Genomic DNA, 57,671 nt, shown 5'->3' with positions numbered 1-57,671 from the left:
GTTATACACCTTTATTGGGTTAGCAGCAGCGATCATGTCAACTGGTATTTACGAATGGTCTAACAAGTTTGTCAATAGTTTATTTAAGGGGATCTCAAATGAATAGAGAACAATTTATAGAGAAAATCGCAGGACTGGTTGAAAAATATTCCAGTCCTGTTTTTAATTCGGTTCGAATAGCGCAAGCTTGCTTGGAGTCTAACTTTGGCCAATCTGATTTAGCTAAAAATGGCAAAAATTTATTTGGAATTAAGGCAAGTTATCCTTGGGCGGGAGAATTATACACAAAGATTACCAAAGAAGAAGTTACTGGAAAACTAATTAAAGTTCCGGGGGATTTTAGAAAGTATGCTTCTTGGGAGTTGTCAGTAAAGGATCATGCAAGTTTCTTTACATCTACAGACTATCGCAAAAATGTCGCATACAAAGATGCTTTAAGTGCCAAGACACCTGAACAGCAGGCAAGAGCTTTAACGGGTACGTATGCGACAGATTCTAGGTATGGAGCAAAACTAATTAATTTAATCAATGAATATGATTTGAAGCAGTATGATAAGGAGGACAAAAAGATGCTAACTTTTCAGCAATGTGCAGATATTTTAGGACTAAAAATCAAGAAACAACTAGCCCCAGTTAAACCTAGAGTAAACTGTTTTGGACGAATGAATGATAATAAATATGGTATAACAACTCACAACACTGGCAATGTTGACCCTCGGGCTACTGCTCAAATGCACGCTAACTTACAATCAAGAGTATACGGTGCTTCGTGGCATTGGCAAGTGGACGACAAAGAAGCTATCCAATCATTTGAAGACGATGTTTCATGTTGGCATGCTTCAGACGGAAAAGGCCCTGGAAATATGAGAACTATTGCCTTTGAAGGGTGTATCAACCGTGGAGGAAATTATAAAAAAGCGATGGACAACATGGCTAAGCTATCAGCTATCTACTGCTATTTAAAGAATTGGGATCCCTTATTGATGATTAAACAACATTATGATTATGCCCCTAATAAAAAGAACTGCCCAGCACAAATTAGAGCAGGTAAAGAAGGTATTAATTGGTCTGTTTACTTATCGATGATTGTTAACCACATTAATACCTTACGTGGCACATCTAAATACAACCCTAAAGGATTAGATACCTTTGAAGTCAAAGGCTATACAAGCCCTAAATTGCCATTTAAAGAGTTAAAAGTAGGTGACATGGTAACCATTGAAAATGGCGGCAAATGGTACGATCCACAAAAAGAGGTGGAAATGAAACCATCTATTAATGTCACTGGGAAGCGAGCTAAGATTAAGCAAGTTAAGGACATTAAAGACGTTTCTCATTCAAAAGTAGCTTATCTACTTGAGAATTTTAATTCTTGGATTCTTGAAGAGCATATTAAAGAAGCTAAATCTGATTGGGTCAAAGTGGAAGATACTGAAGTCAATAAAGATGACCGTATCGAACCTGAAATCGATAAGAACGTAGATAAAGAATTTTATGAAGTAAAAGACGGTCAATTCTATCTAGACGGTGTATTGTATGAAATCAAAAAAGCTTAAAGGGTTGATAGGTTTCATCATAACGGTTATAGGACTTTATGTAGCTTTCAAGACTCTAATAAATTAAATTCAAAAGATTCTCAAAAGAAAAACTCCCCACTTCCTAATTGGAGGTGGGGTTATTTTTATTATTCTGGGAAAGGTGGATTCCCGTTCTTCACGTTATCAAGTGAAGTTGAAAGGGAAGAAATGATATTATCTAAAACTTTATCTAAATTTATCTCTTTTTCTTCTTCTAATCGATTAAAAGTGAATGGATTCACTTTAACATCGTTTTTATCTAGCTCCATCAACAGACTTTTTATAATTATTTCTTTCTTAACATTTCTATAATTGTGCTGATTGAGTAAACTTCTAAGTCCATTCAATTTATCTTTTGATAATTCGATCGATAATAAATCGTCTGCTACTTCTCCAACTGTTTTACCGACCATGTTCGCTATTGCTAATAACTGCTTCCCTGTATATTGAGCAAAAGTTTTTTTGTTAACATCGTTCCAGGTCGATTCACGAATATTGCTAACTTGCGCCAATTGGTACCTTGTGATGTTGTGCTCTGAAAGATAAGTGTCTAATAACTCCATTTTATTCCTCCGACATGCTGAATTTGTTATTAATAAACAGTTTAGCAAGACCGCTAACCTGTTTCAACCTCAACAATTCGTCTGCATCCATTCCAATATTTTTCATAATCCACTGGTCGGACATGCCACTTTCTACTAATTCTGAAACGATATTTGTCATCAATTCAATAGAGTGACTTCCTCTTGCGCGATTATGTCGGATAGTCGATGCCATTCTGTCAGAAATTGGTTTGTCAATGACAGAGATTGGTAAATGCCCATCTTCGCGATCATAAATATCTTTGTGATTAAGCATAGTGGTATAACGATGATAACCGTCAACGATCTCATATTTATCAATATCTTCAAGATAATAACAAACAATCGGCATCGTGTAGCCATCTTCTTTGATAGATTGATACAATAATTTCATTTCTGGAGGTGCAACGTTATTGGGATTGTAGGAGTTGGCTTGAATCTTCTCAATCGGTACACGTTTAATGTTATAAACGGGACTACAATATTTTTGCATATTTCTTCACGGCCTCTTTTCTTTTTTGCATTTCTTTTTTAGTTTGGCTAAATCCCATATATTTACATAAGTGGTCGTTTTTCATAATGCAGATACACATGCGCTTATAGGTTGGTATTTCTTTAAAATCTGAACTGTCAATATCATCCAAATATTCTAACTTAACCGCTTTTTTATCGGTTTTATATCCGTGCGTGCCAATCTCGTATTTGATACCGAGGTCATCTAACTCCTTGATGGTTTCGTCGGACAATACACCACCTTTTTCTCTCCAAAATTTTATTGAGGTTTCTAGTTTAGATAAGTAGTTTTCTTTTGTCTCTAAAGGGAGTGTGTCTAAAAGAAACTCCATGTATTGCTTCCACGTAAAATGAGCTGGCTTTTTTATGTTTTTCCACCCCATAGCAGTTGTACCACCGTAAAGACCCGTAAAATTAACACCGTTCACTCTGCTAATTAATTTGCCCCATGTATGCGGCTCGATAACCTTATACAGTTTTAAGGATTCTTGAGCAGCCGATAAGAAAGGGCTAGCGACACGCATAGAGTCAATGGGAACACCTGCATAATAATACAAGTCGTATAATTCGTTATAATCAAACTCGAATTTTGCATTAGCTGTCCATATATCCTCAGTCGTCCAATCGTAAATAGGATAAAAATTAAAAATATTATCGGCTATCTTCTTACTGTATTTTTTATTTTTATAATAAGTGATACGTTCTTTATGAATGGCACGCCAACGATGCAAGCTTTCTTGTGTTCGAATACCGACTAAGACAGCTGTCTTTTCTGCATCTTCTTTGTCGTGTATCCATTGTGATATGCGTTCTTGAAAATCATAGTCCCACATATTTTCATTATAAAAAGGAAAATCATCTTTTGTTAAGGCGTAATCTGGTATATCTCGCACCCATATTTCCTTTTTAGTTGCTTCCCACGGTCTCCAAAATGATTGAAACATGCTTGTTGAAGTGGTGACTTTAAAAGGCACACAAACGTGATAAATGTTGAGATAATCTTTGTATTTTTTATACATTTGTTCGACATAGTTTGTTGTCGCATCATACTGTGCCTCATAATCGAGGTGGAGGACACCAATCTTTCTATTTAACTTATTTTCTTGTAAATATTTAATGCAAAGGTTTAGCAGTACCCCACTATCCTTGCCACCAGAAAACGAAACATAGACATTATCAAAATGTGTCATGATATATTCAATGCGTTTCATGCTCGCCTCATATACATTCAAAACGGTCATCTCCTAACTTTTCGATGATTAAGTCGTGCAAAGTCTTTTTCTTAGTAATATTTTCTTTGATCATGGTATAAATCCCATAATTAGACTCGAAGTAGGTATATTCAATATCTTTAGTTTGTCCCAGCCTTTTTATACGGTATAAGGCCTGCTCGACCTTACTGTAATCAAAAGATATAGAGCTAAACATCACCCGATTACAAAATTGTAGATTGTGGCCAAAGGCACCAATTCCGGACATAATAAAAAGAGGCTGATTGTCCTTTTTAAATTCGTTGAGAATTGTGTCTCTATTCTTGATACCACCATGTATCACATAACCACCTACTAAATTATGTAATGTTTCTATTTCGTGCCTAAAATTACAAAACACAACACACTGTCCTTTAATATGTTTTGCGATTTCGTTGAGACGGTGATCGTCATTAAAAATGATAACCTCCATATTCCTTAATGCCTTAACGATAAAATCTTCCCCCAGCGCTAAATTCTCAAGCAAAGTGTTTTTAGCGAGTTGATACTGTCTATCGACAGCACCTTGAATTTGGATAGAATGATTCGTTTCTTTTAATTTAAAATCTAGATCCACATAAAAAGTATAAGGTTCAATTAGTCGTTTTAAATAATCGACATTAACCTTGCTAAATTTATAAAATTCTTTCGGCTTTTCGTTTTTGCGTTTGTATTTAACGTGAGTAAAGAACGTTTTTAAGAAATCTTTACGGGTCATTTTTAGGATTCGAGGACTTAAAAATTCCATTTGATTATACAAGTCCCACTCATCTTTACTAATCGGTGTGCCGTTTAAAATCAATCGATACTCTGACAAGTCTCTGATTTTTATCATTCGTTGAAATGTTTTAGACTGCTCATTTTTAATAAACATAGACTCGTCTGCAATAACCATGCACCTTTTATCCTGCATTTTTTCTAATAATTTCATATACCGATTATCACTCATTGAGACTCCTTGATAAGACTCAATTAAATAATCTTTTGATAAGCCCCATTTATCTATCTCCTCTAAAAGATTTGTTTTTAGAGCGTGGGGGACAATAAAAACGATTAAATCAGCGTCGGTGGAATTTGCCAGTTCAATTGCAACTCGTGTTTTCCCCGTTCCTTGCTTCATAAACAAAGCGCCTACCTTTAAACGGTTAAATTTAAGGTAGGCCTCGTGTTGTACTATTGTTTGATTAATGATTCATCTACCTCCACACGTGCATTAATTTTAACTGGTTCAGAAACCTCCAAATAATAATCTGAGGAATTATTGTTGACCTGCGATGAAGCAAATGCTTTTTCCATATCTTCAACGGTGGCCGTTAGTTCTTTTAATATCTGTCGACGTTTGCCATATTTAAATAACTTAAATTCCCATGTTTCGGTGTAACTTAAAGACTTCCAATATCCTTTACCACCATGATCACGAATCAATTTTTCAGGATGCCAAAAGCTAAACCCTTTAAATTCAGAAGATTTGGGCATCGCGATTAAAACCGCTTTGCCCGTATCTACTTTAATATTTTGTGCGTTGATGGTGAATGATTTCCACATTTTATAATAACTCCTCGCGTTTAATGAGAGACCCCATTTCCAACGCTTTTGCGATTGCTTTTTCAATTTCGTTATCATCGTTTTTTCTACTGTCGACACGATATTCATTTGTGTAAACTCCGTAAAAATCTTCGTATGCGTATATGTCATAAAGATTGCCTGTGTCGTTCATTTTTAATGGGGATCCAAACTCGTCTATAATTGTGTAGCTTATATCATGCTTCGCTGTTTTTAGTTCTTCCAATAGTTCTGCTGCCTTTTTATTCATTTCAAATTGTGTCATTTCAATTACCTCTTTCTTTTTTTGTATTTCTTAACTGTCTTTATTATACTCCGATTAATCGTAGTAGTCAATACTTTTTACAAGAAAAGTTGTAATTATTTTAAAAAATTATGAGATAAAAAGGGGCAAAAAAGGGGCAAAAAGTATATAGTAGTGTATATTTTTGTATGTTCTAAATAAACATAAACGCTTTAATAGAGCCTTTCGTAAAGTGTCATATGTTATAAAATTATTTGATAGACTGCTATCGACTGGAAGTGATGGATAATAAAAACTTAGCAGTATAAGCTTGTCTATGCCCGTTGCTTATGGTAAGATTTATACATGCGATGAGTCGAATACAATCTGGTAGATTGGAAGCAAGCTGTCTAGAGCTAAGAGCTCAAGCCAGGAAGGCGACAGAGCAAGTTGGAGCTGTGAACTGCAACTTGCAGTATCTTAGGATATTTTGCGATTCGTGAGTACTAGTTACTCACCGACACTCTTATGGAGTGTCCCTTATAAAAGAGCCTTTAACTTTCTGAAATTCAGTCAGTTAGAGGCTTTTTTGTATGAATTTAAAAAACAAGAGTTTTAGAGCTTAAATTTTTAATATTTATAACTAATTAATTTCAATATTAATGAACATATCATTTTGACTTTAAAATGGGCTTTGTCATGGGATTATTCTTTTAAATTAGAGGGCGTTCCGTTACAATATTGGTAATTGAACAAGTTACCCAATTCACTTAATAGTCCGTCTCAAACTTATCAATTATAAGAATGGAAGGTTGCCAATGACATTTTCCTTGGATCGAAGTAGCTTAAACAAAGAAATAGAAAAGTTTTCAACACAATTGCATGACCAAGCCTATCATTTTTTAGGTGCCAAGCAGGTTCAGTCAAATTCAAAAGGTTATCAGTTTAGTGTATGGGCACCCAATGCTTGGCAGGTATATTTACAAGGCGATTTTTCTAATTGGAAAAATCTATGGATGGAAAAACTTGATGGCGGTGTATGGAGTCTATATGTTGAAAACGCTCAAGCAGGACATTGTTATAAATATGGAATGGATCATGGAAATAATCACATTGAATATAAAATTGATCCTTACGCTATGCGATTTGAAACCCCCCCTCAAGATGCATCGATTATCGAAGATCTCACACCATTCCCATGGAATGATCAAAAGTGGCTAAAAGCACGCAAGGCTAAAGATAAATTTGACAGTCCTTTACAAATTTATGAAGTTCATCAGAGTTCATGGCGACAGCATCCCGATGGAAGATCTTATTCTTTTAAAGAGTTAGCTCACAGTTTAGTTCCTTATGTTAAAGAAATGGGTTATAACTACATTGAGTTTATGCCTCTAACTGCCTTTCCTTATGCTCCTTCTTGGGGCTATCAGGTAACCGGCTATTACGCAGTCGCTGGTCAATATGGAAGTAATGAAGATTTTAAATATTTCGTTAATTATGCTCATCAAGAAGGCATTGGTGTCATTCTTGATTGGGTACCTGGTCATTTCAATCAAAATGCGAATGCTTTGGCATATTTTGATGGTCAGGCTTGTTATGAGTATGCAGATCCTCAACGAGCTAAAAATATTAGCTGGGGTAGTTTAAATTTTGACCTTGGAAAATTACAGGTACAATCTTTTCTAATCTCAAATTTAAATTATTGGCTGTCTGAATTTCATTTGGATGGTATTCGAGCAGATGCTATTTCAAATATTCTTTATCTCGATTTTGATCAAGGTCCCTGGACGCCTAATAAATATGGAGGAAATGACAACCTTGAAGGCTATCATTTCTTACGCATAATGAATCAATGGGTTCAAGATTACTATCCTGAGGTTTATATGATTGCTGAAGAAGCCACTTCATCTAGCGGAATAACTTTGGATATTGCTCATGGAGGATTGGGTTTTGATTATAAATGGAATATGGGTTGGATGAATGATGTCTTACGGTTTTTCCAACTTCCTTACAATCAAAGGCCAGCTCAATTACGTCTCATTACTTTTGTTTTTATGTATCAATTTAAAGAACGTTACTTACTTCCTTTCTCTCATGATGAGGTTGTTCATGGGAAAAAATCCTTGCTAGCTAAAATGCCAGGTAGTCGCTATGATCAATTTGCTGATTTGAGACTTTTACATGCCTATATGTTAGCTCAACCTGGTAAAAAACTTCATTTTATGGGTAATGAATTGGGACAATTTATAGAGTGGCGTTATTATGAAGAATTAGATTGGCAAGGACTAAAGCAAGAATATAATAGTGAATATCAAGCGTTTATGCGAACTATCAATAAGATTGGCTTAAATAGGCCAGAATTTTATCAATTGGATCATCATCCAGAAGGAATAACAGTTTTGGATGCGGATGATTTAGAGAGAGGATTGCTAAGTTTTATTCGTTGGTCTAAAAACAAACAATCATACTCTGTGATAATGATTAATTTTTCAAAAAATCATTATTATGATGTGGAATTAGGTGTCCCTGAAAGTGGAGATTTTCTTGTCTATCTTAATAGTCAAGCAGATCAATTTGCAGGTTATCAACAAAATTGGCAAAAGTTTTACCAAGCAAAAAATAAAAGCTGTTGTAAGCAAGATTATTGTTGTTTGATTGAAGTTCCAGCTTTATCCGTTCAATTTATTGAACATATAAATTTGCATCAAGATAGAAAGGAGAAGGATGCTAAGCAGTTAGTATCCAAACGCTAAAATGAAAGATGAAATGATTGCGATGATACTAGCCGGAGGTCAAGGAAGTAGGTTGGGCGTTTTGACCAAGCAGATTGCTAAGCCCGCAGTGCCATTTGGAGGAAGGTATCGTATTATTGACTTTGCTTTAAGTAACTGTGCAAATTCTAACATTCATAAAGTGGGGGTCATTACTCAGTACCAACCTCTAGAATTAAATGGTCATATCGCTAATGGGGAGGCTTGGGGCTTTAATGCTAGCGGTGGTGGCACAACTATTTTACAACCTTATTCATCCACTGATGGAGAAAAGTGGTTTAAAGGGACATCAAATGCTATTTATCAGAACATAACCTATATCGATTCTGTTAATCCAGAATATGTTTTAATTTTATCTGGAGATCATATTTATAAAATGGATTATTCAAAGATGTTAGATTTTCATAAAGAAAAAGGCGCTTCTTTAACAGTTGCTGTGAAACCTGTGCCTATCAAAGAAGCAACACGCTTTGGAATTATGAACACAGATAAAAATGATCGTATCGTTGAATTCGAGGAAAAACCTGATCAGCCACAATCAAATTTGGCTTCAATGGGGATCTACATTTTCAATTGGCAGAAATTACGTAACTATTTAATTGAAGATCAAGATCAAGATAATCAATTAGAAGATTTTGGTAAACACGTTATTCCACTTTATTTAGCCAATGATGAAGCATCTTATGCTTATGCCTTTGACGGTTACTGGAAAGATGTGGGAACTATTTCATCCTTATGGGAAGCAAATATGGAGATTTTGAATCAAGATCACCCACTCTATCACTCCAATCCTGATTGGCGTGTCTACTCGAATAATCCGGTTCTACCTCCGCAAGTAGTGACGGACCATGCGGCGATCTATGATTCCTTTGTTACTGATGGATGTTATGTATCAGGAGAAATTCACCGGTCTATTCTTTCCGAAAACGTAAAGGTGGGGCTGGATTCTCAGATTACCGATTCAGTGATCATGGCTAATGCTAGGATTGGAGCATCTTGTCGAATTGAGTATGCAATTGTTGGCGAGAATGCTCGAATAGCAGATGGAGCAATGGTGATTGGAACAGAAAGAGACATTGCAGTTGTCGGTTTTGGCGATCAGATAGAAAGGAAGAATTAAATGGTTCAGCATAAGACTTGTGCAATTTTAAATTTAACAGAAGACAATCAACCTCTATATCCTTTAACTTATAATCGTCCTATCGCAGCTTTGCCATTTGCGAGTCGTTATCGCATTATTGATTTTATTTTATCTTCTCTTTCTTACGCTCAAGTTCAATCGGTGGCTATGTTTATTGGTGAGTCCGGACGCTCTCTGTATGATCATATCCGCTCAGGAGCCTCATGGAATCTTGATTCACGGATTAGAGGAGGTATTTTCACCTTCTCTCAACAAGACTGGAAGGCGCGTTATCATCGAGAGAACGACCATGAAGACTACTATTATAATCATCGAATCTTCTTAGAAAGATCGAAAGCTAAGTATGTCTTTGTATCTGGATCGAAGATTATCGCTAATTTAAATATTAATGACTTACGTCAATCGCACATTAGAAGTAAGAAAGATGTAACTTTAGTTTATAAAAATGTGATTGCATCGACTATAGGGATGGACCATCCCAACGAACGCATCGTTGCGTTTGATGAAGAAAAAAATATCGTCGATCTATTACCTAACTCAGAAAAACCCGCTCTTGCATCCGTTAGTTCCAGCTTAGATATGTATTTTCTATCTGTAGACATTCTTTTAGCTTTAATTGACCGAGCTGATAGAGAAGAGCAGTATCTTGAAATAGATGATCTTATTCAGTTTTATTTATTGGATTATAGCATTCATCCTTATGAATATACTGGTTATACCGCAAATATTAATACGGTAGAAGCCTACTATCAAGCCAATATGGACATGTTAAACCATTTATCCTTTGCAGCTTTATTCCATACGGATCAGGCTGTTCGTACCAAATCCAAAAATGGAATTCCAACCTATTACCATGAGCGTTCCTATGTGCGAAATGCAATTTTAGCAACTGGAACGACCGTTTACGGTGAAGTAATCGACTCTTTAATTAATCGGCGAGTTCAAATTGGGGAGAATGCTAGTGTGAGAAATTCAATTATTCAACAAGGGGTTGAAATTGGAGAGGGAGCCACAGTAGAGTACGCCATTTTAGATAAAAATGTCGTGGTTAAGCCCGGCACAGTGATTCGTGGACGCCCTGATAAATTAATTGTAAAAGCTAAAAATGAAATTGTGGATGCAAGGGTAGATTAGGAGGATTTAAATGAAAATACTTTATGCCTCAGCTGAAGCGGCTCCTTTCTTTAAAACAGGAGGTCTAGGAGATGTCGCTTCTGCATTGCCAAAAGAGTTAGCGAAGGAACCCGAGCTTGATGTTCGTGTGGTGCTTCCTTTCTATAGTCAAATGGCTAATGAATATGCGCAACAGCTAGAAGAAATTGCACATTTTCGTTTCCAACTGGGGCAACGAAATGTCTACTGTGGAATTAAGCAATTGAAGGACCATGGAGTAACCTATTACTTCATTGATAATTTGGCTTATTTTGATCGCGCTTCTTTATATGGAGAATGGGATGATGGCGAACGCTTTGCCTATTTTTCAACTGCTATCATTGAAATGCTGGAAGTAATTAATTGGATACCAGAAATTATTCATTGCAATGATTGGCAAACGGCTATGATACCCGCTCTTTTAATCGATCGTTATCACTGGAAGGAATCCTTAAAAAACATTCGAAAAGTACTCACTATTCACAATTTACGTTTTCAAGGGATTTATGATGCATCCATGCTTTCGAATGTCTTTGGCACTGGCTTTAATACCTTTACCGACGATGGTTTGAAGTACCACAACAATATGAATTACCTTAAGGGTGGTATTAACTTTGCCGATCGAGTAACAACGGTCAGTCCGACCTACGCTCAAGAAATATTAACTCCAGAATTTGGTGAAGGTTTAGATGCAGTATTAAGGCGAAATGAATGGAAACTTAAAGGAATTATTAATGGAATCGATTTAGAAATCAATAATCCCAAGACAGACAGCTATTTGCCTTATCATTATGATCAATCAGATCTTTCAAACAAAGCTAAAGTAAAAAGCTACCTTCAAAGGCAACTTACTCTTAAACAAGATAATCAGATCCCTTTAATTGGAATCGTCAGCCGGCTGACAGACCAAAAAGGTTTGCAATTAGTTGAGCAAATTATGGATGATTTACTGCAACAAAATGTTCAAATGGTTATTTTAGGTACTGGAGACCAACACTTTGAAGATTCATTTCGCTATTTCGAGCAGAAATACCCTGATCAACTGAGAGCTTGCATTCAATTTGATCTTGGACTGGCTCAGCAAATATATGCTGCCAGCGATATTTTCTTGATGCCATCTGCTTTTGAACCTTGTGGTCTCTCGCAAATGATTGCCATGCGCTATGGCACACTGCCTCTGGTGCATGAGACAGGAGGCTTAAAAGATACTGTCGAAGCTTATAATAAATATACTGGCCAGGGAACCGGTTTTTCATTTAAAGGTTTTAACCGCGACAATTTACTTTTTACCATTAATATGGCCTTAGATATTTATATTAATCAAAAGGAAGTTTGGCAGAAGTTAGTGAAGCAAGCCATGGGTAAAGATTTCTCTTGGACTGCACCTGCTAAAGCATATAAAGCTGTTTATGATGAACTTTTAAATACATCTGTCAATTTATAGAATTTAATTAATTTTCAATTATTAGCCTTCTAAAAATGTTTCATTGAGACATCAGTTAGATGGCTATTTGAATACTTAGGCAAAAGTCATACAATCTTTCATAAATTTTCTTAATCATTTAGTATAATTTAATAAAAAGATTGACCTCGGCCTTTAGTTGGAAGGCGGTCGATATAATTCTGTCTAGGATAGAATTAACAAAGTAGGTGAATGATTAAATGGAGAAATTTAAAATGCAATCGAGTAAACATAAAATATTTCAAGGGATCAAAAATATTTGGCGCTATTACCGAGGATGGAAGTGGTTAGTGTTTATTGCTTTATCACTTACCTTATTCTTAACCTCTTATTTGGTTTTTATTGCGAAAACGACTGATGTTAAACAACTGCAAGATTCCCTGCAAACAAAAACAGAAATCTATGACAAGCAAGATCAATATGTAGGTACACTCTTATCGCAAAAAGGAAGCTATGTGACCTTAGATGAGATATCTCCCTTAATGCAAGAAACAGTTGTTAAAACTGAAGACAAGCGCTTTTATGATCACAATGGATTCGATACAATTGGAATTGGTCGAGCTTTTTTGCGTTTAGTTATTAATCGCAATACTTCTGGTGGGGGAGGCTCCACTTTAACACAGCAATTAGCTAAAAATGCTTTTCTCAGCTTGGATCAAACTTTTCAACGTAAATTAAAAGAATTGTTTCTAGCACTTGAAATTGAGAAAACTTATTCAAAAGATCAAATTCTTGAAATGTATTTAAACAATGCCTACTTTGGTAATGGAGTCTGGGGCATTCAAGATGCGGCTCAAAAATACTTTGGCATTAATGCTTACCAATTAGATCAGAATCAATCAATGGTTCTAACCGGTATCTTAAAAGGTCCTTCCTTATATAATCCAATTGATGATTATCAAGCAGCTATTGACCGACGAAATGTCATTGCTGATCTTTTGGCTGATGAAGGGGTTATCTCATTTTCTAACGCAGAGGATTACAAAGCAATGTCTATACCTCTTTTAGACAATTATGTTCCAGCCAGTTCTGGACATGAATATCCATTTTACTTTGATGCGGTGATCAATGAAGCTATTCGTAAGGTAAACATCCCTGAAGAAGACCTTATGTCCAAGGGCTATCGAATTTATACTAATTTAGATATCAATGCTCAACAAGGTCTTAATAACGCTTATCAAGAGAATGCTTATTTATTTAATGATGGGGCATATGATGCGCCGATTGTTCAAAGCGCAAGTGCGATAGTTGATACTCGTACTGGGGGAATTATGGCAATTTATGGAGGAAGAGGAGAATATGTCTATCGCGGCTTTAACCGTGCTAGCGATATGTATCGTGCTCCTGGATCGACCATTAAGCCCTTAGCAGTTTATTTACCAGCTCTTGAGAATGGATTTAATATGCATTCGATGGTTCCTGATGTTGTTAAGGCTTATGGTAAGGATCAATTTGCTCCAGAAAACTTTAATCGTCAAACGGATCCTAGAGGAGAAGTCCCCTTATACTATGCTTTATCACAAAGTAAAAATACATCCGCTGTTTATTTACTAGATAAATTAGGAATTCAAACCGCAGTCGATAAACTGCATCAATTTGGTATTGAAGTTCCCCAACAAGACCAGCAGTTGACCTTGGCCTTAGGGGCTTTTTCGACAGGAGTAAGCCCTGTGCAATTAGCCTCAGCTTATGCGACTTTTGCTAATAAGGGAATAAGAAATGAATCTTACTTTATTCGACGAATTGAAGATATTTCTGGGAAAGTTGTATATGATAACGAAAAACCTAAACGTCACTTAATCATGACCAAAACGATTGCCGCAGATATGACCAGCATGATGTTAGATACATATGGTGGCAATGGTACTGGATATGGCGCAGGCCCTAATACAGGTTTGATTGCTGGTAAAACAGGAACAACTGAAGTATCAGACGGTTCAACCCAAACGCGAGACCGTTGGATGGTTGGTTATACCCCAGATTTTGCGATAGCGACATGGATTGGTCTGGATGACGTAGAAAGTGCTAATTTGGATGAAATTATGCCAACTGGCATGGGGAGATTATTTAATAGTCAAACTTCTTACATGATGGCATACTCGCCACAAACACCATTTGATGTCAGCTACGCTTCGCAAATGGAAGCAGATACCAATGGTAAAATGGGTGGTGATTGGTTGGAAAATGTTGATTTCAACTTTGACGGAGAACTTTTTTCAACACTTAAAGAGAACGGAAGTAATCTATGGGAAAAGGTTAAATCTTTTAGTAGTGAAAAAACACAAGAGGTTATCAATTGGATCGAAAACTTAGACCTACCCATTTAAAAAACGCCCAATAAAAATGGGTGCTTTCACCTCAGTTTGATTGAAAAAAAGACTAAAAATTGATACTATTATCATATAGAAATGAGGTTATTATGAACATTAATATTTATGATACAGCTAACACTTTAGAACGCGAATTACGACAGTTGCCAGCTTATTTGAATGTAAAATCGGCACTCGAAGAAATAAAGAAAGATCCTGAAAGCAATCAGTTGTTTGAAGAGTTTCGTCAGGTCTCACAGTCACTTCAGACAATGACTGAACAGCCGAGTGAAGAGAAAATCACAGAAGTTCAAAACTTGTATGCAAAAGTAATGGAAAACCCTTCAATTAAGAAGTTAATGGAAAACGAACAACAACTCGGATTTCTAATGGAAGAAATCAATCAAATTATTACCAAGCCACTACAAGACTTATATCAAGCGCCAACTGAATAAATTTGAATTTGGCAACTGGAAGCCATCGAACAATTATCTTTCGAGGTTCTTTCAGTTGCTTTTATCAACCAATTATTTTGGAGAGAGGAGACCGAGATGCGTTTCATGCATTTTGCTGACCTACATTTAGATAGCCCCTTTGCTGGAATGCAAAAACAATACCCTAGCTTACAAGAAGTTCTAATCCAAGCTCCATATAAGGCATTCCATCGAGGCGTTTCATACGCTATTAAAGAAGATGTAGACGCTGTTGTTATTGTAGGAGATATTTATGATACTCAAAAACAAACAATTTATGCTCAACATGCTTTTTTAAAAGAATTAGAACGACTGAAAGCAGCAGAAATCCCAGTGGTTATTTGTCATGGGAATCATGACTTTCTTAATAACCAACGCTTACTGATGCAATATCCTGAAAATGTTTACGTCTTTAAAGATGAGTCGATTGACCATATCGATATAAAGACAAATGATAATCAAACTTGTCGCTTCTATGGTTTTTCTTATAATAAACGTTGGATTCATGAATCCAAGGCCCAAGAATTCCCTGCAAAAAACAATGAAACGGACTTTACCGTAGGTTTATATCACGGGGAATTGTTAAGTACGACGCAAAAGGGAAATTATGCTCCTTTTACATTGGAGCAACTAATCTCAAAAAATTATGATTACTGGGCTCTTGGACATATCCATCAGGCAAATACTTTATCCACATTCCCGCTTATTCAATATGCTGGTAGTCCTCAAGGTAGAAATCGCCTGGAGATTGGCGACAAGGGAGCCTATTTAGTCACCTTAGAAGTCGATCAAAAGGTAAAATCTGAATTTATTCATTTAGCTGAAATTGAATGGAGAGATGAAATCATAGAGTGTCAGGAAAACTGGCAAGTTAATGATTTGTTATGGGCGATAGAATCCTTAGTCAATAACTTTAAAGATGAGGTTGATAAGGGCCTACCTTCGAAGATTATTTCTTTAACTTTAAAAAATGCACAACGTTTGCCAATCGATATACAAGAACAAATTGAAAAAGGTGAGGTTGAATCGATACTCACTGAACCCCAGTCGATCGAAAAATTCGCGATTATTGTTAGGGTAAAGCTTGAGCGTCAAATGGTATTAGATGCCTTCGAATATGATAAAACATTAAAAACTAGCTTCCAAGCGGCTTGTCAAGATATGCAAGAAGGTAAAGCATATCATGAAAGTCTAGCAGAATTATTTGACCACCCAATTATTAAGCAAAGGATGTCAGATTTATCATTGGATGAAGAATTGAAGAAGGAATCTATTCGATCAGCACAAGAGTTAATGATTCAAGCAATCGGATTTGAATTTAAGGAGGCGATTGATAGTGAAGATTAGCACCCTTGATATCTATGGATACGGTAAATGGGTTAATCAACGCTTTGATTTAGATGATCAATTACAGTTGATTTTTGGTCAGAACGAAGCTGGGAAATCAACACTCCAATCTTTTATTCGAAGTATTCTTTTCGGATTTCCTTCTAAACATCGACGGGTCAATCAAATTAATCGCTATGAACCCAAACTTAGTGAAGTATATGGGGGCAGAATTCTTTTAAAAGAAACTAGCCATGGAGATATTTGGGTGGAAAGAACTAATAGAGGTCTAACTTTAACAGATACAAAAGGGCATGAGCTTGAACAACTAGTGTTAGATCAAATCTTAAGTGGATTAGATGAAAACCTCTTTGACTCCTTTTATGCCTTTTCACTGCAAAATTTGCAGGAACTGTCAAATGTTGATGCAGAAAAATTGGGTGATTATTTCCTATCAATCGGAACGGTTGGATCAGATAAATTTCTTTCTGTGGCTAAATATTTCGAAAAAGATCTGGGGCAACTTTATAAATTAAAGGGGAAAAATCCTAAACTTAATCAAGCGTTATTGGAATTTGAAGAACTTAGTCAATCCATTGAGAAAATGAAGCAAAATATGGCGAAGTATGATGACCTGTTCGACCAACAGCAAGCTGAAATAGATCAAATTGAAGGTCTTAATCAGTCTATTCATGATTTAGAAGAAAAGCAAAGACAATTGGATCAGTTGATGACAAGGTTTGATATTTATCAAAAAGACCTCGTCGCTCAAAGAGAGTTAGAGCAATTAGTTTTTACTAAAATGGATAAGGATATGCCAGAAAAATTAGAAGAGGCTGTTCGGACCAAAAATGATAGTCAAAAGACTATACAACAAATGCAAGAGCGTATTCACAATTTAAACAATGAAATGAGTACCCTAACCCGTCTAAATTGGGGAAAAAACCACGAAGACCAAAGGAGACAATGGTCAAGTGATACCGCCCATATTAAAAAGGTGGATTTACGTTTAGAACACGTTTTAGAAAGAATTCAAGAACAAACCAATACTATGGCTCGACTGGCTCGTGAAGGACAGTTTTATCCTGAAAAAGTAAAGAAGTCCTCAGAGTTTGACCGTGAAATCGAGCAAGGTTACGAAATTCAAGCGGCCATAGATGATTTTGAAGGACAAAAAGATTCTATTCAAGCAGAGAGAAAAGTTTTCCTAGATCAGCGAAAAGAATTGCAAACCTACTCTGTCACAGTTAGACAGCAGCACGCAAAACTAGAAAGTATGCGTATGAATGAAAGAGCTCAATTACAACAAGCTACAAATATTAGGCATTATCTTATAGGGGCTCTTTCAATCATTTTAGGACTAGCAATGGGTATTTATCATTTACTTAATCAGACAGGGGCGAATTTCCGTTGGATTGCTTTGATTTTAATCGGATTAGGTATACTTTCAACCGCTTATGTCTTCTTTGAGCATCTAAAATATAAAAAGAAATTTCATTCCTCGCCAGCAATTGAGAAAATGGCTGAATTACAAAGAAAAGAGCGCCATTATCAAGATAGAAGTCAAGAACTAGGTCAAGACATCAATCAACGAGAAGCCAATCTTCGATCGGTTGAAGAAAACTTAGTCAGAAAAAGACAAGAGCAGCAACGATGGTTAGTTGCCTTAGGCTTTTATCCAACTGCAGATGCAGAAATTGTTCTTAAATCGAATCCGGTTAAAGAGTACTTTCAAGCTGAAACAATTCGTCAACAATATGAAGAAGAGCGAAATGACCTCAATGTCGAGATTGCCAAATGGCGCAAACAAATCGCTCCACTACTTGAGCGTTTTCCTTTGGGAGATCAAAGTATCAAGGTTCTTATACACCACGTTGAAGAAACTGAAGTTTCAATCGCCCGTCAAGTGGAACGTGGTAAAGCGATGGAGGAACGTATAAGAAATGCTCAAGATATTATTGCTCAAGAGAAAAAACATCTACAAGAGCAGCAAGAAATCATTGAATCAATTTATCAATCAACAAACTCCTTTGACCAAGTTGACTTTAGACAAAAAGTTCAAGCCAATAATCAAATTCAGCAACTCAAAGAAAAACGTCACTTGTATAGTGAGCAGATTAGGGGTTATGAAAATGAGATGTCAGCTATCGAAAGTAAACAGTCATTAATCAATCAATATAATAAGGTTCAAAATGAATTAACGCTTAATAAAAGTCGTGTACAACCTCATCAATATCAGCGTGCAAATATTGAAGTGGCTTTAAATCAGCTTGAGCAAGATGGAAGTTATCAAGTCTTACAACAAAAACTGGAAGATAAGAAAGCAGAAATCATTAAATATGTTCAAGAGTGGAGTAAGAAAAAAATTGCTGTCGATTTAATCTATCAAACATTAAGACAAGGAATGGATAATCCGATTCCTGAAATGAATAAAATGGCTAATGAAATTTTTTCTAAATTAACCTATGGGCGTTATGATCAAATTAAATTGAATAAAACCGGAATCAAAGTTAAACAGTTTTCAGATGTGCTGTTTTCACCCCATGAACTTTCGCAAGGAACCTTGGAGCAATTATATGTCGCTCTACGTTTAGCTTTTATAGTGAATGCCTCTTCAATGGTATCAATGCCTATCATAATCGACGATGCTTTTGTGAACTTCGACGAAATACGTAAAGCAAGCATGTATAAAGTTTTAGAGACCATCAGTCAAAATCATCAAGTTTTATTCTTTACTTTTGATCAAATGGCTGCGGATACATTAGCGATTGATTCGATGATTAACTTAGACGAGCTAATAGAAACGAATTCAACCCAGGAGGAGAGCTAAATGAGTTTATTATATGAGATTAATGAAGGAGACGAATTTGGAATTTATGTTCTTATTAAAGCAGCAGATGTGAGAACCGCTAGAAATGGCAAACCATTTATTGCCTTCCGTTTTCAAGACCGTTCTGGATCCATGGATGGTATGTATTGGTCTGCTACTGAAGAAGAAATTAACAAATTCCAAGTCGGTAAGGTTGTTTTTCTGAGAGCTAATCGGGATACTTATCAAGGAAGTCCTCAAGTAAAAATTAAAGCACTTCGTTTAGCTGAAGAAGGAGAACCCAACGATCCAACACTTTATGTTGAACGAATTTCTATGAAAATTGATGATATAAAAGAACAGATTAATGACGCTTTATTTCTCATTCAAGAACCGAATATTAATCGAATTGTGCGAAAAATTTTGAGTGAACATGAAGAAGCTTTTTACAGCTATCCAGCTGCTAAAAGAAACCATCATGCAATGGCAGGCGGTTTAAGTTATCATACTGTTTCTATGTTGAAAATTGCTAGAGCACTTTTGGCTATCTATCCGCAAATAAATTCTAGCCTACTTATTGGTGGACTGATACTTCACGATATCGGCAAAACAATTGAACTATCTGGAGCTATCTCAACCGAATATACTTTTAAAGGTAAAATGTTAGGTCATATCGTCATTATGTCAGAAATGATTGAACAAGTATGTCAACAAATTGGTATTGATCCTAATAAAGAAGCCGTTGTTTTATTAAAGCACGTTGTACTAGCACATCATGGTAAATTGGAATATGGTAGTCCTGTTCAACCGCGTATTCTTGAAGCAGAAATTCTTCACCATATTGATAATTTAGATGCTACTGTTAATATGATTTTGTCTGTTTTAGATAAGACACAAGAAGGTCAAGAAAGTGCTCAAATTTTCCCATTGGATCGTCGTAGTTTTTATAAACCAAATTTCAGAAAGTAGGCAAATAAATGACAGATAATAGCAATCCAAAGAAATGTAATTGCAAAAATCATGGGTCTAATCATGAGGGTCAATGCCAAGTTAATCATTCTAAATCGAACTCTGAGCACTTATGTGGATGCCATCATCATGCAGAACATAACTACCATCATGGATGTGGTTGTCACCATGAACAAGTAGAAAACCCTCAAACTGATCTTGGTTTTTCTCTATTCTTTGAAGGAGAAATTAATGCAACTCCGGAAGCAGTATGGAACCATTGGACTGATAATGAATACTTATCTAAGTGGAAGTCAGATATGAGGATGATTGACTGCAAACCAGGTGGGTCATTTAAAGTAACAAGAAATGGACAAGCGCATCATTTGATGTTAACAGATGTTGAAGAAGGACATTTATTGGCCTATTTATGGAAAAATGACGATATGGTTCTAACAATTGATCCTGGAGAAAATGATACTACGCTCTTTACTTTTGAATATTGGTTTGCTGATAGAGAAGAAGCCAATGCTGAGGATGTAGCTCCATGGATTATAAATCTTTATGAACTTGAACACTTTATTGTTCATAATGAATTAATGGATACTAAAGACTTGCCGAAAGCATTGATGGCAGAAGTTAATAACTTAATTAAAGAGCAAAAATCACGTGAAACGCTTTAATATTTTAATACAGTAAAACAAAAAAGGTTGAGGATTTTCCTCAACCTTTTTATATTTAAAATAGTTTCTATTCGGCTGGCGCTTCTTCAGCAGGAGCCTCTTCAGCAGGAGCCTCTTCAGCAGCAGGTACTTCCTCAGCAGAAGCATCCTCTGGTTGGTCAGCTAAATTGATTAAATCATCCACTGCATTTTTTAATTCAGGATCTTCAATCTTTAAGTCAGAGTTTTTAATAAGCTCTCCGACAATTCCATAGGTAAAGTTAGAGTCAGCATACTTACTTTGTTTATATGCTTCAACTACTTCTTCTTTACTCTCTTCTAATGGTTTCTTTTCACCATTGTTGATTGTTTTAATAACGTGGTAGCCAAATTCAGATTGAACAGGTTCGCTCGTCATTTCTCCATTAGCTAAAGACTTAACTGCTTCTTCAAATTCTGGAACCATTTGTCCTGGCGAGAAAGGGGCTAATAATCCACCATTTTCTGCAGAACCATCTTTAGATAATTCTTGAGCAACGGTATCGAATTCTTCGCCATTATTGATGCGTTCAATAGCATTTAAAGCTTCTTCTTCCGTATCAACTAGAATATGCTGTGCTTCCATCATTGGTTGGTAATCATTATCATAGAAATTTTGAATGGCTTCATCTGACATATCGATGCGACCTTCAACAATTTCTTGTAAAAGATTACGGATATATAATTGGTATTCATATTGTTCAGCGCTACCTAATTGTTGGTAAGATAAGAATTGTTGGAATACCTCTTCTCCACCCAATTCTTGAATTTGTGACTGAACTTCTTCAGCAGCTCTTGTTTTAGCTCCTTCAGCGTCTTCTACATTTTCAATTAAAACAGCTTCAATAATTTTTGAGCGTAGAGCAGTAGAGCCAAATTGTTCTTTCATATCTTGATAAAAATCTTCAGCAGTGATAGTTGTCTCTCCAATAGTGGCAATTACACCCTCTTGAGCTGAAACGCTTGTTAAATTCGGCAATGCAACAAGTGCGACACTTGCTGCTGTTAAAATCCAAGTACGGATTGATTTTTTCATATTAATTTTCACTCCTATAGTTCTACTATAATTTGCTATAACATAAGCATAAATATATCTTAACACTTAATGATTAGAAAAGATAATATAAGCTAGAAATTCTAAAAAACATCATAATTTTTATAAATTAAAACCTGAATTTAATTCTTATATGAGTTTAAATTAGCTGAAGACATTCCCTCAATATCTTCATTTAATTGCTTAACATTTTCTTTAATTCTTCTTATTCTAGGTTCTGTTTCATCCATGACTTTTTGTTTAGTTTGATTGGTTAAATGAGAAATAAAGTCCATAGTTTGCTTAGCTTCTGCAGTCAACGACTGAATAGCTGAATGAAAACGGGCATAGTCTTGATCAACTTGTTGGAAATCAACTTTAAAATCTTTATAAGTCTTTTTTAGTTGATGTCTTGTTTTCTCACCAGATTGTTTAGCATTCATTAACCCCGCTAGTACTCCAAGAGCTAAGCCAGTTAGAAAACCTTGTGGGAAATTTTTCATACTAATCGCCACTTTCTATTGTTTGTTTAATTGATGCTGCCAATTGCTGAAATTCATCCTGAGTGTAACCATCTGAATGGTCTTCAAAATGTAATTTAAATCCTTCTTCTTTATGATAACGTGGAATCAGGTGAATGTGTGAATGGAAAACAGATTGATAGGCGACTTCTCCATTGTTATTGAGAATATTCATGCCCTTAACACCTGGTATGCTTTTTTTAATGGCGTCGGCAATTTTCGGAATTCGACTAAAAACGGTACTTGCTAACTCTGGATCATACTCAAAAATATCTTTAACATGTTTCTTTGGTATGACTAAAGTATGTCCTTTGGTAACTTGAGTGATATCTAAAAAGGCAAAGACCTCATCATCTTCATAGACCTTAGCACTAGGAACCTCTCCGTTGATAATCTTACAAAAAATACAATTTGTCATTTTTTTCTCTCCTTTAACTTACGTCTTGTCTCTATAGCATATCATAAGGATTTTAGAAAACGCTATTAATAACATCTTAAAATGAGTCTTCATAAAAAATTCATAAGATTAGCGTGTTACAGGCTTAATTTCATTAAATATTCCATTTTAACTCAAGCCTCCTTTAAACTAGCTATGATATAATAGTTATGTTGAAGAAGGATATATTATAGATATAATAACAATTACATGGGAGGTAGAATGAATTTGAATAAAAGTAAATTTCAAAAAATGTACCTGCTCTTAACTCTTTTAGGCATTTTCCTGGTTTTTAATTTAAATCCTTTAGCAATAGTTCACGGCCAAGAGGAAACGACAGAAGAGCAAGTAGGGATAGAGCAAACTGACGAGCCGTCTAGTCAAGAAATTTTTGAAACAAGTAATGAAGCTGTTTTTGACCCTCTACCTGATGTCGGTCTATTTAAGCAACTCATTCCTTATGTGCATTATTTAAATTATCAATACGTGGGAGATGGAAGTGAATACTTTACTAAAGATATCATCATGGAATTCATGCCTGATGCAAATGGAGTTTTTCAAGTCGCAGAGTTTACAGATACAAAAGCCGTAGCCTACGTTTATCAAATTAAGCCCGATGGTCTATATGAACTCGCTTACTTTGATAATTATACGGTAGTGGAAGACCTGAGGTATTCCGCTGATGCTTCAGATGACAATGTTTCACTCATTCTACCTGTAGATATAAGTGAAGGAACAATTTTTAAATCAGGCTATCAAGAAGAAATTAAGAAAAAAGTAATTGGTAGGGTGGACTCGCTAACAATTGGTCAAGAAATTTATACTGATGTTTTGCTTGTTGAAGAGATGGCAAAGAATAACGGAGATACAATCCGTATCTATTATGCCAATGACGCAGGTTTGATTTTAATTGAGCGTCTTCATCCAGATGGCACAACCACACCAATAATTTACCTTAGGTCTAGACAAGGTTCAATCATGGACCAATAGTGGATAATTTTTACAATCTTATTTTTAGAATAGGACTAACATCATTAATTGTTAGTCCTTTTTTATTGGCTTATTTCTTGCTTTTAGCAATTTGAGTTTGGTATAATAAGTAATCGTTAGGCCGCCGTAGTGTAATGGATATCACGGAAGATTCCGGTTCTTTCGATGGGGGTTCGATTCCCTCCGGCGGTATTTGTAATAAAGCTAAAGATTTTTAGCAAAAAATCTCATATTTTTTTAAAAAATACTTTTTAGAGAGTTCAGCCAGATTGGCTGTTTTTTATTTTAAATTAGACTAGCTAGAATAAGGGGATTGACTAGACAATCGCACAAGGGTTGACTAAGATTTAACTAGTTAGAAGACAAGCAATTAGAAAGGAAAACTTAGAAAATTAAAAAGCCCATTTTTAAGACTAAGTTTATTTCTTATTACCATTCTTGTATTAGCTGCTTGTGATAGTACCAATAAAACAAATATTGCAAGTGATGCTTATAAGATGTCAACTTATACTCTTATTAAGGCTGCTCAAGAAGGTAATCAAGATAAACAAAATATTGATTTAGATAATCCCTCAAATATTTATGAAAAGGAAAAAAAGCGCTAAAAAGTAACAACAAAAGATAAAACGACTAGTAGAAAAACCACTACCAAAGATAAATAAATTAAGTTTGTAGTTTTTTTTTAAAAGAATAAGGGCAAAAAAGAAAATTATATAGAAAAATCACTAAGACTAGTCATAAAACACTGGTATTGTGAGATGGTTTTTGATATGATAATTTATGTGTAAAAATTTACAGCAAATCTAGCATTCTATATGCAATAAGTTATAAAGGAGCTCTTATATATGGCAATTAGTGCAGAATTAAGAACAAAGACAGGTACCGGTGCTTCTAAACAAGCACGTCGTGAAGGTAAAATCCCAGTAGTTTTATATGGACAAAAATTAGAAGCAACTTCTTTATTAGTTGATCGTCGCGAATTCGAATCACTTCTAAAAAAAGAAGGATCTAACGCGGTTTTTGATTTAAACTACGACGGTAAAACGCAAAAAGTAATCTTGAAAGACTTTTCTAAAGCAGCTTTAAAAGATATTTTCTATTCAGTTGACCTAGAAGCTATCTCTGCTGATCAGAAGATTATTGTTGAAGTTCCATTAAGCATTATTAACGAAGAAACAGTTAAAATTGGCATTGTGGAACAAACACTTAATACAGTGGAAATCGAAACTAAACCAGACACTATTCCGAACTCATTTGAAATTGATGTTACTGGAATGGAAATTGGTGACACTAAGACAATTGCTGACTTAGCAGTTCCAGCAGGCGTTGAAATCTTAGAAGATTCAACTGAAACAATCGTTTCAGTTTCTGCTCCAACAGAAGAACCAGAAGAAGAGGAAGAAACTGAAGTGATAGAACCTGAAGTAATTGGTGCTAAAGACGAAGAAGAAGAGTAAAAATTTGTATTATGAAGCACTGTAAACGCTTGTCGTTTATGGTGCTTTTTTTAGATAGGAGTTGAACAAACTGATCTCAAAAGAAGAGGCTATTAAAGTCAAATCCATTTTAAAAAAATCGCTGAAAGACTTAGGAGTGGATAAGATCGGTTTTACGACAGCGGAACCTTTTGACCATTTAGAGGAAAGTTTAAGAGAGCAAAAGGCGAAAGGACATACCACTGGTTTTGAACATCCTATCATTGAGGAGAGAATCTATCCTGAAAAAATCTTTGAAGGGGCCCAATCAATTATTTCGATTGCTTTGGCTTATCCTAGTAACTTTAGAAAGGAACCAGCTTCTAATAAAGAAGAACGTCGTGGTAGTTTTGCTCGTGCTTCTTGGGGGGAAGACTACCATCATATTTTATCAGAACGTATGCAAAGGGTTATTGATCTTATCCAAGCAGAAATTCCTGATGCTCGTTTTAAACCGATGGTTGATACGGGGGAATTGATTGATGTGGTTGTGGCTGAAAGAGCTGGATTGGGCTTTATAGGTCGTAATGGTTTGCTGGTCACTAAAGAATTTGGCAGTTACGTTTATTTAGGTGAAATTATCACGAACATTCCTTTTATGCCAGATCAAAGGGTTACATATGGTTGTGGCGATTGTTATCGTTGTGTGACAGCCTGTCCTACTCAAGCTCTTTTTGGTGACGGTAAGATGAATGCGCAGAAATGTTTATCCTATCAGACTCAAACCAAAGGACATTTAGCTGAAGACTATCGCCGAAAAATGACTCATGTCATTTATGGCTGTGATATTTGTCAGATTTCATGTCCTTATAACAAGGGCATTGATTTTCATCATCATCCTGAAATGGAGCCTATCCAAGACGAAGTAAAACCAATATTAAAGAATATGTTATCACTTAGCAATAGAGCCTTTAAACGACAATTTGGACATTTAGCGGGGTCTTGGCGAGGCAAGAAGCCCTTGCAAAGAAATGCAATTATCGCTTTGGCTAATTATCGGGACCGAACAGCCTTGCCGCATCTGCTTGAATTAATTGAAAAAGATCCACGACCAGTGATTCGAGCAACTGCTGCCTATGCTGTTAGTGTAATCCAAAGAGATAAAAATCAAGCGATGATTAGTATGATTTATGACCAACTGCAGAAGGAATCTGAACCAGAAACCATCAAAGAAATGAAAAAAGCTATTGAACGTCTCAAAAATAAAAAAGAGTTAAAGTCTAAAAGGAGTTAAACGATGAAAAACCATATCGTACTTTATGAGCCCCTAATGCCAGCTAATACTGGCAATATTTCGAGAACTTGCGCAGGAACTAATACTAGTTTACATTTGATTGAACCGCTTGGTTTTTCTACTGAGGATAAAATGCTTAAACGAGCAGGGCTAGATTATTGGGAGCATGTCGACATTACTTACCATGACAGTTTACCAGCCTTTATGAAGTTTTTAGGTAATCGTAAATTGTACTTGATTTCTAAATTTGCACCAAGAGTTTATAGCGAAGCTAATTTAGCTGATTCAACGATTGATGAGCAGTTTTTTATCTTTGGTAAGGAAACGACTGGGCTACCTGAAGATTTTATGCAAGCTCATAAAGATCAATCTTTAAGAATCCCGATGAATGATCAGCATATTCGTTCTTTAAATTTATCTAATACGGCTAATATTATTATTTATGAAGCTCTAAGACAACAGAACTATGAAGGATTGGAAGCCATACATCATTATCGTGATACTGAAAAGGCTCAAAGACTTAAATGGTAATAGCTTGACAAATAAAATCTATTTAATATAATAAATTTAATAGTTAGTACGAATAGTATCTGAAATAAGGGTCAAGCAGAAAGTTAGCGGTTGATGAGAGCTAATCACTTATTCAGTGAATCCACGTATTCATTCTGCTTTATGAAAGCTAAGCATAAATAAAGCCGGTCATCGCCGTTATGATACAAGTGTAAGAATTTAAATCAATTCTTAAAAACGGGTGGTACCGCGGAACAAGAGACCTTTTCGTCCCAAATAGACGGAGGTCTCTTTTTTATTACATAAAGGAGGAATTAAGATGTTAGATAGGCGCTATTTGAGAAACCATATGGATGAAGTAGTTGAGCAATTAAGTCATCGCGGAGTAAAAACAGAAATTTTAAATGAATTTAAAGAGTTGGATAAAAAAAGAAGAGCTCTATTAACTCAAGTAGAAGAGAAAAAAGGGGTCCGTAATAAAGTTTCGCAAGAAATTGCCACTATTAAGCGCAATAAAGGAAATGTGGATGAACAGATTCAAGCCATGCAAGTTATAGGGCAAGAAATAGCTGAAATAGATGAGACTTTAAATCAGCTAGACATTGCCTTGGCTCAAATTGAACATGGATTACCTAATTTACCTCATGAATCAGTACCAATAGGTGAAGATGAAGAAGATAATGTTGAAAATCGCCGTTGGGGTCAGATTACAGACTTTGATTTCGAACCTTTAAATCATTGGGATATTGCAGAGAATTTAGGCATTCTTGATTTTGAACGAGCAGGCAAAGTATCAGGTTCACGCTTTGTATTCTATAAGGGGTTAGGCGCAAGGTTGGAGCGCGCTATTTATAACTTTATGTTAGATACTCATACGGCTAGAAATGGTTATACCGAAGTTATACCGCCTTATATAGTTAATGAAAAGTCAATGTTTGGAACAGGACAATATCCTAAATTTAAAGAAGATACTTTTGAGTTGAGTGATGATCGTCAATTTGTCTTAATCCCAACAGCGGAAGTTCCTCTAACCAACTACTATCGAGATGAAGTAATTGCAATGGAAGAGTTACCGGTCAAATTTACCGCCATGTCTCCATCATTTAGATCAGAAGCCGGATCAGCCGGTCGTGATACTAGAGGTCTGATTCGTATGCACCAATTTCATAAGGTTGAAATGGTTAAATTTGCCCATCCAGAAAGTTCTTATGAAGAATTAGAATTTATGGTCAAAGATGCTGAAGGTATCTTACAAGCTTTAAAACTACCTTATCGGGTAATCACCCTTTGTACTGGAGATATGGGCTTTTCAGCCGCTAAAACATATGATATTGAAGTTTGGGTTCCAGCTCAAGATACCTATCGAGAAATATCTTCTTGCTCTAACACAGAAGCTTTCCAAGCGCGACGCGCCATGATTCGTTACCGCAACGCTGAAGGCAAGTTGAATTATGTTCACACCTTGAATGGATCTGGCTTAGCTGTTGGTCGAACAGTTGTAGCCATCCTAGAAAACTACCAGCAAGCGGACGGCAGTGTTAAAATTCCAGAAGTATTGGTACCTTATATGGGTGGAGTGACTGAAATTACCAAAGAGAATGCAATGGGATAACATACAAAGCTTTTCTTAAAATTTTTTAAGGAAAGCTTTTTGTATAAGTATTTAGAGTGTGAAATTTGAATTTTAAAAAAAGATATGCTTTAATCAAAGTAACTTATTAAGAGGAGTGTTACATTTGAACAATTTCTAAGAAAGCAGCATGAGTAGAAGTGACTTCTATTTAGTGTGAACTTTTTTAGAAAGTATCAAATGTTACATAGGGGATACTTCTATTCTATTCTAAGCTGCTAATAATGGATTTTTGGCACAAGAGTAGAAAGGAGTTTTTTTATGTTACAGGTAAATAGTCTAAGCTTATACCATCGTAAGGATTTCGTTAAAATTATTGATGACTTGTCTTTTATTATTCATCCCGGCGAAAAAGTAGCGATTATTGGCGAAGAAGGTAATGGGAAAACGACTATCTTAAAGTGGTTAATGAATGATGAATCACTTAGTAACTATCTAATTATTAAAGGCGAAAAAATTAATTCTTTCAGTCAAATGGCATACCTCCCTCAACAAATGAAGGAGGAAGATCTTAGTTTAAGTATTGAAAAGTTCTTTTTCGCAAAGGTAGATCCCTTTTTAATGGATTATAATAAAATAATCAAATTTGGAATGAAAATAGGTTTTGATTGGGAGCGACTACATTCTGAACAAATAGTGAGATCCCTCTCAGGTGGTGAAAAAATAAAATTATCACTGTTAAGGATAGCAGCTCAGCAAGCGGATTTAGTTCTACTAGATGAACCATCTAATGATTTAGATATTGATTCAATAAGGTATTTAGAAAAATTTATTAGCGAAAGTAAACAAGCAATATTATTTGTTTCACATGATGAATCGCTACTACAATCAACAGCCACTTCGATTATTCATTTAGAGCGATTGTTGCATAGAAAAGACCCATGTCATACAGTTTCGAAATTAGCTTATAAGGACTATCTTCTATATCGTGATAAGAGGATCGCGAGTCAGCAAAAAGACTTTGAGCAAAATGAAAGAATATATGCTAAAAAGTTTGCTCGTCAACAAAGGCTTGAGTCAGCTTTGCATCATCGTTTAAATCATACTAAGGATTCAGCAAGCGGACGACTACTAGCGAAAAAGATGAAGACCGTTAAGTCATTGGGCAAAAGACTTGAACGCGAACATCAACAAGGAAGTCAGCAAGTGATAATTGAAGACCCAATTAAGATATTTTTTAACCACTCCATTCCAATTGCTGATTCGCGCAAGATTATGGAGGTAAGCAATTTTAATTTAAAGGTTGAAGGTCGTTTACTAGCACCAAACATTAATCTAACGGTTCAAGGACAGGATAAAATAGGAATTGTGGGAGCTAATGGGGTAGGAAAATCAACGCTTTTAAAGCATATGTGGCTTTTATTCAATCAAGATGGTGATAGAGAAGGAATTATACCTGCCTATATGCCTCAAAATCATAGTGAATTCGTTGATACGAATTTGACACCGATTCAGTTACTTGCTAAGGAAGGAAGTAGCGAAGAATTAACACAAATAATGACTTTTTTGGCCAGTATGAATTTTCTTCCTGAGGAAATGTCTCACCCTATCAACGAATTATCAGGAGGACAAAAAGCAAAATTATTATTTTTAAAAATGGATTTGATGAGAGCGAATCTTCTTTTCTTAGATGAGCCGACGCGAAATTTTTCTCCGAATTCACAACCAAAAATACGGAAAGTTTTAAGCGAATTTCCAGGAACTATTATTAGCGTCTCCCATGATCGTTTATATTTAAAAGAGGTATGTCATCAACTGTATCTACTTAAACCAGAGGGTCTTAAACTTATTGATTAAATTCAAACGTTTATGAATTTAGTTAATGAGTAGTTTTAAAGCCGAAGTCCAAGCGTGAGACCGAAAGTCTAGCTTTTGGGCTTCCATTGGCTTTGAGTATGATGGACCAACTTAAAAAATTATTATTTATGCGAATCAAAAGAAGATAAAAACAATCATAAAATTGAAATAAAAATAAGTCCTTATACGTAAACAAGTTAGAAGTATATATTTTGTATCTTAAAGCCTGATCTGGCTGAGCCCGATTTGCTTATCGCCAATCACTTCAAGCTGCTTAGAAAACAATAAAATAAGAAAGACAAGCACATATAACATGTACGCATCTTTCTGGTCCAACTTCTTGGGGTCACTATAGGGTCAACTCTTATTTCTTTTAGTTTACTTAAATAAATAATACAAAATGACAACGGCACCCAAAATAATACGGTAGTAACCGAAAGGTTTAAAGTCATTCGTTTTGATGAATTTAAGAAGTGAACGGATGACGATTAAGGAAACAAGAAAGGCAACAAACATACCTACCAAGAGGTAAACAAGTTCAGCACTAGTAAAAGCAAAGCCAAAGTCTTTTAACTTAACTAAAGAAGCTCCGAACATAACAGGTATTGACATAAAGAAAGAAAACTCTGTCGCAACTGTTCTTTCCATTCCTAATAAAAGTCCACCGAGGATGGTTGACCCCGACCGTGAAGTACCTGGAATTAAAGACAAGGCCTGAAATAGACCGGTTTTAAAAGCCGTAGGGAAAGAAATCTTTTTAAGAGTATTAACTTGTTTAGCATGACGAGCTGGCTTTTTATTTTCAATCCACAAGAAAGCAAAACCATAAATGATTAAGGCAGCAGCGACCACATAAGGAGTATTAAAATACTCTTCCATGTAATCATTGATCAATAGGCCCAGAACTCCTGCTGGCAGGGTAGCAAAAGCAACTTTAAACCAAATTACCCAGATATTTTTTCTTTCTTGGCTAGACTTTTTAAAATCCAAAGGGTTAAGTTTATTAAAATAAAGGACGACTACAGCTAAAATTGAACCAAATTGTACAACAGTTCGAAACATTTCAACAAAATTTGGATTGAGATTTAATTGAATAAATTCCTCAACTAAAATTAAGTGTCCAGTTGAAGAAATGGGTAACCACTCTGTAATTCCTTGAACAATACTTAAGAAAATAATTTTTAATAATTCCATCCATTCTAGGTTTTGCACTATATATCACCTCGTGATCTTTTTCTCGCTTATTATAGCTAACAATTAAACAAATGTCACTATGTGGTCAATTCTTAAAATAGGAGTCTGTGAAGAAATATGATAAAATGAAGTCAAGAGGAGGAATAAAATGTTTGGGTTATTTAAGAAAAAAGCTAAAAAAATCAGCTTACATGCTGTCTGTGATGGTCAAATAATTCCTTTAGAAGAAGTCAACGATCAAGTTTTTTCTCAGAAAATGATGGGAGATGGCTACGCTATTCAACCGAGTCAATCAACCATCTACTCACCAGTTCAGGGTAAATTAATGAATGTTTTTCCGACTAAACATGCGATGGGAATACAAATAGAAAATTTAGAATTACTACTTCATATGGGATTAGATACGGTGGAATTAGAAGGTAAGCCTTTTAATACTTTGGTTAATGAAGGGGATAACTTAACACCAACCACTGCTGTTTCAGAAGTTGATTATCAAGAAATTGAAGCAGCAGGTAAGGATAATGTGATGTTAGTTATCTTTGTTAATGGTTCAGAGGTCATCGATGAGTTTAAGATTACTGCTAGCGGTTCAGTTACTAAAGGACAAGAAATTGGGTATGTGACATTAAGGTAAAAGGTTATCAAAAAAATGATTAGCAAATTCTATTGAATCTGCTAATCATTTTGATTTTTAACTAATCACTAACTTTTTGAATATATTTTTTAATGAAATTTACTTATTATTTAATGCTAATATACAAACGCATTCAGGAGCATAAGCTTTTGTATCGGTTAAAGAAATTATTCCACTTGCAGAATTTCTCTTAAATAAAGTGAGGTAATCAGAATCTTGATGAGCCACAATCAAATATTTTTCATCATGCGATAAGCAGAAATCTCTTGGAACCTTTCCATATGATGAAATACTTTGTAGAAGGCTTAACTTACCGCTAGTTTTATCCACTCCAAAGAGGGTAATTTGATCTTGATAGCGTGTCGAAACATATAAAAAGTTACCATCTTTTGAAATTCTAATTGCAGCTCCGGTGGCTTCTGGGTGACTATCGGTTGGAATATTATGATAACTTTCAATAATCTCTAAATGGCCATTTTGTTTTAGATGACATAAAATCGTGGTATTATTCAGCTCACCAATAATGTAGATAAATTTCTGATTAGGATGGATTGCTAAATGCCGTGGACCGGTTCCAGCTGGAATATTTAAAGATTGCTCAAGATGGGAGATTGAGCCATTCTCAGCTAAGGAATATACATAAATTTTATCACTACCCAAATCACAAACATAAAGAAACTTATCTTGATTGAAAGTAGAGGTAAAGTGGATACGAGACTGAATTTGATTAGGATGGACAGATGAACCATCGTGGGTAACAGTCTGTATATGTTTTATTTCATCATCATTTAAGTGATAGATTTCTATAGTGCCTTCATGATAGTTTGATAGGTAGAGGACTTTTTTAGAATCTAAATAGAAAAGATGACATCCTGCTGCTTTGGTGTGATAAAAATAATTTTTTTTAATCCAGGTATCATTATGCTTTTTTTTGTATACTGCCACTCCTGAAAAAGGTTCTTCTTTTTCAATTGTAAATAAATAGCGATTATCTTTTGAGAGGGCAAGATAGGTGGGGTTTTGAATTGTATCGATTAACTCTCTTTCTGTGAAAGTTTCTTTTTGAGAATCAAAAGTGATCGATGTTAATCCTTCATTAACTCGACGGGTATAACCACCTAAAAAATATTTTTCTTTCATAAGATGGACTCCTTTCTTCTTCAAAAGTATTATAGCATAAGGGTAGATTTATATCGTAGTTAAGCCAATCATTTTAATTCTATTTGTGGTATGATTGAGATGAATTCATATAGGATAGGAGGGTATTGATGCGAAAATTAAATCAGTTTTTATTTAAGTCAGAATTCTTGAATGATCGCAATGTTATTCGGCTATTAAAATTTATTTTAATTGTCTTGGCAATCTATGCTTTTACACAAATTTCTTATTTATTTCAACCACTCTTTGATTTCTTGAACTTCTTTGCCTTTCCTTTCATTGGAACGGGCATTATGTACTATCTGTTCTCGCCCTTAGTGGTTAAACTCTCTAGACGCGGTGTAAACCGTCATTTATCAATATGGTTAATTTTTATTGGCCTCTCATTATTAGTAACTTGGGGTGTAGCTACACTCGTGCCGATAGTACAAAGTCAGACGCGCTCATTTATTAATGATTTACCTAAATATGTAGCAGGAATTCAAGATGTTTTTAACAAGCTTCCTTTACTACCTGATTTTAATGAAGTCTTTCCTAATCTGGCTAATCAAGAGGGGAGTGTTGATTTAAACGGACTTATCCAGCAAATTCAACCGCTAATTACATCGACTTTTGGTGGATTAGGTAGCGTGATAGGTACGGTTTCAACGGTTGTAACCGGCTTAGTTACTATTCCTGTCTTACTTTATTATCTTTTATTAGAAGGTTATAAGCTATTCCCTAAAATACTTTATTATATTCCTGATCGCTATAGAGAAACGACTAAGACTATGATTTATCAATCTCACTATCAGATTGGTCAATATATTCGTGGCCAAATTATTGTTGCAATTATTGTGGGCATGATTTTCGCTGCTGGTTTTTCCATTATAGGCCTAGACTATGCGATTACTTTAGGAGTACTTGCTACTTTTCTTAATGTCATTCCCTATATTGGGTCAGTCATTGCCGCTATTCCTGCCATAATTATTGGTTTAATTGCCTCTCCTTTTATGTTAATAAAGGTCTTATTGGTTATAGGGATTGAGGCTTTAGTTGAAGGAAGACTTATTCAACCGCAAATTCTTAGCTCGAATTTAAAAATCCATCCAGTTACAATTTTAATTGTTCTGTTAGGAGCGGGGCGCATATTTGGTGTAACGGGTGTGATTCTAGGTGTTCCTGCTTTTGCAGTACTTAAAGTGATCGTAACAGAACTATATCGTATTTACCGCAAACACTCTAATTTATATGGTGATGATTTAAAGAACCAATCGCTTTCTAAAGAAACTTTAATTGATATGTGTTTGGTTGAAGATGGGCAGGATGGTTTTGCTGCAGAAGATCAAGTTGATAAATTACTAAATTCCAATCAATTATTAAAATAAAATTAGTTCTTGGTTTTCTATGGAAAAATCATGAATTTATCTTTATAATAATTAAGTGTCAAGGTGAGATAGTACGCCAGTCAAGCAAGAGTATCCTTTGGATGCTCTTAATTTTATGTGAAGGATTTGTTAAGATGGGTGTAATTATTAATGGTATCGTAATCGTTATATGTAGTTTAATCGGTATGGGTTTAAAGGCAGGAATCCCTGTAAAAATCCATGAGCGATTGATGCATGGTATTGCTTTATGCGTGCTCGCAATTGGAATTGATGGCACCTTAGCTGGAGAAAATACGATTGTTATGATTTTGTCAGTTGTTGTAGGAGCAATGATTGGGGAATCAATTGATATTGATCAAAAGGTAACTTATGGGATTTCATTAATTGAAAAAAAAATATCAAAACCAGGATCTGATAGTCAGTTAGGGCAAGGTTTTATTTCAGCAGCAATGATCTTTTGTATTGGTTCAATGTCTATTTTAGGATCTTTAGAAAGTGGATTAACCGGTGATAATACCACGCTCTATACCAAGTCTATCTTAGATGGCATTACCGCCATTCTATTGAGTTCATCTTTGGGAGCAGGTGTTTTACTATCGGCAATTCCAGTAATAATCATCCAAGGCTTATTAGTAATCTTAGCAGGCTTTTTAGCTCCTATTTTATCAGTAGCAGTGGTAAATGAGATTATTGCAGTAGGGTCACTATTATTGATTGGCTTAGGCATGAATATTTTAAATATTACTGAATTAAAGATTTTAAATTATACACCGGCAATCTTTTTACCCCCTATTTTCTTGACGCTATTATCTTTATTCTAATTAGGAATACTATTCTATGGAGGTATAATAATATGAAGAAAATTGTTGGCATCGTTGGAAATAATTCTACGGAATCTACCAATCGTAAGTTATTACAATTTATTCAAAAACATTTTCAAGATAGAGCGAATATCGAATTACTTGAAGTTCGAGGCCTGCCAATCTTTAATAAACCAGCGGATGGAAAATTACCTGAGGTAATCATTGAAATGGCTGAAAAAATTGAGGCAGCCGATGGAGTGGTTATTGCTACTGCAGAGTACGATCATTCTATTCCAGCCGCTTTGACGAACGCTTTATCTTGGTTATCTTATAATATATTTCCTTTTGTGGATAAACCTTTAATGATTGTGGGAACTTCCTATGGTGTTTTAGGGACTTCTAGAGCCCAACAACACCTGCGTTCAATTATGAATGCACCAGTTATTCGTGCAATGCTTATGCCTGGTTGTGAATTTTTAATGGGGAACTCTTTAGAGGCTTTTGATAAAGAAGGGAATTTAGTTTTCCCAGATAAGGTCAATCAGTTAGAAGCTTATTTTAATGATTTTCTTCAATTTATTGGTGTCACAGAACTATTACAAGAAAGGCATCAAGCAAATGTGGATGAAGCTCGCAAGTTCTATCATCAACAGTTCGAAGCTAAAGAGTAAGGGGGGATAATATGAAATTAGTAGGAATCGTAGGCTCTAATGCAGAATTTTCGTCTAATCGTTTATTATTACAGTATATAAAGCGGCACTTTGCTGAATATTTTGAATTAGAAATTCTTGAAATTAACCAAATTCCGATGTTTGATGCTAGTAATGATCAAACAGATCATCCGGCGATTCAGTTATTAAATAAAAAAATACTTCAAGCGGATGGTATATTAATAGCCACCCCAGAACATATCCATACTGTTCCACCTGCTTTAAAATCTACAATTGAATGGCTATCTTATAAAGTTACACCTTTTATTCATAAGCCTGTGTATGTTATTGGAGCATCCTATTTGGAACAAGGGACCTCGCGTGCTCAATTACATATGGATCAAATTTTGGAGTCTCCTAGAGTGGATGCTTATGTCTTCCCTGGAAATGAATTTTTACTAGGTGGTGCTAAAAATAAATTTGATGCTGAAGGGAACATTACCGACCCTAAAACAGTTGACCATTTAGAAAAATGTATAGCTAAATTTATTCGCTATGTAAAATTAATCAATCAACTGGAAAATATTCCTGAAACTACAATTGACTAGATAAATGCCCCTCGCATTGACTATAAAAAAGCTGTCGATAAAAATCGGCAGCTTTTTCTTAATGACGATATTTTTTGCTTAACTTTTTAGCTTTTTGTGTGTTAGCAAAATGGAGTTTAGCTGTTTGATTGAGACTTTCAATCCCATAGCGGTCGATTAATTTTGATGCATAAAGATCAACATTTCTGCCTGCCCCTGAAGGTAGTTTGCCGCCAAAAGTTTCACCGAGCGAATGAAGTTTTTTAACAAAGGCATCTCTTGCAATAATGGAAGCACAAGCAACGGCCAGATGAATAGATTCGGCCCTTTTAGCAAAATAGACATGGGCGCGATAAACTTCCTTTTCGTTTTTTAAGTGTTGGTAATAATTCTTTTCTGACGTAAATTGATCAATTATTACTCCATCAAGTTGCTTTTTCTGTTCAGGAGATAGTTTTTTATATAGTTCTTTAATAGTAAAGTTATGTAATCTCGCCTTAAGTCCGTTAGCATTATATTTTTTAATCATTTGATTGTATTTTTGTGGATTAGCAATTGTTAAATGATAATCAACTGAGTGTATGAGATTAGCCGCAATGCTTTCGATTTCATGATCAGATAAATTTTTAGAATCTTTTACGCCAAGTTCTTTAATTAATTCTTGTTTTTCAAAAGGAAGATAGACTGCACATACAGTCAAGGGTCCAAAGTAAGATCCGTTTCCCACTTCATCCGACCCAATTAAATTCTTAAATTGAATCCGGTCAGGTAAATGAGTGTTGTTTTCGAGAAAATTCGTGTGGATTGATTGAGGCAAGTCTTTAGCCCATATTCGCGCTTCTTCTTCAGCTGCTTTTCCTTGAAAGAGGACTTTGCCAGATTTATAAGCTGTAATGGTTACATAAGCTAATTTAGCTCTAAAGAGGCTATAGGGAACGGGGTCAATTAAGTGTCTTTGGTAATTTTCTTCCATAACTTTAAGAGTTGCTGGGTTTACTTCGAGAGTGACGCTGTTCATTTATATCCCACCTTTTATGAATTGGCTATCATAATTATCAGTTTACCATCTTCTTTAATATTCGTATAGGAAAGGTGCATTATAGAGGGACTTTTGGTAAAATAGTGGGAGAATCAAGCTTAAAGAGGAGATTACATGGAAGAGAAGAACCGTTATAAGGCATTGATTGAAGGCAGAGTCTATACCATTGTGGGTCATCGTTCGAGAGAGCACATGGATGCAGTTGTTCAATTACTGACTCAACAATTACAACAATTAAAAGAACTTGATCCCAATTTGACTCAAGAAGATCGCGCTATTTTGATGGCAATTAATGCTATTTCAGACCAGATTACAAAAGAAGAAAAAATTGCAGCGCTAGAGAAAAGACTAGGCTTAGGCTAATTTTTAAAGAAATAGAATGATTATGAATTTTTTGAACAGGACTAATGAGGAAATCATTAGAGGGGGTACTTTATGTTAAGTGTTATTGTAATTTTAATTTTGGCCTTCGCCTTTTACTCTGGCTATCGGTCAGGAATGATTATGCAGATTGTAAGATTGTTAGGTTATATTATTACCTATATCATTGCTACACAATATTTTGATGTTTTGAGCAAGTGGGTGGAGATGATTATACCATTTCCAGCTGTCCAACCAGATAGTCAACTCGCTCTATATACGGAAGCTCAAACTTTTCTACTCGATCAAACTTTCTATAAATTGATTACTTTTCTAATTATCTGGTTAATCGGCTGGTTGTTAACGAATGTATTATCCATTTTATTTACCAAAGTAACTTATTATAGTGTTTTAAATATTAGTAATCGGTTAATTGGTGGTGTACTCAATTTCGCTGTTGTCTATTTTATCGTATTTATGGTTTTATACTTATTATCGTTAATTCCTATAGAATTTATCCAACAGCAATTTGTTAACAACCCATTGATTTTTAGAATGGTGGATTCCACGCCTATTTTGACCGACTTTGTAGGGAAGTTTGGCTTGGGATCCTAATGATTATTAATAGGAAAGGGGGAATCTTTGATGACTAATAGTAAAACTTTGGAGAAATTAGAGTATCATAAAATTATTCAGCAAGTCTCCCACTTTGCAAATACCGAGATGGCTAAATCTAAGATTCTCAAAATGCAGCCATCCACCGATTTGGAAACAATTCAAAAATGGCAAGAGGAAGTGGAAGAAAATTTAGCAATTCTTCAACAAGGTAAGAACATACCTATTCCTCGCTTAGTAGCGTTAAGTATGGCCTTTAGACGGCTGGAGATTTCAGCTGCTTTAAACCCTAAGGAGTTAGGACAAATTGGCCGCCTATTGACTACTACCAATCAAGTAACACAATTTTTTGCTGATTTAGAAGCTGAAGAAAAAATCTATCCTTCATTGAAGTATTGGGTGGATCAATGCGTGAGTCTTCCACAAGTTATCAAAGAAATACAATCAACGGTAAGTGATGAGGGGGCGGTTTTAAATTCCGCATCCACTCAATTGGCAGCTATTAGAAAAAATCAAAGTCAAACAGAAAATCAAATCCGCAACCAACTGAATCAATTACTAAAAACTAAAGGGAATCAGTTGAGCGATCGCTTAATAACTATCAGGAACGATCGTTATGTTCTACCCGTTAAGGCGGAGTATAAAGGTCAATTTGGTGGTACCATTCATGATCAGTCAGCAACTGGTCAGACAGTCTTTATGGAACCGAAGGTTGTTGTGGAGTTAAATAATCGCTTAGCCCAATTGGAGATAGATGAGCGTACCGAAATTGAAAGAATTCTTCTTGAAATATCTTTAATGATTGCGCCTTATGTTGAAGAAATTAAACATAATCAATCCATGATTGCCCAATTAGATTTTATTCAATCTAAAGCTGAGTATGCTAAAGCGATTAAGGCGACAAAGCCTGTTTTTTCAATTGATAACCAAGTAGCTCTATGGCAAGCCAGACATCCTTTAATTGATTCGGACGATATTGTAGCAAATGATATATTAATTGGTGAAAACTATCATATTCTCTTAATCACAGGTCCTAACACCGGTGGTAAGACGATTATTTTAAAAACGATTGGTCTCATTCAATTAATGGGACAATCAGGACTTCATGTTCCTTGCGATTCTGGTTCTCAATTAGGCGTTTTCCAATCGATTTATGCTGATATTGGAGATGAGCAGTCCATTGAGCAGTCTCTTTCTACCTTCTCCAGTCATATGACGAATATTGTGAATATAGTCGAAGAAGCAGACTATCAATCCCTCGTTTTATTTGATGAACTCGGTTCTGGAACTGATCCGCAAGAAGGTGCAGCCTTAGCTATTTCTATTTTAGATTATTTAAGGAAAGTAGGGGCTACTGTTTTAGCAACAACTCATTATCCGGAATTAAAAGTTTATGCCCATGAACGAGCAAAAACAATTAATGCCTCTATGGAATTTGATGTTCAGACCTTATCGCCAACTTATCGCTTAATGATAGGTGTACCTGGTCGGTCCAATGCTATTGAAATCTCAAGAAGATTAGGCTTGAGACAAGATATATTAGAGGGGGCTCAAGAAGGAATTTCACAAGATAGTCAATCTTTGAACGAAATGGTTGCTAAATTAGAGCGTGAAAGAAGAGAAAGTGAGCTAAAAAATAAAGAAGCTCAAGCTTTCTTAGAAAAAGCAGAACTCTTATGGCAAGATTTACGAACTGAATATGACCGCTATCTTGAGCAAAAGCATGACTTAGTTGAAAAAGCTAAGCGTCAGACTAATGAGAAAGTGGAACAAGCTCAAAAAGAGGCCGAAGAATTGCTGCAAGAAATTCGAGACTTACAGTTAGTCCAAGGACAAAATCAAACCATTAAAGAACATGTTTTAATCGACAAGAAAAAGGCTTTTGATCAATTAAAACAACCAGAAAACTTGAAAAAGAATAAAGTCTTAAAACGGGTTAAAAAGTCTAAAAAGATTCAGGTGGGCGATGATGTCGAGGTCTTATCCTATGGACAAAGAGGAACTGTGCTTGAACAAGTTGAAAAAAATGAGTATGTTGTTCAAATGGGCATTATTAAGATGAAGATTGCGGCTGACGAGCTAAAACCGATTGGTAAGGTTGAGCCTAAGCAGAAGGTTAATGTACAAAGGCAAGCTGGATCTAAGGTAAAAACGACTTTAGATATACGTGGTTTGAGGTACGAAGAAGCGATGAGTAAGTTGAAACAGTATTTAGACCAAGCTCTTCTATCCAACCATTCACTGGTCACCATTATCCATGGTAAGGGTACAGGAGCATTGAGACAGGGTGTCAAAGATCAATTAAGCAATCATCCTCATGTCGATCACTTCGAATACTCCCCACCAAACGCTGGAGGAGATGGTTCAACAAGGGTTTACTTCGATTAGTTAGTAAGCATATAAATAGTCAAAGACCTTTTTGATGTGCTAAGATACATCTATCAACGTGATTAGTGAAAGGGGCTTTAAGATGGTTAAGGCAATTACAGATTCAGAATTTCAAACGAAAACAGCACAAGGAGTAAGCATTGTAGATTTTTGGGCACCATGGTGTGGACCGTGTCGCATGCAATCTCCAATTATTGATGAATTATCAGAAGAGATGGAAGGACAAGTAAATTTCTTCAAGATGAATGTCGATGAAGAAACTAAAATAGCCGGTGAATTCGGTGTTATGTCCATTCCAACCATGGTTATAAAAAAAGATGGACAGGTTGTAGAAAAACTTGTCGGTTTTCATGATAAAGATCGTTTGACTGAGGTGCTTAAAAAGCATATTTAGAATAACTAAGAAAAGGGCCCAACTTCAGAAGCTGGGCCCTTTAAATTTTAAGATATAATCATATAATTTATTTGTGATGAAAAGAGCATGTGGTATAATAAAAAAACAAAGGAGGGATTTATTAATGAAAATTGGAGTACCTAGAGAATTGAAAGCAAATGAAGATCGTGTAGGACTCACCCCTAATAATATTAAAGAACTTGTTTCAGCTGGAAATGAGATAATTGTTGAAAAAGAGGCTGGATTGGGTTCAGGGTTTACTGATCATGAATATATTGATGCTGGAGCAAGTATCGTTGAAACAGCTGCAGAAGTTTGGAAAGCAGAAATGGTTATTAAAGTGAAAGAGCCAGTTAAAGAGGAATATGACTATTTTTATGAAGGACTTATTCTATTTACCTATTTACATCTTGCTCCTGAACTAGAATTAACACAAGCCTTGCTCGATAAGGGTGTAATTGGAGTAGCCTATGAAACGGTTGCCGATAAGGGGACACTTCCTTTATTAACACCCATGTCTGAAGTAGCCGGTCGAATGGCTGTTCAAATCGGAGCGCGTTTATTAGAAAAGAACCACGGTGGTCCAGGTATTTTATTTGGTGGTGTACCAGGTGTTCGTCGTGCCAATGTGACAGTGATTGGTGGAGGGGTTGTCGGTTTTAATACCGCTAAATTGGCTTACGGTTTAGGTGCTAATGTGACAATTCTTGATATTAATCCACAACGTTTGGCTGAGATTGAAAATATTCTTGGTAATGGTGTACAGACATTGATGTCGAATGAAACAAACATTCATAAAGCTGTGATCGATTCAGACGTAGTTGTCGGATCAGTATTAATAGCTGGACGCCGTGCACCAGTTCTTGTTAAAGAAGAAACCATTCAAGAAATGAGACCAGGTTCCGTTTTAATTGATATTGCAGTTGACCAAGGTGGAAACTTTGAGACAACTAAACCAACTACTCATAAGGAACCGATTTTCCTTAAACATGATATTATTCATTATGCAGTGGCTAATATTCCAGGAGCTGTCCCAAGAACTTCCACCATTGCTTTGACCAATGCTACTTTACAATATGCTAAAGAAATTGCTAGGGCAGGCATTAAAGAAGCTGCCAAGCAAAATGATGCGATTTTATTAGGTATCAATACTTATCTTGGACATCTAACATCCATTGCCGTGGCTGAATCGCAAGACAGAGAGTTTTTTGATATTGAAACAGTTTTATAAACAAGATAAACCACTCACCCTAGCAGAGACAATGTCTCTGCTATTTTTTTAGTATGAATTATCTTTATTTATTTGCTTAAAAGAGGTACTATGATTATATAAATGTAGGGGGTTCTTATGTTTTCACTTAATCGCAATAATTATTCAAATACTATTTTAGTTGTTAATGATATTCCTGGTGCCGGAAGAGTAGCGGGTTCAATTAATTTGCCAGTTTTAGCTGCTGCCCAATTAGAAGCTACTATTTTGCCAACTTTAATCCTTTCTTCGCATGCTGGAGAAAAAGGGGATTTAGTTCGTTATTCCATGGGAAATGCTTATCAAGAAATGCTGCACCATTGGCAGCAAGTTGACTATCATTTTGATGCAATTTTAACGGGTTATTTTGCTGATACTCAGCAGATAGATGATTTGAAAACCTATCTTTTAAAAGAAAAAGAAATCAATCCAAACATTGCATTATATATGGATCCGATTATGGGGGACCATGGTCAGTTCTATGCTGGTTTTGATCAAGACGTCGCTCATCATTTGCGTGAATTAATACCGTATGCAGAATTAGTCATGCCCAATCTAACAGAAGCTTGTTTGATTTTAGGACGAGACTACAAAGAGGACTTCAGATTAAATGAGATTGCTGATATCGCCGATGAATTATTAACTTTAGGTTGTAAAAATGTCATTATTACAGGAGCTAAAGATGATCGAAGTGATAATAATCGCTTAGGTTTCTACTATGCCAGCCAATCGGGTGAAAAAGGACTTGTAGTTCACGAGTATTTTGATGGTTACATATTTGGAACTGGAGACACTGTTGCTTCAATCATTACTGCCAGTCGAATCGCTGGTGACAGCTTGAAAGACTCTGTTAGATTGACAGCAGATATTATTGAGAAAATGATTCCTTTTTCTATTAGTCAAAATGAAAGTAATGTGGGTCCTATTCATTTTGAGCCTTTTATAAAAGAAATTTCTACATATTTCAGTCAGAAAAAAGAAAGTGGGTTTTAAATTGATTATTAAAGATGTGACACCTGAAAAAACGATTAATAAAAAAGCCAACAAGCGTTCATTTAATCCAAACTATTTGTATGTATTATTAGCATTGGCTATCTTTGTTTATTATTATCTCACACTACCACCTATCCATTACGCTTCTTATCAAAGCTGGTTTTTTCTTCTATTAATTGTGGCCGGTGTTTTTGCCATCGAATTGATTAAAGATTCCAATCAGTGGTTCAAGCAGATCAAGAATAATCCTAATCAAGTTACTGAGATTAAATTCGGCAAATTGCCAAAGAAATACCGCTTGTTCTATTGGCCGGTTGTTATTGTCTTATTAGTAGGATTAATTGGGAAGTTTGTTTTTTCTCCTTTCTTTATGGCAAAAGATTATGGTCAAATGATCTCACCAGTCAATAAAGATTTCGAGACCACTTTTCCTGAAGTTAATATTGATAATGTGCCATTAGTGGATCGAGATACAGCAGTGCGCCTTGGAGATCGCTATTTAGGAGCTTTAACTGAGCTTGTTTCTCAATTTGAAGTATCGGATGAATATACCCAAATCAATATTGAAGCAGAACCCTACCGGGTAACTCCCTTGAAGTATGCAGGACTGTTTAAGTGGTTAAACAACTTTTCAGAAGGAATCCCACATTATCTTCAAGTTGATAATGTTACTGGAAAAGTGGAAGTAAAAACACCTGAAAAACCGATTAGATATTCTTATTCAGATCATTTCGGTCGGAATATTTCTAGACATTTAAGATTCAATTATCCATTCAGTATTTTTGATAGCCCTGACTTTGAAATCGATGATGAGGGCAATCCTTATTATATAGCTACTAGCTATGGACGAAATTTCTTTCTTAATGAGCCAGAACCTAATGGATTAATTATTGTTAATGCGATGACAGGAGAACACCAAAAATACTCCATGGATGAGATCCCATCTTGGGTAGACCGCGTTTATTCTGCTGACTTAATCATGCACCAGTTAGACCAAAACGGTAAATTTAAAAATGGTTTTTGGAACTCAGTTTTTGCCAAAGAAGGCGTAACAGAAACCTCCAAAGGTTATAATTATCTACCAATGAATGATGATATTTACCTCTATACTGGTATCACTTCCGTTGTATCAGATGAATCAAACATTGGCTTTGTATTAGTTAATCTAAGAACCAAAGAAGCTACTATGTACAATTTATCTGCTGCCGAAGAGTTCTCTGCTATGGCTTCAGCTGAAGGGTCTGTTCAAGAAAAAGGATATATTGCAACATTCCCTCTCTTGATTAACTTACAAGGCAATCCTATGTATATTTTAACTTTAAAAGACTCTTCCGGTCTTATTAAAAATTATAGCTTAGTAGATGTTCAAGATTATCAGAAAGTCTACATTGCTAGCAATATGACTCAGCTTATCCAAAAGTATGGGGAAGATAATCCTGTGGTTTTAGAGGCAATCAATGAGGACACATTAGAAAAAGTAACCGGAAAAGTTGAAAAAATCCAAGCTGTTATAAAAGAGGGGGAAACTTTCTATTATTTCATGTTAGATGGTAATGTTTATCAAGTGCCTGCAAAATTGAATGATTACCTACCATTTGTAGAAGAAGGACAAACAATCACGCTTAAATTAGATGATCGATCAAACATTCATTTAGTCGATTTGACGGAAATATTTGGCGACAAAGCGGCTCAAGAAGAAGTGATTCCAACCAGTGAAGATACTGATCCGCTGCTAGACAATGTGGAATAATCATAAAAAGTTAAGAGGAGGATATAATGTTAGAAGTAAAAAACCTATCCAAGAAATTTGGTAGTTTTCAAGCTGTAAAGAATGTTTCTTTTGACATTGAATCGGGAACGATTATGGGATTTATTGGTCCAAATGGATCAGGGAAAACAACTGTTTTTCGAATGATTTTAGATTTCTTAAATCCTGAACCTGGGGGACTAGTTACTTGGAATCAAAAGCCGATTAATAATCAATTATATGATTTAGTTGGTTACTTACCAGAAGAACGTGGTCTTTATGAAAAGATGACTATTGAAGAACAAATTGTCTATTTCGCTAGCCTTAGAGGAATGAAATACCTTGATATTATCACTCAAATAGATGAATGGATGGATAAATTTGCCGTAAAAGGTAAACGAAAAGATAAGATTAATACGCTTTCTAAAGGAAACCAGCAAAAAATACAATTGATTGCTACATTAATCCATCGACCTAAATTAGTTATTTTAGATGAGCCATTCTCTGGCCTAGATCCAGTCAATGCTGACCTTTTAAAACAAGGCATCTTAGAATTAAAAGAAGGTGGATCGAGCATTATCTTTTCTAGTCATAATATGGAAAATGTGTCACAAATATGTGATAAGTTAGCCATGATTCTTGATGGTGAGCAAGTTCTTTACGGTTCGATTAATGAAGTTAGAGAACAGTTTGGACGTATTCGTATTTATATTGAAAGTAAAAAGTGGAATGAAGCTAGCCTGCTAGAAATTGAAGGGGTAGATTCGGTAGTTCGTACCAGCCCTGATCATTACACCTTAAATCTTAGCGATGAATCATTTGGTCCTAGCATCTTCCAAACAATCACTCAAGGACAATTTATCCCAATGTTCTCTCAACAACCACCGACCTTAGAGGAAATATTTAAGTTGAAAGTAGGTGACCGAATTCATGAATAAAATGTGGCTTGTAGCAAAAGAGGTTTATCGGAAAAATGTGAAGTCTTGGGCTTTTTTCTGGATGATAGCAGGCCCCATTATTATGGGGTTGGTTATTTTAGCAATCGGTTATTTTATTTATCTTGACCAATCCAGCTCTTCAGTCGGCAATGTTGGAATTGTATCTGAAAATGCAGAGATTAATCAATTGATTGCTGCAATAGAAGATGAAAATGACTACCAATTTGACTTAAATGAAAAGCAAGCTGAAGAAGCCTTATTTGCAGAAAAAATTGATGGTTATTTAGTTGTTGAAGGCGAAAATGTAGATCTTAATGCTAAGTTCTATCGCCATAATTCAGGCAAGAATATTGCCACTTATAATATCGAAGAAGTACTTTCAGAATATCGCATTCAAAAACAAGCAGAAGCATTTAATTTAAAACAAGAAGAAGTGAATCAATTAAAAGATAGTGCTGTTGACATTGAAACTATTCGCATCCAACCAGACGATGATGGCGCTGTTACAGAGGTTTCAGAAAATGATCCAGTAACTGCCGCTAAAATTGGAGTGGCTTATGTAGTGTGTTTTGTGGTTTTAATGTTTATTATGAGTTACGTATCCATAGTCTCTCAAGAAATTGCGGCAGAGAAGGGCTCTAAAATCATGGAAATTATTCTTTCCAGTATCACCGCTACCCAGCATTTTTTAGGTAAGCTGATTGGAGTGGGCTTGGTAATTCTTACTCAATTAGTCATATATGGTATACTAGGAGTTATTATTTCCTATGTATCCGGCTTAGTATTAGCCCAATTTTTTGTAAACTCATCTGAAAATATGGAAAATATTCAAGCTGGCACACAAGCCATGAGCGAAAGTTTTGATCCGGCCATAATCAGCGATTATATTTCACAAGCTAGACCGGTGATATTATATGGAATATTGTTTGCTGTTATAGGAATGGCAATTTATTCAATACTTGCAGCTTTCTTAGGTTCATTAGTTTCTAAAACTGAAGACGTCAATAAAATGATCACCCCAATCACCTTATTAGCAGTAGCAGGCTTTTATATTGCCTTATACGGTATGCAGTCACCTAACTCAGCCATTGTTCGTTTAGGCTCTTATTTCCCATTATTTACGCCTTTTATTATGCCTTTCCGTTTGGCTAATGACACAGTTGCCACTAGTGAAATATGGTTATCGGTATTAGTTGCGATTGTTTTCTTAGCCTTATCGATTTGGTTATCGGTTGTGTTCTATAAATCAAATGTTCTAGTTTATAGTGAAAAAGGATTAATTGGTAGTTTTAAAAAGTCCTTTGCTATATGGAAAAACGAGAAAAAAGTTAATTAATTTTAAAACAAGGCCTTGCAAACAACTTCAGTAGGTTGTTAATTAAGGGCCTTGTTTTTTAGTAAATAACAAGATGACTTCCATTCTTTTTTTGCATAGATATGTTAAAATAATAATTGTGAAGTGAGGAGAATTTTATGAAAGACTTACCCATCGGTTTTATTGATTCTGGATTCGGCGGATTAACAGTTGTTAAACAGAGTTTAAAACAACTTCCTAATGAATCCGTTCTTTTTATTGGTGATAATGCTCGTTGTCCATATGGTCCGCGTCCGTTAAATGAAGTTAAGAAGTATATTTGGCAACTCAGCAATTTCTTGCGTGAAAAAGGCATTAAAATGCTTGTGATTGCTTGTAATACTGGGACTGCTGCAGCTTTAGAAGATTTGAAGCGAACTTTACCCATACCTGTTGTTGGCGTAATTGAACCCGGTAGTCGAGCTGCCATTATCCAAACTAATAATAAAAAAATCGGTGTGATTGGAACAATCGGAACTATTCAGAGTAAAATTTATGAAAAAACGATTATCAATAAAAAAAATGATGTGGTCGTAGAAGGACTTGCATGTCCGTCTTTTGTTGAAATGGTAGAGACTGGCCAAATTTATAGTAGCCAAGCTAAAGAAAAAGTGTCGCAAGAACTTTCCCCGCTATTAAAAAAAGAAATTGACACATTAGTACTTGGTTGTACCCACTATCCAATCATGCGCGGTTTAATTCAAGAAGTAGTTGGTCCTAAGGTTCATCTGATTGATTCAGGAGTTGAAACAATTAATGATGTTAGTATGCTGTTGGATTATTTTAACTTAAGTCGAACAGCAAATGATGCCTTACAACAATCTCCTACACAAACTTTCTATACAACAGGAGACATCGAACACTTTGATCGAATGGCTAGCGACTGGCTAGCTCGAAAAGATCTTGATGTCAGAAAATGTGAAATTAAAGGAGAAGTAATTTATGAAACTGATTATAGCTAGTCATAATCCAGGAAAAATAGCAGAGTTTAAAGCTCTTTTTGAAGCTTTTGATTTACAAGTTCAATCTTTGCTTGATTATCCTGAAATTCCAGAAGTAGAAGAAACAGGTACAACATTTGAGGAGAATGCACGTTTAAAAGCAGAAACAATCGCTAAGGAAATGAACTGCTTAGCCCTATCAGATGATTCAGGCTTATGTGTTCCAGCACTGAATAATGAGCCGGGTGTCTATTCGGCTCGCTATGCTGGAGAAGAAAAAAATGACGAAAGAAACCGTTTGAAACTTTTAGAAAATTTGAAAGAATTTAACGGTGATCAACGAAAAGCCTATTTCACAACCGTTATCGTATTAGCAGATCCACAAAAAGATTCATTAGTTGTTGAAGGTAATGTAGAAGGAATCATTACCAAAGAGCCTATCGGTGAGGGTGGCTTTGGTTATGATTCACTATTTTACTATCCTCAAGATCAACAAACCTTTGCTCAAATCTCTGCGGAACGTAAGAACCAAATTTCTCACAGAGGCCAAGCAGTGGAGAAGTTAAAAGAAAAACTAAATGATTGGTTGGAGGGATAGAGATGAAATTGTTAGTATTAAGTGACAATCATGGAAATTACTCTATTGTAAAAAACATCATTCAGCAGTTTAGGGATAAAGTAGATTATATTATTCATTGTGGTGATTCAGAATTTTCATTTGATGATCCTATTTGGCAGGCTGTCGATGTTAAAGTAGCAGGAAATATGGATTTTTCTCCAGGCTATCCATCTAGCGAAATTTTATCGACCCCTAAGGGAAAAATTTTGATTACTCATGGCCATTTGTATCAAGTAAATCAAGGAAACATTAATCTTTTAGAATTAGCTTTACAAAAGAATGCCAAATATGTTTTCCACGGCCATACACATCGCCTATATGCTGAAATGAAGCGAGGAATCTTATTTATGAACCCTGGTTCCATTGCAAAAGCAAGGGGCGAAATTCAAGAAAAAACATTTTCTATAGTTGAAATTTCCGATGACTTTATTAAGGTTGATTATTATAATTCACATGCAATACAGTTAGAAGATTTGTCTTATTATTTTAAACTAGATGGAGCTGATTGATCTTGATAGATCCTAACTTATCAAAAAATATTGTTGAAAATCTAAAAGAAGTTATTATCCCGGCTGATAATGTAGTCTATCTTTATGACTTTAATTCATTAATTCACGGCTTATTAGTCCTTAATCAAGTCGACTATTCAATGATTCCTGTGGTCAATCAAAATGGTCAAATAGTGGGCTTAGTAAGTATTAACATGATTGTTAAAGAAGCTATTACTTTAGAAGACATAGACTTTGACAACCTTAATTATAAATTAATTAAGCATTTAGACTTAAGGAAACCAGAATTTATAACAATGAACGAAAAGCTCGAATCAATTTTGCATAAACTGGTAGATAATAATTTTTTATGTGTGGTTGAAAACCATATAGAAAAGAAATTCATTGGTATTATTACTCGAAATATGATTTTAAAACGAATAAATGCTTTCTTGCATCGTACAAGTTTAAAAGAGTTAAGGGTTTCAAACTTCCAACAAGGGCGTGAGAAAAAATTAATAAATAAATAGCTCATTTCTAAGCCCTTATCTTTGAGTTAAATGCGCTTTCATGATATATTTAAGCTAGTAACTTAGCAAAGGAGGATTAGATATGACAATTGGTCAAATTGCAGCCATGATTGCAGCTTTAGCCTTTGCAATTCTCGTTGTATTCTTATCGATGACCTTGATGAAAATTGGTGAAATTCTGACAAATCTGAAGGAAACGGTGAGCAAATTAAATAATACCATTGATGTGGTGACTAAAGATGTTGACCATCTATCAATTGAGGTAGAAGGTTTACTGAACAAGTCAAATACACTTGTAGATGATTTAAATGCTAAATTAGGAAAAACCGATCCGTTATTTACTGCTATCGGTGATGTCGGAACATCCGTTTCAGAATTAAATGACTCGACTAAAGAAATGACATCGAACTTTGTTTCAAATATGCTTAAGAAAAACAAGAAAAAATCACCAATTGATTCAATTCAAAAAGCATCGCGAATGGTAAATCGTTTCAAAGTGAAGCCACAAGCCAAAAATTCAGAGATTTTGGCTAAGGATCCAGCTAAACAGGAAAAGAGAAGCTTAGATTCCTTTATTCAAGGAAAACCTTCTAAAACAGCTGGTGAGATTTCAATTAATTTAAAGGAGGCAAAATAATATGAAAAATAATGATGGATTTTTAGCGGGAGCTTTATTAGGCGCTCTTATTGGAGGGGCAGCTGCTCTTTTATATGCTCCTAAATCAGGTAGAGAGTTACGTGAAGATTTAAATGAAGAATTAGATTATTGGATTGATCGTGCTAATGATTATACAGACTATGCCGTGGAAAGAGGTGTAGAGATGTATGACGCAGCTTCTGATGCGAGTGAAGATTTCCGTGTAAATCTTAAAACTTCAGCTGATCATATTAAACGTTCTGCTGAAGAATTAAAGAAAGAAGCAAGCAAAGAATGGGATCATGTAAAAGAAGACCTCAGTCAATCTAAAGACATCTTGAGTGCCAAAATTGAAGATATTGAAGTTGATACAAAAGAAGAACTAAAAGATGTGAAAAAAGAAGTCGAGAAGCAAACAGATGAACTACTAAAATAAATTTAGAGGCTGGACAAAAGGCCTCTTCACCCGCTACATAAAACGCAGCGAGCTTAGAATGGAAAGGTGTTTTTCGTTCTAAGCTCGCTGCTTTGCATATTTGCTTGATTATTGGCCATTAATACCAGTCTTACAATAGTCTTCACCTTATCCCTAAGGCGAAGAAGGAGCTTAAATTTGTCTTTACATGATCGAATACAGACTCTACAGCAATTCTTCGTTGACTGTAGAGTGTCTTTCCTTCGTCAGATAAGAGCTTGGCTCGTTCGTTAAACTTGAGTGATTCATAAGACAGTTTGTAGTAGATTGCTTTTTGAGGTGCCGTGTCTGTCTCCTTCGGTCGGTAAACATCGCTCGTACTTTCATAATCATTGCGTATTTTAAAAATCTTGAATGCTATTAATAATAACTACTTCCTTTAAGCAGTATGATGGTCTGTCATTGCGCTCGATTCGGCGATTCCCATAAATTAAAAGCTCCGATGATGTTTCTTCGTTTCTTCTTTCTCGAATAGATTATATCTGATAAGGTGCTTATTCCCATGGTAGGTTAATTAAGTTAAATTTTCCTCACTGCCATATTTGGTGTCACCGACCATCCAAAAAGTTGAAGGATAAACTGCTCTACAAATGAAATCAGTGTTAACCTATCTTTTGGTTTGGAGAAGACAGCAAACACCCTCTAATGAGCGAGTTCATTATTTATGAAAAAACTGTGAAAACTTGAGAATAAAGCTAGAAAACGCTTGCACTATCTGTCTGCTTATGTTAAATTCAAAGAGTAAATTAAAAATTTGAAAGAAGGGTAGGCATGGAAAAGCAAACAATTACAATATATGATGTAGCTCGTGAAGCTGGCGTATCAATGGCCACCGTATCTCGAGTTGTAAATGGTAATCCAAATGTAAAGCCAAGTACTAGAAAAAAAGTCTCAGAAGTTATAGAACGTTTAGATTATAGACCTAATGCTGTAGCAAGAGGACTAGCCAGTAAAAAAACAACCACAGTTGGCGTTATTATTCCTAACATTACTAATATCTTCTTTTCGGCATTGGCACGCGGAATTGATGATATAGCAGCTATGTACAAATATGACATTATTTTAGCAAATGCCGACGAAAGTGTCGACAAAGAAATTAATGTTTTTAATAATTTATTAGCTAAACAAGTAGATGGTATTATCTATATGGGTTATAATGTCGGCGAAGAACTTAAGTCATTAATTAAAACTTCAAGAACACCTGTAGTTATTGCGGGTATGATTAGTGAAGATCCTGATCTCTATACAGTATCAATTGATATTCGATTAGCAATAGAAGAAATGACAGATTTCTTACTTCAAAAGGGTAACAGACCAGCTATTATCACCGATTCAGAAAAGTATTATGTCAATCGAGTGCATCGGATTCCTGGTTATAAATCAGCATTGGCTAAGCATAATATAGCGGTAGATGAAGATTTGATTATCCAAAGTGACTTTACTGATGATGAAGGAGATATAATTGTAGATCAATTATTAGCTGCTAAAGCTACCGGAGTTATCGCTACTAAAGATTTCTTAGCAGTAGCCATTTTAAATGCCCTAACTGATCGAAATATTAAAGTACCTGAAGACTTTCAAGTACTTACTAGTAAAAACTCAGTCCTTACAAAATATTCGCGTCCTCAACTATCATCTTTACAATATCCTTTATATGATGTTGGAGCGGTAGCAATGCGCTTGCTAACGAAAATTATGAATGATGAGGGTATCGAGCAGCGTCAAATCATTCTTCCCCATAAATTAGTACACCGTGGTTCAACACTGAGTGAATAAAAACATTAAAAAGCTATGAGATTTTAACTCATAGCTTTTTATTATAGAGCCTTTATTTTGCAAAATTATTCATAATATACTTCTTCAGTAACAGTCTCGCTATTTTCTGGTTGCGCCGGTATTAGATTACCATTTTCATCTGTGCTTTCAGAACGAGACTCATCATCCTCATCCGTTGTTTCTTCAGCAGAGGTCGTTGATGTTGTCTTTTCCTCAATAGATTCCATATAAGCATTCCAAAAACGTGCAGTATCTTGATCACTAGCGTTAAACATGAAGTTATAAGAGAGTGGAGCAGCAGGATTTGAATTTTTAAACAAATCTTGTTTAATAGGGCCATTTAGACTAGCAATTCGGTTATTATAGGTAATGTTTCCAGGTAAAGTTCCTGTCATTGCTACAATATTTTGGCTAACAACAGAAGCGGGTTGTGCAAAGACTTCATTAGATCCAAAAATATCAGGTCGAACTCTGAATAAGGCGTTGGCGATATTAGCCCAGTATATTTGTGAACGAACCGATTCATTGCCAAGTCCATCATCTGGGTTAACAAAGTATTCATAATATTGTGAATCATAGCCAGCCCATGTACCAATGGTAACAGAAGGAGTAGAGGCAATAAACCATAGATCTTTAGCATTCTCACTAGTTCCGGATTTGGCAATCCAGTCTCCTGGAACTTGCAGATTAGCTTTGGCATATTGTCCTGAACCGAATTCGGTTGTATCCCTTAAAATATCTACCATTAAGTAGTTTGTATCCTCACTAAATACTTTTTGTGGCTCTACTTCTTGTTCAAATACAGTATTTCCAAATGAATCGACAATCTTACTGATAATATGCCCTTGAATATAATAACCATTATTGGCAAAAGTTGAAAAAGCAGATGTTTGTTCAAAAACAGTCGGTCCGGTATTCACTCCACCAATGGAAAAGGCTAGGTTGTATGTTTCTTCTTGATCATATGCAAAGCCATCTTTAAAGCCCATGAGTTCAAGATAATCATAGACTGGTACGTTTTGCTGTATAAGCCCTTGATAAATTCGAATAGTTGGTAAATTCAGTGACTTAGCTAATGATTCTCTGACAGAGATAAACTTATTAGAAATTGATTCGCCGTAGTTGGTCGGTTTCCACTCAGTTCCATCGGGATAAGTTTCTACAAATGGTGTATCGGGTACAATTGTGGCAGGAGCAATAAGATTATTCTCAATTGCTGGTGCATAGACTGCAAGTGGTTTGATGGTTGAACCAGGAGAGCGGCGAGTGGCAAAGGCATGGTCAATTTGATTATTATCATAATCGGTCCCAGCCACAAAGCCCAGTACTTTTCCACTAGTGTTTTCAATCACCACAACACCAGTTTGAATATTTTCAACATAATAGATTTCTTCACCGGTACTAGGATCTGTATAAACCCCATCATAGCTTACTCCTAATGAGTCTACGTTTTCTTTAGCAGTTTCTTGTAATTGATCATAAATTTCTTTATCAATAGTTGAATATACTTTGTAGCCCCCGGTACGCAGCTGGTTTTCTGCTTCAGAATAATATTGATTATACCATTCAATGTCTTGTAAAACATCGCTCATCTGATTTCCATCGTCATTGACATTAATTTCCATTAATTTCTTAATGGCTTCATTCATGACGGTTTGATACAGGTAGGATTGGCGTTCGATTGGACGATTTTCAGGTTTAATAAAATCTTTACTAATATCATAATCAATCGCAGTTTCGTATTCTTCTTTAGTAATAGCCTTGTTACGATACATACTGAATAGCACAGCTTTCATTCGATTGATACCAGGATTGAAATCCTCTCTAAGTGAACTGTTATAGTTATAAGGAGTATAGCTATAAGGATCTTGAGGCAAACCAACTAAAAAGGCAGCTTGAGCTAAATTAACTTCATTTGGTTCTTTGCCAAAAATGCCTTCAGAAGCTTCACGAATTCCCGCAATATTATCTCCTTCATTATTACGGCCAAAAGGAGAAACATTGAGATAAGCGTTTAATATTTCGTCTTTGGTAAAATATTTTTCAACTCTTAAGGCCAAGAGAATTTCGTTAGCCTTTCTAAAGAAAGTAACATCATTTGTTAATAACTGCTGCTTAACTAATTGCTGAGTTAATGTTGATCCTCCAGTACCAGACCCGGTAATAAGCGTTTGAAGCACTGCTCTAAGTGTTGATTTAGGGTTAACACCGTAATGCTCATAAAAAGCTTGATCTTCAATGGAAATTAAACCTTCTTTAATATAGGGTGAAATATCTTCTAAATTAGTAACAGATCTAACGACGTCCGATCTTATATCAGCAATAAGGTCGCCAGAGTCATAATATAAACTAGATTGTTGTTCGACTTGATTAATAGCTTCAGCCATCTCTTGTTTACTTGGTGGAGTCGTATCAGATACTAATGAAGTGAAGTAGCCTAATCCAACACCTGATAAGAGAAAGCCAAAAAGAAGACCTACAACTACAAAGTAGATGAATAGACGTCTAAATACATTAAAGATAATCGAAAGGACTAAGGAAATTTTTGAAAACCGGTCAAGACCTTCCAAAGATAGTTGACTACGCACTTCTTTTTTTCTTTTTCTTCTTTTATCAAGGTAAGTCTGAAAAAGATTTTTATCCGTTGAGTGGTTGTCACTTTCACTTTCAGTTTTTTGATTTGACTTCTGTTGAGGTCTGTTTGATTCTATAGCGTCTCGACTGAACTTACTAGAATTATTACTGCTAGTATGATTATTAGTCTTATTTTCTAGCTTTAAATCAGTGTCAGTTTCAGTTTTTTTAATAACTTTCTTCTCTGAGCGATCTTTTTTAATCGATTTATTGTGTAAATTGCTTACTGACTCACCTATAGGAGTTTCTTTTTTGACTTTAAGCGATTGATAATGATTAGAAGAAAACTGTCTTCTATCCTCATTTGACTGAGGAATAGCCTTATCAAAATTATTAAAGCTCTTATTTTCAAGTTCACTAATTCTTTTCAATCTTCTTGCTCGAGCTTCTTCGCTATTAACATAGTTAGAAGATTTCTGGTTGATTAATCTTTGCCGCCTTTGATTGAGATTTGGCTTACTATCTTTTAAATGATGACCCTCCAAAGGTGGCAGATGATTCTTGCTTTCTTTATTAGTCATTTCATTATCCCCTTTATCGGCTTAAATTATGCAGAATGTGTTTTACTTAAGCTTTCTCCAATTGCATTTAATCTTTCTTCCCATTCTTCTGTGGAAAAGTTATGTTCAGCGACATAGCGGTTTCGAGGATGACGACGACAGGCCTCACTACATCCACGTAAATACTTATCTTCATTTGCTTTAGAAGTCAATATTTGTTCATTACATTCTGGGTTTGCACAATTTACGTATCTTTCACATGGTGTTCCATCAAAATAATCTTTTCCGACTACTGTAGGATTTACTTGATTAACTGGGACAGCAATACGTTCATCGAAAACATACATCTTACCTTCCCAAAGCTCACCTTTAATTTCAGGGTCTTTTCCATAAGTATCAATACCACCATGTAATTGCCCCACATCTTTAAAACCTTCTTTAAGTAACCAACCTGAGAATTTCTCGCAGCGGATACCACCTGTGCAATAGACAACAACGCGTTTGTCCATAAATTTTTCTTTGTTTTCTTTCACCCAGTCAGGAAGTTCACGGAAATTACGAATTTCAGGACGGATCGCACCCTTAAAATGACCTAAATCATACTCATAGTCATTACGAGTGTCAAGAACAACTGTATCCTTGTCAAGTAGAGCATCTTTAAATTCTTTAGGGGATAGATATTGTCCTGTAATTTCATGTGGATCAATATCATCATCTAAGTTTAAAGCTACAATTTCTTCACGCGTTCTCACAGACATCTTTTTATGCGCATAATCATCAGCAAGATCTTGTTTAAACCATAAATCTTCAAAACCTTCTAGTGAATGAACATAGTCCATATACTTTTGTGTTTGATCTAGGGTGCCTGAAACGGTTCCGTTTATTCCTTCTTCACCGACTAATACGCGCCCCTTTAAACCGATACGACGGCAAAACTCTAAGTGTTCTTTGGCAAACAACTCAGGGTCTTCAATTCTTTGATATTTGTAATATAACAATACACGATAATTTTTCTTCATAGTATACCTCCTGTAGTTGCAAGCTACATTTATTTTCATATCTTCATATTATACGTAAATATAGTAAATGTCACAAGTTTTTACAATTTTTAATCTGATTGTTGTTAAACGTAAATGATAATGTCTCAAGAGAACACAAATCAAAATGTCCCACTAT

53 protein-coding genes, 1 tRNA gene and 1 other annotated feature (1 of these 55 running past the window's edge) are annotated in these 57,671 nt (G+C 35.3%); of the genes, 40 read left to right on the top strand and 14 right to left on the bottom strand.

What is annotated here, in order from left to right; translation table 11 throughout:
• Together ACQV2T_RS04750 and ACQV2T_RS04745 are read left to right on the top strand one after the other, a co-directional pair.
• Nucleotides 1-106: the final stretch of a hypothetical protein gene (locus ACQV2T_RS04750; protein ID WP_428893300.1), read on the top strand. Its footprint begins 212 nt before the window's first position; only the last 106 of its 318 coding nucleotides appear in the window; its start codon lies beyond the left edge, outside the window; its stop codon occupies nt 104-106.
• Entirely contained in the window at nt 99-1,556 is a 1,458-nt protein-coding gene (locus tag ACQV2T_RS04745) for a glucosaminidase domain-containing protein (RefSeq protein WP_428893299.1), read from the top strand. Before ACQV2T_RS04750 ends, ACQV2T_RS04745 begins: the two co-directional genes overlap by 8 nt.
• 128 nt (nt 1,557-1,684) lie before the next feature.
• On the opposite strand, the gene ACQV2T_RS04740 is transcribed toward ACQV2T_RS04745, so the two are convergent.
• The 6 genes from ACQV2T_RS04740 to ACQV2T_RS04715 are packed head-to-tail and all read right to left on the bottom strand — an operon-like array spanning nt 1,685 to nt 5,749.
• The gene (locus ACQV2T_RS04740; RefSeq protein ID WP_428892499.1) at nt 1,685-2,140 is read right to left on the bottom strand and encodes a helix-turn-helix domain-containing protein; all 456 of its coding nucleotides are present in this window, start codon (nt 2,138-2,140) and stop codon (nt 1,685-1,687) included.
• 1 nt (nt 2,141) lies between these two features.
• Nucleotides 2,142-2,651, bottom strand: a complete 510-nt coding sequence (locus ACQV2T_RS04735; RefSeq protein WP_428872914.1) for an IbrB-like domain-containing protein — start codon at nt 2,649-2,651, stop codon at nt 2,142-2,144.
• Nucleotides 2,635-3,903 carry a DUF3440 domain-containing protein gene (locus ACQV2T_RS04730; protein ID WP_428893298.1) on the bottom strand — a complete coding sequence of 423 codons (1,269 nt, stop codon included), beginning with the start codon at nt 3,901-3,903 and terminating at the stop codon, nt 2,635-2,637. Before ACQV2T_RS04730 ends, ACQV2T_RS04735 begins: the two co-directional genes overlap by 17 nt.
• Nucleotides 3,890-5,041 (bottom strand): SNF2-related protein, encoded by a 1,152-nt coding sequence (locus tag ACQV2T_RS04725; RefSeq protein WP_428893297.1) that lies wholly within the window; start codon nt 5,039-5,041, stop codon nt 3,890-3,892. Before ACQV2T_RS04725 ends, ACQV2T_RS04730 begins: the two co-directional genes overlap by 14 nt.
• Before the next feature lie 53 nt (nt 5,042-5,094).
• Nucleotides 5,095-5,466, bottom strand: coding sequence for a hypothetical protein (locus tag ACQV2T_RS04720; RefSeq protein ID WP_428872918.1), 372 nt, complete (start codon nt 5,464-5,466; stop codon nt 5,095-5,097).
• A gap of 1 nt (nt 5,467) precedes the next feature.
• The gene (locus ACQV2T_RS04715; RefSeq protein WP_428893296.1) at nt 5,468-5,749 is read right to left on the bottom strand and encodes a hypothetical protein; all 282 of its coding nucleotides are present in this window, start codon (nt 5,747-5,749) and stop codon (nt 5,468-5,470) included.
• 776 nt (nt 5,750-6,525) lie between these two features.
• On the opposite strand from ACQV2T_RS04715, the gene glgB reads away from it, so the two are divergent.
• The 10 genes from glgB to ACQV2T_RS04665 all read left to right on the top strand — a co-directional run bounded on the left by glgB (nt 6,526) and on the right by ACQV2T_RS04665 (nt 20,781).
• Nucleotides 6,526-8,460: a 1,4-alpha-glucan branching protein GlgB gene (gene glgB / locus ACQV2T_RS04710; RefSeq protein WP_428885096.1), complete on the top strand. Its 1,935-nt coding sequence runs from the start codon at nt 6,526-6,528 to the stop codon at nt 8,458-8,460.
• Between the two features lies 1 nt (nt 8,461).
• Nucleotides 8,462-9,598 (top strand): glucose-1-phosphate adenylyltransferase, encoded by a 1,137-nt coding sequence (locus ACQV2T_RS04705; RefSeq protein ID WP_428872923.1) that lies wholly within the window; start codon nt 8,462-8,464, stop codon nt 9,596-9,598.
• Nucleotides 9,599-10,753, top strand: a complete 1,155-nt coding sequence (gene glgD / locus ACQV2T_RS04700; protein WP_428872924.1) for a glucose-1-phosphate adenylyltransferase subunit GlgD — start codon at nt 9,599-9,601, stop codon at nt 10,751-10,753.
• Between the two features lie 10 nt (nt 10,754-10,763).
• Nucleotides 10,764-12,215, top strand: a complete 1,452-nt coding sequence (glgA, locus tag ACQV2T_RS04695) for a glycogen synthase GlgA (RefSeq protein WP_428885095.1) — start codon at nt 10,764-10,766, stop codon at nt 12,213-12,215.
• A 218-nt stretch (nt 12,216-12,433) separates the two neighbouring features.
• Nucleotides 12,434-14,560: a transglycosylase domain-containing protein gene (locus tag ACQV2T_RS04690; RefSeq protein WP_428885094.1), complete on the top strand. Its 2,127-nt coding sequence runs from the start codon at nt 12,434-12,436 to the stop codon at nt 14,558-14,560.
• A gap of 92 nt (nt 14,561-14,652) precedes the next feature.
• Entirely contained in the window at nt 14,653-14,997 is a 345-nt protein-coding gene (locus ACQV2T_RS04685) for a YlbF family regulator (protein ID WP_428872927.1), read from the top strand.
• A 96-nt stretch (nt 14,998-15,093) separates the two neighbouring features.
• Nucleotides 15,094-16,362: a metallophosphoesterase family protein gene (locus ACQV2T_RS04680; protein WP_428885093.1), complete on the top strand. Its 1,269-nt coding sequence runs from the start codon at nt 15,094-15,096 to the stop codon at nt 16,360-16,362.
• Nucleotides 16,352-19,171, top strand: a complete 2,820-nt coding sequence (locus ACQV2T_RS04675) for an AAA family ATPase (RefSeq protein ID WP_428872930.1) — start codon at nt 16,352-16,354, stop codon at nt 19,169-19,171. Before ACQV2T_RS04680 ends, ACQV2T_RS04675 begins: the two co-directional genes overlap by 11 nt.
• On the top strand, nt 19,172-20,119 hold the full coding sequence (locus ACQV2T_RS04670) for a 3'-5' exoribonuclease YhaM family protein (protein WP_428872931.1): 948 nt from the start codon (nt 19,172-19,174) through the stop codon (nt 20,117-20,119). It abuts the gene before it with no gap.
• An 8-nt stretch (nt 20,120-20,127) separates the two neighbouring features.
• Nucleotides 20,128-20,781 (top strand): SRPBCC family protein, encoded by a 654-nt coding sequence (locus ACQV2T_RS04665; protein WP_428893295.1) that lies wholly within the window; start codon nt 20,128-20,130, stop codon nt 20,779-20,781.
• A gap of 67 nt (nt 20,782-20,848) precedes the next feature.
• Here the strand turns inward: ACQV2T_RS04665 and ACQV2T_RS04660 are convergent, their stop codons facing one another.
• From ACQV2T_RS04660 to ACQV2T_RS04650, 3 genes are all read right to left on the bottom strand, one after another.
• Nucleotides 20,849-21,835 (bottom strand): peptidylprolyl isomerase, encoded by a 987-nt coding sequence (locus tag ACQV2T_RS04660; RefSeq protein WP_428892493.1) that lies wholly within the window; start codon nt 21,833-21,835, stop codon nt 20,849-20,851.
• A gap of 140 nt (nt 21,836-21,975) precedes the next feature.
• A complete protein-coding gene (locus tag ACQV2T_RS04655) occupies nt 21,976-22,335 on the bottom strand; it encodes a YtxH domain-containing protein (protein WP_428872935.1) in 360 nt (119 codons plus the stop codon).
• Nucleotide 22,336: 1 nt separating this feature from the next.
• A complete protein-coding gene (locus tag ACQV2T_RS04650; protein ID WP_428874644.1) occupies nt 22,337-22,771 on the bottom strand; it encodes an HIT family protein in 435 nt (144 codons plus the stop codon).
• Between the two features lie 240 nt (nt 22,772-23,011).
• Here ACQV2T_RS04650 and ACQV2T_RS04645 point away from each other — a divergent pair, with 240 nt between their 5' ends.
• The 7 genes from ACQV2T_RS04645 to ACQV2T_RS04615 all read left to right on the top strand — a co-directional run bounded on the left by ACQV2T_RS04645 (nt 23,012) and on the right by ACQV2T_RS04615 (nt 30,425).
• Nucleotides 23,012-23,779, top strand: coding sequence for a hypothetical protein (locus ACQV2T_RS04645; RefSeq protein ID WP_428881699.1), 768 nt, complete (start codon nt 23,012-23,014; stop codon nt 23,777-23,779).
• 120 nt (nt 23,780-23,899) lie between these two features.
• Nucleotides 23,900-23,971 (top strand) — tRNA-Arg (locus ACQV2T_RS04640).
• Nucleotides 23,972-24,624: 653 nt separating this feature from the next.
• Nucleotides 24,625-25,236, top strand: a complete 612-nt coding sequence (locus ACQV2T_RS04635) for a 50S ribosomal protein L25 (protein WP_428872939.1) — start codon at nt 24,625-24,627, stop codon at nt 25,234-25,236.
• Between the two features lie 70 nt (nt 25,237-25,306).
• Nucleotides 25,307-26,488 carry a tRNA epoxyqueuosine(34) reductase QueG gene (queG, locus tag ACQV2T_RS04630; RefSeq protein WP_428881758.1) on the top strand — a complete coding sequence of 394 codons (1,182 nt, stop codon included), beginning with the start codon at nt 25,307-25,309 and terminating at the stop codon, nt 26,486-26,488.
• A 3-nt stretch (nt 26,489-26,491) separates the two neighbouring features.
• Nucleotides 26,492-27,019, top strand: coding sequence for a tRNA (uridine(34)/cytosine(34)/5-carboxymethylaminomethyluridine(34)-2'-O)-methyltransferase TrmL (gene trmL, locus ACQV2T_RS04625; protein WP_428872940.1), 528 nt, complete (start codon nt 26,492-26,494; stop codon nt 27,017-27,019).
• 33 nt (nt 27,020-27,052) lie between these two features.
• Nucleotides 27,053-27,276, top strand: a binding site (T-box leader).
• Nucleotides 27,277-27,317: 41 nt separating this feature from the next.
• Nucleotides 27,318-28,610 carry a serine--tRNA ligase gene (gene serS / locus ACQV2T_RS04620; RefSeq protein ID WP_428881700.1) on the top strand — a complete coding sequence of 431 codons (1,293 nt, stop codon included), beginning with the start codon at nt 27,318-27,320 and terminating at the stop codon, nt 28,608-28,610.
• 279 nt (nt 28,611-28,889) lie between these two features.
• Complete coding sequence (locus tag ACQV2T_RS04615) at nt 28,890-30,425, top strand: ATP-binding cassette domain-containing protein (RefSeq protein ID WP_428881701.1); 1,536 nt, start codon at nt 28,890-28,892, stop codon at nt 30,423-30,425.
• A gap of 378 nt (nt 30,426-30,803) precedes the next feature.
• Here ACQV2T_RS04615 and ACQV2T_RS04610 read toward each other — a convergent pair whose 3' ends face one another.
• Nucleotides 30,804-31,619, bottom strand: a complete 816-nt coding sequence (locus ACQV2T_RS04610; protein ID WP_428873012.1) for an undecaprenyl-diphosphate phosphatase — start codon at nt 31,617-31,619, stop codon at nt 30,804-30,806.
• A gap of 148 nt (nt 31,620-31,767) precedes the next feature.
• Between ACQV2T_RS04610 and ACQV2T_RS04605 the strand changes: the two genes are divergently transcribed.
• Complete coding sequence (locus ACQV2T_RS04605) at nt 31,768-32,253, top strand: PTS sugar transporter subunit IIA (protein WP_428872944.1); 486 nt, start codon at nt 31,768-31,770, stop codon at nt 32,251-32,253.
• A 99-nt stretch (nt 32,254-32,352) separates the two neighbouring features.
• Here ACQV2T_RS04605 and ACQV2T_RS04600 read toward each other — a convergent pair whose 3' ends face one another.
• The gene (locus ACQV2T_RS04600; protein WP_428893294.1) at nt 32,353-33,393 is read right to left on the bottom strand and encodes a lactonase family protein; all 1,041 of its coding nucleotides are present in this window, start codon (nt 33,391-33,393) and stop codon (nt 32,353-32,355) included.
• Between the two features lie 128 nt (nt 33,394-33,521).
• Between ACQV2T_RS04600 and ACQV2T_RS04595 the strand changes: the two genes are divergently transcribed.
• The 4 genes from ACQV2T_RS04595 (at nt 33,522) to ACQV2T_RS04580 (ending at nt 36,839) form a co-directional block, all read left to right on the top strand.
• Complete coding sequence (locus ACQV2T_RS04595) at nt 33,522-34,778, top strand: AI-2E family transporter (RefSeq protein ID WP_428872946.1); 1,257 nt, start codon at nt 33,522-33,524, stop codon at nt 34,776-34,778.
• 101 nt (nt 34,779-34,879) lie between these two features.
• Nucleotides 34,880-35,599 carry a DUF554 domain-containing protein gene (locus ACQV2T_RS04590; protein WP_428872948.1) on the top strand — a complete coding sequence of 240 codons (720 nt, stop codon included), beginning with the start codon at nt 34,880-34,882 and terminating at the stop codon, nt 35,597-35,599.
• A 32-nt stretch (nt 35,600-35,631) separates the two neighbouring features.
• Nucleotides 35,632-36,252, top strand: coding sequence for an NADPH-dependent FMN reductase (locus ACQV2T_RS04585; protein ID WP_428872950.1), 621 nt, complete (start codon nt 35,632-35,634; stop codon nt 36,250-36,252).
• An 11-nt stretch (nt 36,253-36,263) separates the two neighbouring features.
• Nucleotides 36,264-36,839: an NADPH-dependent FMN reductase gene (locus ACQV2T_RS04580; RefSeq protein ID WP_428872952.1), complete on the top strand. Its 576-nt coding sequence runs from the start codon at nt 36,264-36,266 to the stop codon at nt 36,837-36,839.
• A 58-nt stretch (nt 36,840-36,897) separates the two neighbouring features.
• On the opposite strand, the gene rnhC is transcribed toward ACQV2T_RS04580, so the two are convergent.
• Nucleotides 36,898-37,836: a ribonuclease HIII gene (gene rnhC, locus ACQV2T_RS04575; RefSeq protein WP_428872954.1), complete on the bottom strand. Its 939-nt coding sequence runs from the start codon at nt 37,834-37,836 to the stop codon at nt 36,898-36,900.
• A 135-nt stretch (nt 37,837-37,971) separates the two neighbouring features.
• Here rnhC and zapA point away from each other — a divergent pair, with 135 nt between their 5' ends.
• From zapA to ccpA, 16 genes are all read left to right on the top strand, one after another.
• On the top strand, nt 37,972-38,220 hold the full coding sequence (gene zapA / locus ACQV2T_RS04570) for a cell division protein ZapA (protein WP_428872956.1): 249 nt from the start codon (nt 37,972-37,974) through the stop codon (nt 38,218-38,220).
• Nucleotides 38,221-38,292: 72 nt separating this feature from the next.
• Nucleotides 38,293-38,832, top strand: a complete 540-nt coding sequence (locus tag ACQV2T_RS04565) for a CvpA family protein (RefSeq protein WP_428872958.1) — start codon at nt 38,293-38,295, stop codon at nt 38,830-38,832.
• A 30-nt stretch (nt 38,833-38,862) separates the two neighbouring features.
• Nucleotides 38,863-41,220, top strand: a complete 2,358-nt coding sequence (locus tag ACQV2T_RS04560) for an endonuclease MutS2 (RefSeq protein ID WP_428872960.1) — start codon at nt 38,863-38,865, stop codon at nt 41,218-41,220.
• Nucleotides 41,221-41,302: 82 nt separating this feature from the next.
• Entirely contained in the window at nt 41,303-41,614 is a 312-nt protein-coding gene (gene trxA / locus ACQV2T_RS04555; RefSeq protein WP_428893293.1) for a thioredoxin, read from the top strand.
• A 124-nt stretch (nt 41,615-41,738) separates the two neighbouring features.
• The gene (gene ald, locus ACQV2T_RS04550) at nt 41,739-42,845 is read left to right on the top strand and encodes an alanine dehydrogenase (protein WP_428872963.1); all 1,107 of its coding nucleotides are present in this window, start codon (nt 41,739-41,741) and stop codon (nt 42,843-42,845) included.
• Between the two features lie 117 nt (nt 42,846-42,962).
• Nucleotides 42,963-43,856 carry a bifunctional hydroxymethylpyrimidine kinase/phosphomethylpyrimidine kinase gene (locus tag ACQV2T_RS04545; RefSeq protein WP_428872965.1) on the top strand — a complete coding sequence of 298 codons (894 nt, stop codon included), beginning with the start codon at nt 42,963-42,965 and terminating at the stop codon, nt 43,854-43,856.
• A gap of 1 nt (nt 43,857) precedes the next feature.
• Nucleotides 43,858-45,606: a hypothetical protein gene (locus ACQV2T_RS04540; protein ID WP_428893292.1), complete on the top strand. Its 1,749-nt coding sequence runs from the start codon at nt 43,858-43,860 to the stop codon at nt 45,604-45,606.
• Between the two features lie 26 nt (nt 45,607-45,632).
• Entirely contained in the window at nt 45,633-46,541 is a 909-nt protein-coding gene (locus ACQV2T_RS04535) for an ABC transporter ATP-binding protein (protein ID WP_428872967.1), read from the top strand.
• A complete protein-coding gene (locus ACQV2T_RS04530) occupies nt 46,534-47,877 on the top strand; it encodes an ABC transporter permease (RefSeq protein ID WP_428893291.1) in 1,344 nt (447 codons plus the stop codon). The genes ACQV2T_RS04535 and ACQV2T_RS04530 overlap by 8 nt, the downstream gene beginning before the upstream one ends.
• A gap of 137 nt (nt 47,878-48,014) precedes the next feature.
• A complete protein-coding gene (racE, locus tag ACQV2T_RS04525; RefSeq protein WP_428872971.1) occupies nt 48,015-48,857 on the top strand; it encodes a glutamate racemase in 843 nt (280 codons plus the stop codon).
• The gene (locus tag ACQV2T_RS04520; RefSeq protein ID WP_428872973.1) at nt 48,838-49,434 is read left to right on the top strand and encodes an XTP/dITP diphosphatase; all 597 of its coding nucleotides are present in this window, start codon (nt 48,838-48,840) and stop codon (nt 49,432-49,434) included. The genes racE and ACQV2T_RS04520 overlap by 20 nt, the downstream gene beginning before the upstream one ends.
• A gap of 2 nt (nt 49,435-49,436) precedes the next feature.
• Complete coding sequence (locus ACQV2T_RS04515; RefSeq protein WP_428872975.1) at nt 49,437-49,964, top strand: metallophosphoesterase; 528 nt, start codon at nt 49,437-49,439, stop codon at nt 49,962-49,964.
• A complete protein-coding gene (cbpB, locus tag ACQV2T_RS04510) occupies nt 49,961-50,473 on the top strand; it encodes a cyclic-di-AMP-binding protein CbpB (RefSeq protein WP_428874651.1) in 513 nt (170 codons plus the stop codon). The genes ACQV2T_RS04515 and cbpB overlap by 4 nt, the downstream gene beginning before the upstream one ends.
• An 82-nt stretch (nt 50,474-50,555) precedes the next feature.
• A complete protein-coding gene (locus ACQV2T_RS04505; protein ID WP_428872979.1) occupies nt 50,556-51,110 on the top strand; it encodes a DUF948 domain-containing protein in 555 nt (184 codons plus the stop codon).
• A gap of 1 nt (nt 51,111) precedes the next feature.
• On the top strand, nt 51,112-51,546 hold the full coding sequence (locus tag ACQV2T_RS04500; RefSeq protein WP_428872980.1) for a YtxH domain-containing protein: 435 nt from the start codon (nt 51,112-51,114) through the stop codon (nt 51,544-51,546).
• Between the two features lie 810 nt (nt 51,547-52,356).
• The gene (gene ccpA / locus ACQV2T_RS04495; RefSeq protein ID WP_428872981.1) at nt 52,357-53,361 is read left to right on the top strand and encodes a catabolite control protein A; all 1,005 of its coding nucleotides are present in this window, start codon (nt 52,357-52,359) and stop codon (nt 53,359-53,361) included.
• A gap of 65 nt (nt 53,362-53,426) precedes the next feature.
• On the opposite strand, the gene ACQV2T_RS04490 is transcribed toward ccpA, so the two are convergent.
• Both ACQV2T_RS04490 and ACQV2T_RS04485 read right to left on the bottom strand, forming a co-directional pair.
• Complete coding sequence (locus tag ACQV2T_RS04490) at nt 53,427-56,516, bottom strand: transglycosylase domain-containing protein (protein WP_428872983.1); 3,090 nt, start codon at nt 56,514-56,516, stop codon at nt 53,427-53,429.
• A 26-nt stretch (nt 56,517-56,542) separates the two neighbouring features.
• On the bottom strand, nt 56,543-57,514 hold the full coding sequence (locus ACQV2T_RS04485) for a rhodanese-related sulfurtransferase (protein WP_428872985.1): 972 nt from the start codon (nt 57,512-57,514) through the stop codon (nt 56,543-56,545).
• Nucleotides 57,515-57,671 lie beyond the last annotated feature (157 nt).

The organism is Facklamia sp. P13069 (assembly GCF_050409405.1).
Classification (GTDB): domain Bacteria; phylum Bacillota; class Bacilli; order Lactobacillales; family Aerococcaceae; genus Facklamia.
This window is presented reverse-complemented; position numbering and strand designations above follow the sequence as displayed.

What these genes read in the sequence shown, in the direction of transcription:
- ACQV2T_RS04745 (WP_428893299.1), top strand. Translation starts at nt 99, where the DNA reads ATGAATAGAGAACAATTTATAGAGAAAATCGCAGGACTGGTTGAAAAA.
- ACQV2T_RS04740 (WP_428892499.1), bottom strand. Translation starts at nt 2,140, where the DNA reads ATGGAGTTATTAGACACTTATCTTTCAGAGCACAACATCACAAGGTAC.
- ACQV2T_RS04735 (WP_428872914.1), bottom strand. Translation starts at nt 2,651, where the DNA reads ATGCAAAAATATTGTAGTCCCGTTTATAACATTAAACGTGTACCGATT.
- ACQV2T_RS04725 (WP_428893297.1), bottom strand. Translation starts at nt 5,041, where the DNA reads ATGAAGCAAGGAACGGGGAAAACACGAGTTGCAATTGAACTGGCAAAT.
- ACQV2T_RS04720 (WP_428872918.1), bottom strand. Translation starts at nt 5,466, where the DNA reads ATGTGGAAATCATTCACCATCAACGCACAAAATATTAAAGTAGATACG.
- ACQV2T_RS04715 (WP_428893296.1), bottom strand. Translation starts at nt 5,749, where the DNA reads ATGACACAATTTGAAATGAATAAAAAGGCAGCAGAACTATTGGAAGAA.
- glgB (WP_428885096.1), top strand. Translation starts at nt 6,526, where the DNA reads ATGACATTTTCCTTGGATCGAAGTAGCTTAAACAAAGAAATAGAAAAG.
- ACQV2T_RS04705 (WP_428872923.1), top strand. Translation starts at nt 8,462, where the DNA reads ATGAAAGATGAAATGATTGCGATGATACTAGCCGGAGGTCAAGGAAGT.
- glgD (WP_428872924.1), top strand. Translation starts at nt 9,599, where the DNA reads ATGGTTCAGCATAAGACTTGTGCAATTTTAAATTTAACAGAAGACAAT.
- glgA (WP_428885095.1), top strand. Translation starts at nt 10,764, where the DNA reads ATGAAAATACTTTATGCCTCAGCTGAAGCGGCTCCTTTCTTTAAAACA.
- ACQV2T_RS04690 (WP_428885094.1), top strand. Translation starts at nt 12,434, where the DNA reads ATGGAGAAATTTAAAATGCAATCGAGTAAACATAAAATATTTCAAGGG.
- ACQV2T_RS04685 (WP_428872927.1), top strand. Translation starts at nt 14,653, where the DNA reads ATGAACATTAATATTTATGATACAGCTAACACTTTAGAACGCGAATTA.
- ACQV2T_RS04680 (WP_428885093.1), top strand. Translation starts at nt 15,094, where the DNA reads ATGCGTTTCATGCATTTTGCTGACCTACATTTAGATAGCCCCTTTGCT.
- ACQV2T_RS04670 (WP_428872931.1), top strand. Translation starts at nt 19,172, where the DNA reads ATGAGTTTATTATATGAGATTAATGAAGGAGACGAATTTGGAATTTAT.
- ACQV2T_RS04665 (WP_428893295.1), top strand. Translation starts at nt 20,128, where the DNA reads ATGACAGATAATAGCAATCCAAAGAAATGTAATTGCAAAAATCATGGG.
- ACQV2T_RS04660 (WP_428892493.1), bottom strand. Translation starts at nt 21,835, where the DNA reads ATGAAAAAATCAATCCGTACTTGGATTTTAACAGCAGCAAGTGTCGCA.
- ACQV2T_RS04655 (WP_428872935.1), bottom strand. Translation starts at nt 22,335, where the DNA reads ATGAAAAATTTCCCACAAGGTTTTCTAACTGGCTTAGCTCTTGGAGTA.
- ACQV2T_RS04650 (WP_428874644.1), bottom strand. Translation starts at nt 22,771, where the DNA reads ATGACAAATTGTATTTTTTGTAAGATTATCAACGGAGAGGTTCCTAGT.
- ACQV2T_RS04645 (WP_428881699.1), top strand. Translation starts at nt 23,012, where the DNA reads ATGAATTTGAATAAAAGTAAATTTCAAAAAATGTACCTGCTCTTAACT.
- ACQV2T_RS04635 (WP_428872939.1), top strand. Translation starts at nt 24,625, where the DNA reads ATGGCAATTAGTGCAGAATTAAGAACAAAGACAGGTACCGGTGCTTCT.
- trmL (WP_428872940.1), top strand. Translation starts at nt 26,492, where the DNA reads ATGAAAAACCATATCGTACTTTATGAGCCCCTAATGCCAGCTAATACT.
- serS (WP_428881700.1), top strand. Translation starts at nt 27,318, where the DNA reads ATGTTAGATAGGCGCTATTTGAGAAACCATATGGATGAAGTAGTTGAG.
- ACQV2T_RS04615 (WP_428881701.1), top strand. Translation starts at nt 28,890, where the DNA reads ATGTTACAGGTAAATAGTCTAAGCTTATACCATCGTAAGGATTTCGTT.
- ACQV2T_RS04610 (WP_428873012.1), bottom strand. Translation starts at nt 31,619, where the DNA reads ATGGAATTATTAAAAATTATTTTCTTAAGTATTGTTCAAGGAATTACA.
- ACQV2T_RS04605 (WP_428872944.1), top strand. Translation starts at nt 31,768, where the DNA reads ATGTTTGGGTTATTTAAGAAAAAAGCTAAAAAAATCAGCTTACATGCT.
- ACQV2T_RS04600 (WP_428893294.1), bottom strand. Translation starts at nt 33,393, where the DNA reads ATGAAAGAAAAATATTTTTTAGGTGGTTATACCCGTCGAGTTAATGAA.
- ACQV2T_RS04595 (WP_428872946.1), top strand. Translation starts at nt 33,522, where the DNA reads ATGCGAAAATTAAATCAGTTTTTATTTAAGTCAGAATTCTTGAATGAT.
- ACQV2T_RS04590 (WP_428872948.1), top strand. Translation starts at nt 34,880, where the DNA reads ATGCTCTTAATTTTATGTGAAGGATTTGTTAAGATGGGTGTAATTATT.
- ACQV2T_RS04585 (WP_428872950.1), top strand. Translation starts at nt 35,632, where the DNA reads ATGAAGAAAATTGTTGGCATCGTTGGAAATAATTCTACGGAATCTACC.
- ACQV2T_RS04580 (WP_428872952.1), top strand. Translation starts at nt 36,264, where the DNA reads ATGAAATTAGTAGGAATCGTAGGCTCTAATGCAGAATTTTCGTCTAAT.
- rnhC (WP_428872954.1), bottom strand. Translation starts at nt 37,836, where the DNA reads ATGAACAGCGTCACTCTCGAAGTAAACCCAGCAACTCTTAAAGTTATG.
- zapA (WP_428872956.1), top strand. Translation starts at nt 37,972, where the DNA reads ATGGAAGAGAAGAACCGTTATAAGGCATTGATTGAAGGCAGAGTCTAT.
- ACQV2T_RS04565 (WP_428872958.1), top strand. Translation starts at nt 38,293, where the DNA reads ATGTTAAGTGTTATTGTAATTTTAATTTTGGCCTTCGCCTTTTACTCT.
- ACQV2T_RS04560 (WP_428872960.1), top strand. Translation starts at nt 38,863, where the DNA reads ATGACTAATAGTAAAACTTTGGAGAAATTAGAGTATCATAAAATTATT.
- trxA (WP_428893293.1), top strand. Translation starts at nt 41,303, where the DNA reads ATGGTTAAGGCAATTACAGATTCAGAATTTCAAACGAAAACAGCACAA.
- ald (WP_428872963.1), top strand. Translation starts at nt 41,739, where the DNA reads ATGAAAATTGGAGTACCTAGAGAATTGAAAGCAAATGAAGATCGTGTA.
- ACQV2T_RS04545 (WP_428872965.1), top strand. Translation starts at nt 42,963, where the DNA reads ATGTTTTCACTTAATCGCAATAATTATTCAAATACTATTTTAGTTGTT.
- ACQV2T_RS04535 (WP_428872967.1), top strand. Translation starts at nt 45,633, where the DNA reads ATGTTAGAAGTAAAAAACCTATCCAAGAAATTTGGTAGTTTTCAAGCT.
- ACQV2T_RS04530 (WP_428893291.1), top strand. Translation starts at nt 46,534, where the DNA reads ATGAATAAAATGTGGCTTGTAGCAAAAGAGGTTTATCGGAAAAATGTG.
- racE (WP_428872971.1), top strand. Translation starts at nt 48,015, where the DNA reads ATGAAAGACTTACCCATCGGTTTTATTGATTCTGGATTCGGCGGATTA.
- ACQV2T_RS04520 (WP_428872973.1), top strand. Translation starts at nt 48,838, where the DNA reads ATGAAACTGATTATAGCTAGTCATAATCCAGGAAAAATAGCAGAGTTT.
- ACQV2T_RS04515 (WP_428872975.1), top strand. Translation starts at nt 49,437, where the DNA reads ATGAAATTGTTAGTATTAAGTGACAATCATGGAAATTACTCTATTGTA.
- ACQV2T_RS04505 (WP_428872979.1), top strand. Translation starts at nt 50,556, where the DNA reads ATGACAATTGGTCAAATTGCAGCCATGATTGCAGCTTTAGCCTTTGCA.
- ACQV2T_RS04500 (WP_428872980.1), top strand. Translation starts at nt 51,112, where the DNA reads ATGAAAAATAATGATGGATTTTTAGCGGGAGCTTTATTAGGCGCTCTT.
- ccpA (WP_428872981.1), top strand. Translation starts at nt 52,357, where the DNA reads ATGGAAAAGCAAACAATTACAATATATGATGTAGCTCGTGAAGCTGGC.
- ACQV2T_RS04490 (WP_428872983.1), bottom strand. Translation starts at nt 56,516, where the DNA reads ATGACTAATAAAGAAAGCAAGAATCATCTGCCACCTTTGGAGGGTCAT.
- ACQV2T_RS04485 (WP_428872985.1), bottom strand. Translation starts at nt 57,514, where the DNA reads ATGAAGAAAAATTATCGTGTATTGTTATATTACAAATATCAAAGAATT.